Raw genomic sequence first — 56,746 nt, 5'->3', positions numbered from 1 at the left:
TGTGCTCAGCGGCCTGTGGCCGAACCTGTTGGGCGAGATCGCCATTTATCGGGTTACCCGCTAGGCCCTTTGGCCTTTATAGGAGATTCATGATGTTCCGCGCTTTGCTTTTGAGCCTGCTGTTACTGCCTGCTCTGGCTCACGCCCAGCAAACCAGCCCACAGCGTTTTGGCGACATGCTGGTGTACTACAACACCTTCAACAGCAGCTATCTGCAGCCGGATATTGCCTCCACCACCGGCCTGACCCGTGGCCCCAACCATGGCGTGGTCAACATCGCCGTGCAGCGCCAAACCGCCGATGGCCCGGTCGCAGTCGATGCACTGCTGACCGGCAGTGTAACTAGCCTGCTGGGGCAGAAATCCCCACTGCAGTTTATCCGCCTGCAAGAAGATGACTCGATCTACTTCGTTGCCAATTACACCTCTACCCAGCGCGGATTGTTGCGCTTTGAAGTGGAAGTCCGCCCCAGCACCGGCGGCACCACGCAAACCCTGCGCTTCCAGCAGGAGTTCTTCCCCGATGAGTGATGCACGCCTACCCTTCCAGCAGCTAGTTCTGGCCAGCGGCAACGCCGGCAAGCTCAAGGAGCTGCAAGCCATGCTTGGCGAACAGGTCACCGTGTTGCCCCAAAGCCAGTTTGTAGCCGAAGAAGCCGTCGAAGACGGGCTCAGCTTTGTCGAGAACGCCATCATCAAGGCCCGCCACGCCTGCCGAGCCTCGGGCTTGCCCGCACTGGCGGACGACTCGGGGATCGCCGTGGACGCCCTGGCCGGCGCACCCGGCATCTATTCCGCACGCTATGCCGGTACCGGCGGCGACGCAGCCAACAATGCCAAGCTCCTGCAAGCGCTCGAAGGGTTACCACCCGAACAACGCGGCGCACGCTTTATTTCCGCGCTGGTGCTGATGATGCACGCCGAAGACCCGACGCCGATCATCTGTGAAGGCGTGTGGCACGGCAGTATTCTGCATTCAGCCCGTGGCGAGCACGGTTTCGGCTACGATCCCTTGTTCTGGGTGCCCGAAGCCAACTGCTCCAGCGCCGAACTCAGCCCGGCAGAGAAGAATCGCTTGAGTCATCGGGGCAAGGCCATGGCGCAATTGCGCGTGCGGTTGGGGTTGGCGTGAGCGAGCTGGAAGCTGGAAGCCGAAAGCTGGAAGCTCAAACTCACACGGAACGCTTCAAGCTTCAAGCTTCAAGCTTCAAGCTGCCGCCCCTGGCGGCCTACATCCACATCCCCTGGTGCGTACGCAAATGCCCTTATTGCGACTTCAACTCGCACGTCAGTGAACAGGGCTTGCCTGAAGCCGAGTATATCGACGCGTTGATTGCCGATCTGGAACTGGATCTGCCTAACGCGCAGGGCCGCGAACTGACCTCGATCTTCTTTGGTGGCGGCACGCCCAGCCTGTTTTCCGCAGAAAGCCTCGGTCGCCTGCTGGATGCCATGGCTAACCGCCTCAACTTCGCCACTGATATCGAAATCACCCTGGAAGCCAACCCCGGTACCTTCGAGCAGGTCAAGTTTGCCGGTTACCGCGCAGCAGGCATCAATCGCCTGTCGATCGGCATCCAGAGCTTCAACGCCAAACACCTGAAAGCGCTGGGCCGTATCCACGACGACAAGGAAGCCCTAGCCGCCGTGGCCATGGCGCGCAAGGCCGGGTTCGACAATCTGAATCTGGACCTGATGCACGGCCTGCCGGATCAATCCCTGGACGACGCGCTAGCCGACATCAACCAGGCCATCGACCTGGGCCCGGAGCATCTGTCCTGGTATCAGCTGACGCTGGAACCCAACACTGTGTTTTACAGCAAGCCGCCGATTCTGCCGGTGGAAGACACCCTGTGGGCCATTCAGGAAGCCGGTCAGGCCAGGCTGGCTGAAGCCGGGCTGGCACAATACGAAATTTCCGCCTATGCGCAGCCAGGCCGACAGGCGCGGCACAACCTGAATTACTGGCAATACGGCGACTTTCTCGGCATCGGCGCCGGCGCGCACGGCAAGCTGACCCACCCCGATGGCCGCGTCGAACGCTACTGGAAAACACGTCTGCCCAGAGATTATCTGGACGCCGCCAAGGACTATTGCGCCGGCCGCAAAGTCATCGCCGCCGCAGACCTGCCCTTCGACTTCCTGATGAACGCCCTGCGCCTCAGCGACGGCGTGCCTACCGCTTATTACCTGGCACGTACTGGCCAGTCGCTTGAAGCGATCGCGCCACAGCTCAATGAAGCCGTGCGCAAAGGTCTGCTCGAACCCTGGGACCAACAGCTGCGCCCCACCGAGCGCGGTCGGCTGTTTCTCAATGATCTGCTGGAAATGTTTCTTTAAAAGCAGCCCCAAGCTTCAAGCGGCAAGCTAACCCTGTTCGCGGCGGGGCCGCCGCTCCTACCGGGAGGGAGCGCCCAAACCTCGCTGGTGGGAGCGGCGGCCCCGCCGCGAAGGGTTTGGCTTTTGAATCAAGCTTGCCGCTTGTAGCTTGAAACTTGCAGCTTGGCCTCCACCCCCATACAGTATCGCAAACTGTCTCATTTATAGAGGTGCCCATGTCTCCCTTTCTGTTTGCCACCACCGCCCAGATTCTTTGCGAGTCCGGTTCGGCCATCCGCCTGGCCGAACTCTGCAAGGAGCGCGGTGCCAATCGTGTGATGATCGTGACCGATCCGGGCATCACCAAACTGGGCATGCTCAACGACATCCTCCCCGGCTTTGCCAAAATCGGCATGGCTGTAGAAATTTTTGATGACGTACAGGCAGATCCGCCAGAATCAGTGGTGATGGCCGCAGTAGAACAGGGCCGTGCCATGCAGGCTGATCTGGTCGTCGGTTTCGGCGGCGGCAGCTCCATGGACGTGGCCAAGCTGGTCGCCTTTCTCGCCCACCCCGGCTGCCAACAACAGCTGGCTGATATCTACGGCGTTGGCAATGCCAAGGGCCAGCGCTTGCCGCTGATTCAGGTGCCCACCACCGCCGGCACCGGCTCGGAAGTCACGCAGATATCCATCATCACCACCGGTGAAACCACCAAGATGGGCGTGGTCTCGCCGATCCTGCTGCCAGACATGGCCCTGCTGGACGCCGACCTGACCCTCGGCCTGCCCCCAGCCGTCACCGCCGCCACCGGTATTGATGCCATGGTGCACGCCATCGAGGCCTACACCAGCAAGGTCAAAAAGAATCCGCTATCGGACATGCTCGCCCGCGAAGCCCTGCGTCTGCTCGCCGCCAACCTCGATGAAGCCGTGCACAACGGCAGCAACCGCGAAGCGCGCCAGGGCATGCTGCTCGGCGCCCTGCTGGCCGGCCAGGCCTTCGCCAACGCCCCGGTCGCGGCCGTACACGCCCTGGCCTATCCGCTGGGCGGGCATTTCCATATTCCCCATGGCCTGTCCAATGCGCTGGTTTTGCCCGCAGTAATCGAATTCAACGCCTCCGCCGCCGAGCACCTGTATGCCGAACTCGCACCGCTACTGGTCAAGAACCTCAAAGCCGGCAACGCTGCCAGCCTGACCGAGCAACTGGTCGCGGAACTGTCAGACCTGAGCCCGCGCTGCAAACTGCCGACACGCTTGCGTGACGCTGGTGTGCCGGAAGACATGCTACCGCAACTGGCCAAGGACGCGATGCTGCAACAACGCCTGCTTGTTAATAACCCACGGGAATTGACTGAGGCGGATGCGCTGGCGATTTATCGCAAAGTGTACTGATCAGATAGAAACGCGGCCGACACTAGTCGCTAGGCTGCTGTCTTGACTGCCCCCGGTTGCAGACCGTCGACGCCCTGGTCGAAAAACGCTCCTGCATTTTCGACACTTCCGCCATCCGTGGCGGTCGGATCAGCATCGCCGAGCCCACATGGATGTGCTTGTAGCGTGTCTGCGACCGGGGGCAGTCAAGGCAGCACACGCGCACCCTAATAATCCGCAATCTCCCAATGCCTATTTCGCGCATCGTGCATATCGAGAAAATGATGACAACTAAACAAACACGCAGCGACTACCCCCACCTGCACCCCATCACCACCCGCTGGCACGACAATGACGTGTACGGGCATGTAAACAACGTGGTGTATTACAACTACTTCGACAGCGCGGTAAACAGTTGGCTGATCGAACAGGGCGGGCTGGATATTCATCAGGGCGAACAGATCGCCTTCGTCGTGAGCTCCGGCTGCGACTACTTCGCCCCCATCGCTTTTCCTGAAGCCATCGAAATTGGCGTGCGCGTCGCCAAGCTCGGCAACAGCTCCGTGCATTATGAATTGGCGGTGTTCAAGGCAGGTGTCGAAGAAGCCTGCGCCGCAGGTCGCTTCGTGCATGTATTTGTTGAACGCGCCAGCAACCGCTCCTGCGCGATCCCCGAAGGGCCGCGCGCAGCACTGGAGAAGTTGCTGGTCTGAAGATCAGCCCAGCACGTCAGGCAGATCGCCCGGCGTGAACAGCTCGATCCAGTAACCATCCGGATCGCGGATAAAGGCAATATTCTTCATCTTGCCATCCTGCGGGCGTTTGACGAAGCTGACTCCCAGCTCCTCAAATCGCGCGCAGGCCGCCTCCAGATCCGGCACGGCGAAGCCGATATGCCCAAAGCCCTTGGGCTCGTCATTGCCGTTGTGGTAACTGAAATCGGCATCGTCTTCCGTGCCCCAGTTATGCGTCAACTCCAGCATCGCCGGGCGGCCAAAAGTCTGCACCAGGCGCTCGCGATTATCGTGCGACCAGTCCACCAGCTCATGGGTATCGATAGCAGCGAGGAAATAGAGGCTGAACTTCATCTCTTCAAAATCCAGCTTCTTCACCAGCGTCATGCCCATGATGCGGGTATAGAAATCCAGCGTCGCTTCCGGCGACTTGATGCGCAGCATGGTCTGGTTGAATACAAAACCTTCGGTAGCCGGATCGCGGTTCTCGCAGAGTCCGACAGCGGATTCAAAATGGCGACTCATGGTAATAGCTCCCGGGCAGGTCAATGGAAAGGGTTACAAGAGTAACATTCACATTGACCTGCTCGAAGCGCGCAAGTGCAAACGATTGTTTGCACAGCGGAAGGGGAATTACTTGAAGGGCCGCTCATCCCACCAGGGATAGAACGCCGGGCGATCCTTGCTTGGGCTGAGCTTGAACTGCGGCGGACGCTTTTCCAGGAAGGACTGCACACCCTCCTGGGCATCCGCCGACTCGCCCATAAAGGCAATCGCCCGCGAATCGACCTTGTGCGCTTCCATCGGATGATCCGCCGCCATCATGCGCCACAACAACTGACGGTTAAGCAGCGCAGACATGCCAGAAGTGTTGTCAGCAATTTCACGCGCCAACGCATAAGCCGCCGGCAGCAACTCGTCCGGCTCATGAATACTGCGAATCAACCCGCCCTTTAACGCTTCCTCAGCATCAAACACACGACCGGTATACACCCACTCCGCAGCCTGCATAGGCCCGACCAGACGCGGCAGGAACCAGCTGGAGCAGGCTTCCATAGTGATACCACGACGCGCAAACACAAACCCGAACCGCGCCTTGGTCGACGCCATACGAATATCCATCGGCAACGTCATGGTCGCGCCTACACCCACCGCCGCGCCGTTAAAGGCACCAATCACCGGCTTGGTGCATTCATAGATCCGCAGAGAAACGGTACCGCCCCCATCGCGCAGCGTGTCACCCTCAGGCTCACTCTGACGCTTGTGCCGGTTAAAGGTATCGCCGCCCTTCTCAAGATCCGCACCCGCACAAAACGCCTTGCCGGCACCGGTCATGATGATCACGCGCACCTTGTCATCGGCATCAGCCGCGTCAAAAGCCGCGATCAGTTCGCGGCACATGGCAGCGTTAAAGGCGTTCATACGGTCGGGGCGGTTCAGTGTCAGGGTAAGGATGCCGTCCTTGATCTGGTAATCGAGTGTTTCGTAAGACATGAGGGTGCTCCCTGTTGATCAGATGCCGACCAGTTTAGAACTGACCGGTCACGGGGACCAGCTGTGTTATGAATGCGTATGTGGGGGTATTGTTGGGGTGGATGGTGTTAAAAAAAGGGTGATGGTTTTGGAGAGATTGGTGCAGCCGCTTTTGGTCAGTACCGCCATTTACAACTAATAAACAGATCCCTTTTTACAGGTTCTGATACTCCCAGAAGCTTACAATGGCTTTTTTCCCAAACACCTGCTCTGGTGTCCGAAAATTTAACCGCATTCCTAAAGAGACGACTGTTAATGCCAGACTTTCTAAGACAACTTAAATAGTCAAATCTCACATACTCCATGACCTGTCGATATTTCCATTTTTTGCTATTTTTTCATTTGTCATCGGCACTATAGCCACGTTCTTTCCAGCTCCACAGCTCTCTGAAATACTGATGCGCATAATCTCTGAGGGTGTCGCTATGTACACTTGCCATTCTACTTGGCTCAGCCATCTGTTGCTTCTGCATTAGTCTATTTTCGGCTGGCCTTCTGACAGCAAAGCTATCAAGTTCCTACGTTCTCCAGTTGAAGCGTGCCGTTCAGTGTGCATTACGACCCTCGCGGTGATGACCGCGGTAACCTTAGCAGTATGGATATGGGAAAGCTCCAATTCGGCTATAGAGATGCTACTTCTACTAGCATCAATATTGCTCTTTTGGATCTGTGCAGTAATGCTGGAATGGGCAACAGTTAATTGCGTGTATCTGGAGGTGCATCAGCAGTCCTTCACTATTAAGGCCTTACCACCAAAGCTTAGAGCAAGACTCTAACTACAAACAGGTTCCTTTTATCTCTCAAAACAGCTGTAAAGCTCTATTCCATCAAGACCGCGGAAATCTTTATCATCTGTAATAATATTAACTATATTATTTTGCTTCATAAAATAGTAATAAAGACTATCGTATCCATCTATATTAAAATTTCTTAGATAATCTAGGACTTTACACTCCAAATCATCACCAATTTTGGCAGGAAGCTCTATCGCCAGCTGCCTCACCTGTTCCCAAGCTAAATGCAGCTCATCAATCACGACTTTACGTTGATGCTGGTCATTTCGAAAACGCTTGAAAGAAAAGTTTTGATCATTCTTAAACGCCTTAAAAATTTCAAACTCAGCACGCTCGATAAGACTGGTGAGCTCAATGAGCATAAGTGGCGAATAATATAAAACCGCTTTGTTATTGACTGCCTGCTCAATGAAGTTCGGATAATTTTCTATTTGATACTGCTTCGGCCCTTTGGGAACGAAGGATTTTGATGCGAAGTAAGTCATCCAATACCAGACATTCGTGTCAACAAAAAACAACTCCCCTTTCCCGGGAGACACATTTTTAATGTCGCGCAACATCACATATCCTTATGAGCTTGGTCGAGACCATTTTTTGTATTATCTGAGCTATCTGAATAGAATTTAATTGCATTCTGTATAACCAAATTCAGAAGCCTGCGCCCATGATCCGAAATATTTATAAATTTCAATTTACCTTGGAGCTGCTCAATAGTTTTATCTTTCAACAAAGCTCCAATACTTGCATTAAAAAAAGGAGACGCGAAAACGTCTATCCCTTCGAAATTCACACTAATCGTGTCCTCTTTTTCCCACAACTTGTTTATCTCGCTTTTAATTTTTTGTCCAGAATTCATTGAAATGGCATTAGCACCTACCATTTCTTTTACGTTTATAGTAACCATGTGCTTGTCTCCTTAAAAGTAAGATGGGGCACTAGCAACTTCTGACCTCAACTTATAATGCTTACCGTCACAATTAACAGTTATGCTAACTAGCGTACCAAAGAAATGACCCGGCATGCTTTGTGTAACATATGAACCGTTGTCCGACACTGTGGCCATATAGCCGTCACTGCATACCCTCAGCACGCCACCATTTACTAGAATAAAGTCTTTGAGCAAACCGAAGCCTAAACCCCGTGGTATGTCAGCGGGACTATCAGTCCTTGTCGAATTACCTACTTCCAATGCCCAACGAAACGCTTCTTCTTTTGCTACATTAGGAAAGCACTTTTGCACAGACCGAACTACACCCCCACCAAAATCAAGCACGGACAATGATAAGCGCTTCTCTTTCGCCTCATAATAGCCACAAGATATTACGCTCTGATTGTTTAAGTTTTCTTTTAGCCCATGACCATAAGCATTCACAAAAATTTCATAAATACTACTGACGATTTCGTTCTTAAGGCTAGTGCTAAGCGAAAGTTTTTCGTTTGTTAACCAGCTATCTTGCAAATGATTAATTATCTCAAAGTCTTTAAGCACTTCTTCGTGCTCTCGATACCCGATATAATCATTACCACCAACGACACCATGGTCCGGCTGTACATAATTCCAAAATCCAAGTTCCTGGAGCCGCGACTGAAGTCTAGGACTCATTCCATCAAGACTGAATCCAATCTTCTTATCAGAAAACATACTAAAAAAGGGAGTTTGCAATTCGTGTCGCTTAAGATAATTACATACCCCTCCTATCACCGCCAAACCATTATGGCTCATAGTGGAACATTTAGAGAAGTCAAAGGTATAAAAGTGCTGCGGATTTGAGATTAATTGGTCAGATAATTTGCTCAAATATTTATAGCCGGATGCGTCGTCTCGAATTGGCGGTAAATTTATTTTTAAGCGTTGCTTTTCCATGCTGCCGCCCTGTCGTGGAACTACACAACCGAATTTGTCAATACTTCGAGAAGCCAGACCATCCAAAAGTTCAACGTCAAGGCCAGCCCGAAGCCCCTGTGGCCCACCCTTGTACAATAATTATAACGTTACTCGTTACAGTTTTTGGTGTTTAGATAAGATACTGGAGTCTGAAATAAATTCCTAGGCTCTGGACCATGGCAGTATGACAAGCGCTAGAGACCTGAAGCTCATTTCCCGAGGATTCTAGCTTGCTGCCGCTGTCCTTTCTGATTGCTGAATAGTTTCCGCAGGCATCGCCATGCGGAGGCTTTCACGATACTGCTCAGCTGGCGCTTCGTGGGTGACCTCGACAACAGCGTCGTAGTTTTCCCTAATTACCGACTCGATCTCAGCAATGTCTGCACGAAAAAACTCCTTGCGCCCGTTCACTTTATTAAGGCGACCTGCGGCAAAGCGTTCGTGCAGCTTCGCTTCAAGCGTGGGAGCGTTGTCAGAGAAAACCATCGCATGTACGTCAAACCAAAACGGCACCGAAGCATCACCCAACTCCGAGATGCGGTCCATTGGCTCCAGCCGGCGAGTCATACCGATCTTGTAGACGTCCTTCCCGAATGCCCCAACATTCGATATGACATAGACATAACCGGCCTTCGCGTTTTGCTCGCGATAGTCAATGAGCTTCTCCTCTCCTTCAAGCTCCGCTCGGCCTGCCTCAATCTCAGCTAGCTTTGACGTAAGAGCAACTCGCTCCTCTTCGGTCTGAACTCTCTCCAGGCGTGCCAGGAGATCTCGCAACGCAGTATCGAAGTGCTTACGCTCCTTGGCGATTTTTTCCCGAGCGGCGCGGATCTCTTGCTCAAGCTTCTGTTGCTCGCGTAGCTCTTCGCGGGCCCGCTTCGCCTCTTCCTTTTCTTCCTGCTTCTTGAGTTGAAACTCATGGGCAAGGTGCAGCTCATCAAGCTTGAGCTTCAAATATTGGCGCGATAGCTCGACGCTCATAACCTTGCCGAGGCGGTTGCACGCCTCAAAGGATTTGAGAATACGTTTCTCGCCAAGCTCTATGTTATTGAACTTAACATTGTCCACGCAGTAGTCAGCCTCGTTGTTGAACGACCGGATAACCAGCTTGATCATGTCGTTAACGAGCTTGCGCCCTTGAGCGTTGCTGCCGTTGACGGACCAAGCCATATTGCCGGTAGAGGCTTCGCCGTTCTTGATCATCGCCTTCTGGCGCTCACGCACTTTGTCCAGTCGCGATTTGTATTCAGTGCTGGCATTGAGCTTGAACTTCGGCTCATAGAGCGCGAAGCTTTCAAGGAGCAGCGTCTCCTCCCACACGAGAATCTGCGCCTGAAGGTCAGAAGAGCGTTGCTCAAGGCTGGCTTTGTCCTGCTCGGCGCGCTGAATCTGATTGCGAACAGCCGCGAGACGGGTTTTCTCTTGCTCGATCAGTTCCTGGATTTCGAGCACATCCATCGCACCGATCTTCTTGTTTAGCGCTAGTAGCTGCGCATGGCGCGCCTGAAGTTCCGTGAGCTGGATATCCAGATCATCCGCCCGCTGCCGATGCGCAGGACCATTCCAGTAGTCGCTAAAAGCCATAGGTTACTTCCCTGTTGCTGAGATAAATCCTTTGGATCAGTGTTGCTCACTGATTTTTTGCCTATAGAGCAACATAGCAGCAATAATCGTTTGGCGGTTGAATATAAAGGCAGTCCCGTTAGGCCGAGACGACAATTCGGATGGCGGGAGGCCATAACACACCACGGGTTTTAGAATTGTCCCAGCCAACCCTAGAGCAGGAGGCAGTGTTGGCTGATAGGGGTAAGCCGACCGTCGATGGCATGGATGCCATCGCCGAGCTACACGGACGTACTTGCTGCGTGTCGGCGTGCCCTGTCAGCCAACGCTGACCTACCCCCGAAGCCACAGAAGCGAAAATCCAGGGTCAGGTCTTTTCTTCTGCTCTAATGCACTTTGGCAACAAGCCAACAAGCTACCAATACTCAGGCCGTTCCTGCCGCTGATGTAGAAAGCGCAGAACCTGCACAGCGTTACCCACCACACGATAAGGCGCTACATACGGTGGCTGGAGAAACACCAGCTCACGAACTCCGGGTGACTGGGAGGGTCTTCCCAAGCCAGGCTGCGCGAGAAGAGGATCCAGTTGGGATAGAAGGGAGAGGATCAGATCGTGCGCTTTCCGCTCCCCTATCAAAGGGGCGTAGTAAGTAAAGATGTCTTCCAGATCAGCTTGCGCTGGATCAGTCAGTACGATTTTGTTCGGCACGGGTCATCCATTTGGCCTTCACAACTTCCAGGTCTGTCAGCTCGCCTGCATCCGCAGCGGCGATGCCGACCTCAATCGCTTTGACGTGCCAGGATTCGGTCTCAAGGTATTGAGCCATTGCACGCTTTACGTGATACAGGCGATCGCGATCGGTCGCTTCAGCTAGGGCATCCAATTGGGCTACTAGCTCTTCTTCGAGTCGAAATGAAACAACAGGCGAAGCCATCATGACCCCCTACGTCGTAGACGCTTACTTCGTTTACTTTGTAAACAGATGCTATACCTAACGATAGAGATGAGCAACGCTGGTATTTGGATTAATAGGTGGATACCAGGATTTATCGATACTGATGTAGCGCCTGCCATCAATTGTTTTGATCTGCCCGTAGTCAGCTCGGTGATCAGCAGGCAGTGTTGGCTGATAGGGGTAAGCCGACCGTCGATGGCATGGATGCCATCGCCGAGCTACATGGACGTACTTGCTGCGTGTCGGCGTGCCCTGGCAGCCAACACTGCCCTACCCCGGAAGCCCGGCCAAGCGGGGTTACTCACTCACCCGAAAATGAGGAGAGATCAATTTAGATTAGCGACTAAGGCACTCGCCAAAGCACCTAAACACAAACCTCCGCTTCCCGCCGAACTGCAAACGGCCGCCATAGACTCAACAGGCCAACGAACGCAATCCCCGCCCCCACCCAAAGCGGCGCGCGCAGCCCATACCCTGTTTCGATAACCGCACCTCCAGCCCAACTACCCACTGCCAGCCCGCCCGTAATCACGGAGGTATGCAGGATATTGACCAGGGCAGTTGGCTCTGCCGCCTTCATCACACGCGCAACCATGGCCGGGTTAAGCGCGACGCCGGTCAAACCCAGCATGATAAAGAAGCCGATATTCAGCCAAAGCCGGTCACCGGCCAGGGCAAAGCCGCTCAAGCTCACCACCAGCATCGCCAGGCCCCAGCCCAGAGAGGGCATCGTATAGCGGTCAGCTACACGCCCTACTACATAGTTACCCAACAGGTTGGCGATACCGTAGAGCGCTAGCAAAGGTGCAAGATGGCGCGGTTGCAAGCCTGCCGCATCGATCAGGATTGGGGCGCAATAACTGAACGCGGCGAAGGTGGCGCCGATGATCAGGCCGCTGGTGAGGTAGGCTGCCCAGAGACTGCGCCTGTTCAATGTTGCCCACTGCTGGCGTAAAGCGGGTTCGCTGCCCGGCTCAACCCTCGGGATACGAGTGGCCGCCAGCAGGGTGCAGAGTGACGCCATCGCCACAATCAGCCAACCGCTGGCGCGCCAGCCGAAGTGCTGTTCAAGCCAGGCCATCAAAGGCACGCCAGCGACGGGCGCGAGCATCAGGCCTGCCAACACCACGGATATGGCGCGGCCCCTTGCGTCTATCGGTACCAAAGCAGCGCAGATGGTCAGGCACAAGCCGATACACGCGGCGCTGGAAATGCCCATAAGGCAGCGGGCAATGAGCATCACAGAGTAGGTGGGCGCGGCGGCAGCAAGCGCAGCGGCAACAACGTAAAGCACCAGCAACCCCACCAGCGCGTGCTTGTTACTCACGCGCCGTACCAACAGCAACATGATCACCGGCGGCCCGCCCAGCGCCATCCCCAGGGCGTAGAAAGCGATCAGGTTGCCGACCTGGGCAATGCTGACCGAGAACGCATCAGCCAGCGCGGGCATCATGCCCGCGACCATGAATTCGGCAGTTACCAGCGAGAAGATGGTGAACGACAGCAAGTAAACGGTGGCGGGCAGTGAGTATTGCTTGGTCATGAAGATCTCGTGAAGGAGGTGTCGATGTCGGCTTGGCCCTGTTGGCCAACCGATAACAGCAGCACTCCAGACGATCCATGATCGCTGGCCGGAATGCTTGCGGGGTTTACTGCGTGTCGGCGTGCCCTGTCAGCCAGAGCAGCCCTATCGCGATTGAGCCGTAAAGGTGAGGCGGGTTATTCGACCCGCTCGAACTTCAGATCCCACACCCCATGCCCCAAGCGCTCACCACGGCGCTCGAACTTGGTGATCGGGCGCTCTTCCGGGCGCGGTACATAGGTGCCGTCTTCGGCCAGATTGCGATAGCCTGGCGCTGCGCTCATCACTTCGAGCATATGTTCGGCATAGGCTTCCCAGTCGGTAGCCATATGGAACACGCCGCCAATCTTCAGCTTGCTGCGCAGTTGCTCGGCAAAGGCCAGTTGCACGATGCGGCGCTTGTTGTGCTTCTTCTTGTGCCAGGGATCGGGGAAGAACAGCAAAACGCGGTCCAGGCTGGCGTCGGGGATGCACTGGTTGAGCACTTCGATGGCGTCACAGTCGAAGACCCGCAGATTATCGACGTTCGCGGTGAGCACGCCGTTGAGCAGCGAGCCTACACCCGGGCGATGCACTTCCACCCCGATAAAGTCCTGCTCGGGCGCGGCCTGGGCCATTTCCAGCAGGGACTGGCCCATGCCGAAACCGATTTCCAGGGTGCGCGGTGCTTCGCGGCCGAACAGCGCATCCAGATTCAGCAGCCCGTTTTCCAGATTCAGCCCAAAGCGCGGCCAGCCCAGGTCAATGCCGCGTTTCTGCGCGTCGGTCATGCGTCCGGCGCGCATCACGAAGCTGCGGATGGCGCGGCGCGGGAAGCTTGATTCGGCACCGGCCTCGGGCAGGTCGGCAGTGTCGGGCAGATCGTGGTTCTCGGTCATGTCAGGCTCGATTGCGGGCAAAGGCCGCTCTGGTTCGGGATCAGAGCGTGCCGGAGAAAAGGTTCAGACGAAGGTGCCTTCCAGCGGTGACGATGCCGTGGCGTACAGCTTGCGCGGCATGCGCCCGGCCAGGTAAGCGCTGCGGCCGGCAAGAATGGCGTGCTTCATCGCTTCGGCCATCAGTACCGGCTTTTGCGCGTGGGCAATCGCCGAGTTCATCAGCACCCCGGCGCAACCCAGCTCCATCGCGATGGCGGCATCAGACGCAGTACCCACACCGGCATCAACCAGTACCGGCACTGTGGCTTCTTCCAGAATGATGCGCAGGTTGTAGGGGTTGCAGATGCCCAGTCCGGAGCCGATCAAACCGGCCAGCGGCATGACCGCCACGCAGCCCATCTCCGCCAACTGGCGGGCGATGATCGGGTCGTCACTGGTATAGACCATCACGTCGAAGCCGTCCTTAACCAGCACTTCGGCGGCCTTGATGGTTTCGATCACGTTGGGGAACAGGGTCTTCTGATCGGCCAGTACTTCCAGCTTGACCAGCTTGTGGCCGTCCAGCAGCTCGCGCGCCAGGCGGCAGGTGCGCACCGCATCTTCGGCGGTATAGCAGCCGGCGGTGTTCGGCAGGATGGTGTAACGGTCCGGCGGGATCACATCCAGCAGATTCGGCTCGCCGGGGTTCTGGCCGATATTGCTGCGGCGGATCGCTACGGTGACGATTTCTGCGCCCGAGGCTTCGATAGCGGCGCGGGTTTCGTCCATATCCTTGTACTTTCCGGTACCCACCAGCAGACGGGAGCGGTAACGCACGCCGGCAATTTCAAAGGCGTCCTGATTGGTATCTGTCATGAGGGTCTCCGAGGGGCGGCTAGCCGCCGCCGATGGCTTGGACAATTTCCACTCGGTCGCCTTCGGCCAACCGGGTTTGGGCGTGCTCGCTGCGCGGCACGATCTCCAGATTCAGTTCCACGGCCAGTCGCTTGCCGGTCAGCCCCATTCGCTCAAGCAGCTCGGTAACACTGAGCGGGTGATCAAGGGAGCAGGCTTCGCCATTCAGTTGGATCTGCATGGGTAAGGTCTCTGTGGTCGTGCGGGAAAGACCGCATTATAACGCGACGGGCGCCGCTGTGGCCACGCCGCGCCCAATTGACGCGGCATGATATGCACTTAAAGATGACGCCACACACCAATGCCCAGGCATAGCCAGCCGAGCAGGAAAGCCACACCGCCAAAGGGCGTGATAATGCCCAGCTTGGTCACGCCGGTCAGGGCCATCACGTACAGGCTGCCGGAGAACAGCAGCATGCCCAGCACAATCAGCGCCCCAGCGCTCTTGAACAGCGTTGCCTCTGGCCAGCGCAGCAACAGCAGCGCCACACCCATCAGTGCTGCGGTGTGCCAGAGCTGATACTGCACACCGGTCTGAAAGGCGCCGAGCAGATTTTCCGGCAGACGGCTGCGCAGGCCGTGGGCGGCGAACGCGCCCAGTGCCACGCCGGTAAAGCCGCTGAATGACGCCAGTAGAAGCAATAGTTTGGCCAAGCTTGAATCCTCCGTTCTATACTGCGGGTCAAGCCGCCCAGACGACTCACCGCATGTTGAAAACACTCTTTCTCAAGATCAGCAAATGGCTGATCATTCTCATGGCATTAAGCCTGATACCGGTCATTCTGCTGCGCTGGGTGCCCTCCCCCGGCTCGGCGTTGATGGTTGAGCGCTGGTTCGAGTTTCGCCAGGACGACAACCCCACCGACATCCGCCGGCAGTGGGTGCCTTACAAGAGCATACCCGAGAGTATGAAGATGGCGGTGATTGCTGGTGAAGATCAGCGATTTGCCGAGCACTTCGGCTTTGACCTGGACGCGATCAAGGCGGCGGTGGAGCATAACCGTCAGGGCGGCAGCCTGCGCGGCGCCAGCACGCTGACCCAGCAGGTAGCCAAGAATCAGTTTCTCTGGTCAGGTCGCAGCTGGCCGCGCAAGGCGCTGGAAGCCTGGTTCACGCTGTGGATCGAAGTACTCTGGCCGAAGCAGCGCATTCTGGAAATCTATCTGAATATCGTCGAATGGGATGAAGGCGTGTTTGGCGTTCAGGCCGCGGCCCGGGAGCATTTTGGCATTGATGCCAGTTACCTGTCAGACCGCCAGGCGGCGCAACTGGCTGCGGTACTGCCGAACCCGCGGGAGTGGAGTGCGGCGGCCCCGCCGGCGCATGTGCAGCGGCGCGCCAGCTGGATTCAGCGCCAGTCCCGGCAATTGGGTGGCGCGCATTATCTGCGCGAGATGGAAGCCGGCCGGCCGCTACCCGAATGGCTGAGCCTGAGCTACTGGCGCAATCGTATCGAGGCGTAATGCCTTAGCGATTGCCGCGCAGCCCAAACATGATCGAGTAGGCTTCCTCGCCGGTGACCGCTACGACGATGCCGGCGCGACCGTAAACCCAGGCCTGATCGTCGCCGCTGACTTCCATGCGCATGTCCGGTTCACCCAGAGTGGCGATAATGCGTTGGGTTTCGATGGGCTGGAACGGTGTCAGACTCATGCGCTCTACCGGTTGACCGACCAGCGCCGCGGCGACCGCCGGCGATACGGATTGGTCGGCCATGTCGACTTTCCAGTCCTGCGCTTGTTTCAGACTTTCCATGCGCTGTTCATCCAGGCTGATAACCGTCTGCATCCGCCAGTCCGCTTCATCGCTCTGAATCACATGCCGGCTAACCAGCTGCGGCTCACCGTCGGCGCTGATCATCCATAGCTCGCCGCTCTCGCCCATTACCGCCACCACATCGGCCAGAGTCAGATTGCCGTCACGCAGCGGCGCCCAGAGGCGCTCCTCGTAGGTAGCCCGCCATTGCATGGGTTCGGGCTCCGCGCCGGGCCGGTCCATGATCCAGTTACCCAGGGCAAACAGACCAATGATGATCAGACTGAAAAAGGTGGCCATACCAAGGCGCGGGCGAAATGCCATGTGAAGCTCCGATTGTTGTTTGAACGGGGGATTATGCGGGCTGAACGGGTTAGCTGCCAGCCGGGCAACAAAAAAGGCATCCCGTAGGATGCCTTTGATTCAATGCTTGGCCGAAAAAATCAGAGATCGTCTTCGGTCTCGAGATTCTTTTTCAGCTTGTTCATCGCGTTCTTTTCCAACTGACGAATGCGCTCAGCGGATACCTGATATTTGGCCGCCAATTCGTGCAGCGTGGCCTTTTCTTCAGCCAGCCAGCGCTGGTAAAGAATATCGCGGCTGCGCTCGTCCAGCTGCTCCAGGCCTTGCTGCAGCTGATGGACCGAGCTGTCGGACCAATCTGCAGACTCAAGCTGGGTCGCCGGGTCGTAGCGCTTGTCTTCCAGATAATGCACCGGCGCGTAGGCTACGCTGTCATCGTCATCGTCCTGGGCGCCGTCAAAGCCCAAATCCTGACCATAAAGACGGCTTTCCATCTCGCGCACTTCACGCGTGGCCACGCCCAGATCCGCCGCTACCGCATCGACTTCATTCTGGGACAACCAGGACAGCTTCTTCTTGGCGCTGCGCAGGTTGAAGAACAGTTTGCGCTGTGCCTTGGTGGTGGCGACCTTGACGATGCGCCAGTTGCGCAGAATGAACTCGTGAATCTCGGCGCGAATCCAGTGCACGGCGAAGGACACCAGACGCACACCCATTTCCGGATTGAAGCGCTTGACCGCTTTCATCAGGCCGACATTGCCTTCCTGGACCAGGTCGGACTGGTTCAGCCCGTAACCGGAGTAGCTGCGAGCGATGTGCACCACGAACCGCAGGTGCGACATAACCAGCTGGCGTGCAGCTTCGAGATCTTCGTTGTAGTACAAGCGATCAGCCAGCGTGCGCTCTTCCTCGACGCTCAAAATCGGGATGGCGCTTACTGTCTGAACGTAGGCCTCCAGATTGGCGCCTGGGACCAGACTATGTATGGGCTGCAACGCAGTGCTCATGCTTGAACTCCAAGAAAATGGTAGCCGAGTGTATCACTCCGAACTAAGACTGTGAATGGGTTGGATAAGTTCCCTTACAACAACCTATTTTCATCTAAATCAACAGCTTGCAGTTTAAAACAGCGCTCGTGACTCTCATTTTACTGCGGCTGTATGTCGCGGATGTGACGCCCGACTGCCAACCAGGCGCCGACCAGACCCAGCAACATGGCGCCCGCTACCAGGCTGACTCCGTCGATCACCGGAATGCCGGCCAGTTCGAAGTCGCTTTGATAGAGTGCGGCGACCTCGCGCACGGTGTCATTCAACCACAGCATGCCCAGGCCCAGCAGCAACCAGGCCAGCAGCCCGGCCAGCAGCCCATAGAGCACGCCGATATACAGGAACGGCCGGCGCACAAAGGCATCGGTGCCGCCGACCAGTTTGATCACCAGGATCTCGTTGCGCCGGCTCTCAATCGCCAGCCGAATGGTATTGGTCATCACCAGTAACAGCGCCAGCACCAGCAATACCGCCAAACCGCCGGTAAAGCGCTCGAGCATGGCGAGGATACTGGTCAAGCGTTCGATCCAGAGCAAATCGATCTGCACCAGCTCGACACCGGGCAGCGCCGCCAGTTGATCGCGTACCGGCTCCAATGCCGCCGCGCCGCCGTCGATACTCGCCGGGGTAACCACGATCACCGAGGGCAAGGGATTATAGGATAGCTGCTGCAAGGCCTCGCCCATGCCAGAATGCGCTTGAAACTCTTCGAGTGCCAGTGCCTTGTCGAGCAAGGTGGCTTCAGCCACGCCCTCCTCCTCACGGATCTCGCCAAGCAGTTGCTCTGCCGCTTCGCTGGAAACGCTGTCCTGCAGGTAAACCGAGAGCTGCGCCGCACGCTGCCAGTCGACGCCCAAGCGTTCGACCTGACCGATCAGCACGGCCAGACCCATGGGCAAGGCCAGCACTATGGTCATCACCAGAATGGTCATGGCGCTGCTGAGCGGGTGGTGCCTGACGCGATCAACTGCCTGGCGGGCACTGGCACGGTGGCTGCCGGCCCAACTGCGCAGCGGATGCCGCCAGTTGCGCTCGGAGCGCGCCGCACCTTTGACCGGTGCTTTTTGCGGGCGCTTGGGGCTTTTTACCGCGGCTTTATCGGCGGCGTTGCCCGTTGCTTTGCGTTTGTCTTCAGCCATGCTGATCACCATCCCTGAGCAGAGTGCCCTGATCGAGCGTCAACATGCGGTGGTCCAGGGTGGCGATCAAGGGTAGATCGTGACTGGCAATGATCACCGTCACGCCCACCCGGTTGAAATCTTCAAACAGCCCCATGATCTCGGCCGATAGCGCCGGGTCCAGGTTACCCGTGGGTTCGTCCGCCAGCAGCAGCGCCGGTTTATGCACCACCGCGCGGGCAATGCCGACGCGCTGCTGTTCACCGCCGGACAGAGCAATCGGATACAGAGCCTCGCGGCTGAGCAGGCCGACCTTGTCGAGCGCGGCGCGCACGCGCCGGCCGATCTCGTCCGGCGGCGTGCCATTGATGATCAGCGGCAGGGCGACGTTATCGAATACCGTGCGGTCGAACAGCAACTGGTGATTCTGGAACACCACGCCGACCTGGCGACGCAGATAGGGGATGTCATCGCTGCTCAGCTCTGCCAGATTCTGCCCGCCGACATGCACCTGGCCGGAGCTGGGCCGCTCCATGCACATGATCAATTTGAGCAGGGTGCTCTTGCCCGCGCCCGAATGGCCGGTGATAAACACCATCTCGCCGGTCTTGATATGCAAGCTGAGCTTGTTCAAGCCCATATGCCCGTTGGGGTAGCGTTTGCTGACCTGATCGAAACGAATCATGACTTAATCGCGCCCAAACAGGGCTTTGACAAACTCCGAGGCGGTAAAGGGACGCAGATCATCAATCTGCTCGCCTACCCCAATAAAGCGGATCGGCAGACCAAACTGCTTGGCCAACGCAAAGATCACCCCGCCCTTGGCGGTGCCGTCGAGCTTGGTCAGCGCCAGGCCGGTCAGGCCCACTGCCTGGTCAAACAGCTTGGTCTGGGAAATGGCGTTCTGGCCGGTACCGGCATCCAGCACCAGCAGCACTTCATGCGGCGCTTCCGGATCAAGCTTGGCCAGCACACGCTTGACCTTCTTCAGCTCGTCCATGAGGTTGTCTTTATTGTGCAGACGGCCCGCGGTATCGGCGATCAGTACGTCTGCACCACGGGATTTCGCCGCCTGCAGCGCGTCAAAGATGACTGACGCGGAATCGGCGCCGGTATGCTGCGCCACCACCGGGATCTTGTTGCGCTCACCCCAGACCTGCAATTGCTCGACGGCGGCGGCGCGGAAAGTATCACCCGCGGCCAGCATCACCTGCTTGCCCTCGCCCTGCAGCCGCTTGGCCAGTTTGCCGATGGTGGTGGTTTTGCCCACGCCGTTGACGCCGACGACCAGAATCACGAAAGGCTTTTTCTCTGCGCTGATGACCATTGGCTTGGCGACGTTGGCCAGCAGCGCCTCCAGCTCATTCTGCAGCGCGGTATACAGAGCTTTGCGATTGGACAGCTGGTGACGGCGCACGCGGGATTGCAGTGATTCCATGATCAGAGTCGCCGCTTCGATACCCACGTCAGCCATCAGCAGGCGGGTTTCGAGCTCTTCGAGCAGCTCGTCATCGATATCCTTTTCACCCAGGAACAGATTAGCCATGCCGTCGCCCAGATTGACACTGGTCTTCGACAGGCCCTGCTTCATCCGGGCAAAAAAGCCCTGCGGTTCCTTGCTCTGCTCCGCAGCTGGTTCAGTGCCCGGCTGCACCGCTTCGGCACTGCCCAGGCCGGCGAACAGCGACGCAGCCGCGTCCTTCGCTGCCTGGTCATGGCTGGCGGGTGCCGGGTCAGCACCGGCAGGCGGCTGTTCAGTACTGGCAGGCGCGGAGGGAGCTTCTTCCTGCTTGCGACGCCCCCAGCCAAACAGGCCTTGTTTCTCGGCTTTGGCCTTGTCCTGCGCGCTTTTGGGTGCTTCGGGGTGTTCTGGCTTGTCTTTGGAACCAAACATTGACGATCACTATCTATGGCTGGCGGCGGCTGTTTAGCCACCGCGTTGAAGGTTGGGTTATCCTACCCCACTTCCGCCGCAGGCGGTAAGTTCCTACAGGATGCATGCATGTTACGGCTGAAGACTTCACTTGGTTATTTTCTGCTGGCGGTTCTCGCCAGCCCGGTTGTGGCGGACGACGCCCGCCAACCCACTCACGAGCTGACGCTGGACAATGGCCTGAAGGTCATTGTGCGGGAGGATCATCGCGCCCCGGTGGTCGTTTCGCAAATCTGGTACAAAGTCGGCAGCAGCTACGAGCCGCCCGGCCAGACCGGTATTTCCCACGCGCTGGAACATATGATGTTCAAGGGCAGCAAGAATCTCGGACCGGGTGAATCCTCCCGCGTGCTGCGCAGCCTGGGCGCGGAAGAGAATGCCTTTACCAGTCGCGATTACACCGCCTATTACCAGGTGTTGAGCCGTGACCAGTTGCCTATTGCGCTGGAAATGGAAGCCGAGCGCATGCATACCGCCACGCTGCCGGAAGATGAGTTTATCCGCGAGATGGAGGTGATCAAGGAGGAGCGTCGCCTGCGCGTCGATGACAACCCCAACAGCCTTGCCTATGAGCGCTATCTGACCCAGGCGCACATCGCCAGCCCTTACGCGCAGCCGGTGATCGGCTGGATGCATGATATCGAACGGCTGACCGTTGAGGATCTGCGCGCCTGGTACACAACCCACTACGTGCCGGGCAACGCGGTGCTGGTGATTGTCGGCGATGTGACCCTGAACGAAATCAAGCCGCTGGTGGAAAAGCATTTTGCGCCTATCGCCGCCGGCCCGGTGCCGGATCATAAAAAGCCACTGGAACTGCCCGGCGGTGCCGAACGTGAAGTGACGCTGCATCTGGACGTGCAATTACCCAGCCTGTTGCTGAGTTTCAATGTGCCAAGCCTGAGCACCGCCGCCGAGGCCTGGGAAGTGCACGCGCTGAGATTGCTGAGCGGTGTACTGGATGGCGGCTACAGTGCGCGACTGGCCAGCCGGCTGGAACGCGGTGAGTCGATTGCCACTTCAGCGTCCGCCAGTTACAGCGGCTTTACCCGCGGCGACACCCTGTTCACCCTCAACGGCCTGCCCAATCAGGCGCGCGATATCAGCCTGGAGCAGCTGGAAGCTGCCTTGTGGAAGGAAATTGACGAACTGAAAACAACCCCGCCATCCTCCTCCGAACTGACCCGGGTCAAGACCCAGATGATCGCTGCGGATGTCTACCAGCAGGACAGCATCAGCCATCAGGCGACGCAGATTGGCCAGCTGGAAAGTGTAGGCCTGCCCTGGACACTGATTGAGGAGGACGCGGCAGCGCTTGAGGCGATAACGCCTGAGCAGGTCAGCGAAGTCGCCCGACGCTATCTGGTCAGCGAACGCCTGACCCGTGGGCATATTTTGCCAGCCGCAAGCGCAGCCGTTGACGAGACTGACGCAGGGTTGCCTGCCACTGGATCGCCAGCCGCAGGGTCGCCTGCCGCCAATACCCAACAAGAGGAAAGCAACTGATGTCCGCCAAGCCGATGTCCCCACTACGCTGGATCGTGGCTGTGGCGGTGCTGATTCTGATCGTTGCGGTCCTGATCAACGAGCGCAATCAATCGCCCAGCGCCCCGCCTGCGGCCACCACGGACGCAGAAACACCCGCCGTCAGCGTTCCGGATGTGGACCCGGAGCTCGACCCCATTCCGCCGCTGACCACACTGCAAAGCATCGACCGCGACAAGGCTCCGGCCCGCCGCGTTCTGGATCTGCAGCACTGGACCACCGCCGAAGGTGCACGCGTGTATTTCATGCAGGCTAGCGAGCTGCCGATGCTTGACCTGCAGCTGCTGTTTGCCGCCGGCGCCAGCCGCGACGGTGAACTGCCCGGCCTGGCCACGCTGGTCAACGGTATGCTGAATGAAGGCGCAGCGGGGCTGGACTCGGGTGAAATTGCTGCCGGCTTCGAGAACCTGGGCGCCCAGTTCGAAAACAGTTCTCATCGGGATATGGCGCTGGTCAGCGTCCGCAGCCTGACCGCTGCCGACAAGCTCGACCCGGCCCTAGACCTGTTCGCCCAGGTGGTCAGCCAGCCCGACTTCCCTGAAGATGCCTACCAGCGCCTGCGCAATCAGCTTCTGGCCGGGCTGCAGTTCCGCCTGCAAAGCCCCGCCGCACAAGCCAGCGAAGCATTCTGGAGCGGATTGTATGGCAACCACCCGTATGCCAGCCTGCCTGAAGGCCAACCCGAGAGCCTGGCGGAAATCACGCCGGAGCATCTGCGCGACTTCCACGAGCAATACTATTCGGCAGGCAATGCGGTGATCTCACTGGTAGGTGATGTCGACCGCCAGCAGGCCGAACGTATCGCCGCGCGCCTGTCCAGCGCATTGCCGGAAGGGCCCGCAGCGCCAGTGGTAACGGATCCGGAACCCATCCAGTCCGAGCGCAAGCATGTGGACTTCGATTCGCAACAGACGCATATCATGCTGGGTCAACTGGGCGTCAGCCGCAGCGCCGAAGACTACCCGGCGCTCTACGTCGGGAATCAGATACTCGGCTCGGGCTTCGGTTCGCGCCTGATGGAAGAGATCAGAGAAACCCGCGGGCTGTCCTATTCGGTCAGCAGCAATTTTTCGCCGATGCAGGCCACCGGGCCCTTCGTGATCAATATGCAGACGCGGACGGATCAGGTCGAGCAGGCGCTGGAGGTGATCAATACCACCCTGGACGGCTTTATCGAGGAGGGCCCGACCGAGGCCGAGCTGATCCGCAGCAAGCGCCAGATCATGGGCGAGTTTCCGCTATCCACCGCCAGCAACAGCGCCATCGTCAGTCAGTTGGGCATGATCGGCTTCTACAACCTGCCGCTCAACCACCTGCAGCTGTTCCTGGATCAGGTCGAGAAACTCACGGTCGAGGACGTGCGTTCCGCGTTTCAGCGTCACTTGAGCAAAGAGCAGCGGTTGATCGTCACCGTCGGCCAGCCGCTACCAGAGCCTGAAATGGAAGCAGACCTGGAACAGAGCGCCGAGGATGCGCCTGCCAAGCCAACAATCGATGCAGCGACGGAGGCGCCCGACGCATGAAGCACACGCCCGCCAGAACCAGCCAGCTGCGGATCATCGCCGGCGAGTGGCGCAGCCGCCGTTTCACCTTTACCGAGCAACCCGGCCTGCGCCCGACCCCGGACCGGGTACGCGAAACACTGTTCAACTGGTTGAGCGGCCGAGTGGAAGGTTCGCGCTGTCTGGACCCCTTCGCCGGTAGCGGCGCGCTGACGCTGGAAGCGCTGTCACGCGGGGCGGCTTACGCGCTGGCCTGCGACAGCAGCCGCGATGTGGTCAATACCCTGCGTGGGCATTTGCAGACGCTGGATTGCACGCATGCGGATATCCAGCAACAGGACGCGCTGGCGTTCCTGGCTGGCAGCCCGGAAAAGCCCTACGATCTGGTGTTCCTTGATCCGCCCTTCCATCAGGGCCTGCTGGCACCCAGCTGCGCCGCGCTGGAAGCCAACGGCTGGCTGACCGCCAACGCCTGGATCTATACCGAAAGCGAATTGCGGCCTACGCAGCTGGAACGCCCGTCGAACTGGAGCCTGCATCGAGAGAAGCGCGCAGGCCAGGTGTGGTACAGCCTGTGGCAGCGCACCTGAAACCAGGCCGCGCGTCTGATCGAGGCTATTTCAGCGGAACGTAATAATCCCGCAGCATCGCTTCCACAGCCGGCCTGACCCGGTCGGTCAGCAGCCCGGTTTCCTGTGACAACACCTGATACACACCCCGGCGCAGCAGCTCCGGGGTCAGTTCCGGCTGTTGGTCATCCAGTACCGAGGCACAGAGAAAGCCTACCCAACCGGTCATCAGCAGCCAGCTGTTGATCGCCAATGCCTGCGGATCGGTGCGCTCGGCACAGAGAATACCGGCGTCCACCAGGCCCTGATAGATCGTCTGCCCGCTCTGCACGCAGCGCCGCGAAAACTGCCGATAGCGGCCAGCCAGCTCGGCGTCACTGTTGAGCAGGTGCTCCAGGTCGCGATGCAGAAAACGGTATTCCCACAGACCACGGAAGATCGATTCCAGATAGACCGCCTTGTCCGCCACTTCCAGTTCACGTCCTGCCGGCACCTGCAGATAATCATCCACCTGGGCTTCGTAATGGCTGAACAGCTCGGCGATGATCTGCTGCTTGTTGCGGAAGTGGTAGTACAGATTGCCCGGCGACATGCCCATATGCTGTGCAATATGGTTGGTGGTCACCAGCCGTTCGCCCTGCTCGTTGAACAGTTGCAGGCTAGCCTGAAGAATGCGATCACGGGTTTTCATTATCGTGTTTCCATTACCTGAGATCCGGCTGTCAGGGCGGATGATGCAAAGTCTGTTTGACAGCTTAGAGCAATTGCTCTAAAAAGCTCAATAGTCATCATAAAACCAGAGCCGTCCAGCGGGCTCTGTGGAGGCCACATGGTAGCCGATATTGCCTATATGCAGGACCAGCAGCAGTCGATTTCCCGCATGCATCAGGTTTTTGCCACGCAGCAACGGGCATTCAAACAGCATCCAATGCCCACCGCCGATAATCGCATTGAAATGCTCAAGGCACTCAAAGGTGCCCTGCTCGATCACCAGCAGAGCCTGATTGAAGCGATCAGCACGGATTTTGGCCGGCGCTCGGCGGACGAAACGCGTCTGGCGGAGATTCTGCCGTCGATCGAAGGCATCAATTACGTTACCAAGCGCGTGCGGCGCTGGATGAAACCGTCCAAGCGCCACGTCGGCATGGCCTTTCAGCCCGGCAAGGCGCAGGTGATTTATCAACCGCTGGGCGTGGTCGGCGTGATCGTGCCCTGGAACTACCCGCTGTATCTGGCCATGGGCCCGCTCACCGCAGCGCTGGCTGCCGGCAATCGGGTGCTGATCAAAATGAGCGAATCCACCCCGGCTACCGCCGAAGCCTTCGCGCGCATGCTGGCTGAGATTTTCACCGAGGATCAGGTTGCCGTGATCACCGGCGAGGCGGAGGTCGGCGAGGCCTTTTCGCGCTTGCCGCTGGATCATCTGCTGTTCACCGGCGGCACCGGCATCGGCCGGCATGTGATGCGCGCTGCTGCAGAGAACCTGACCCCAGTCACGCTGGAGCTGGGCGGCAAGTCACCGGCGATTGTCTCGTTGGAGGTGCCGATCGATGACGCCGCCGAGCGGATTGCCTTTGGCAAGGGCGTGAACGCCGGCCAGACCTGTGTCGCCCCCGATTACGTGCTCTGCCCGCGCGGACGGGTAGACGAGTTGGTCACTGCGCTGGGCAGGCAGTTCAGCAAGCTGTATCCGCACCTGGCAGCTAACCCGGACTACACGCAAATCATCAATCCGCGCCAGCATCAGCGTATTCAGAGCTATCTGGACGATGCGCGCAGCAAGGGCGCGCAGGTGATCGAGCTGAACCCGCGCACGGAAGATTTCAGCCAGACGCGGGTCATCGCTCCGACCTTGCTGCTGAATGTCAGCGACGACATGAAAGTCATGCAGGACGAAATCTTCGGCCCACTGCTGCCGATCGTGCCTTACGACAGCATGGATCAGGCAATGCAGTACGTGGCCGACCGGCCGCGGCCGCTGGCACTGTATTATTTCGGCTATGACAAGGCCGAACAGCAACGGCTGATGGAGCAGACCCATGCGGGTGGCATGTGCATCAACGACACCATCCTGCATGTGGCCCAGGACGACCTGCCGTTCGGCGGCGTCGGGCCTTCCGGTATGGGCCATTACCACGGTCACGAGGGTTTCCTGACGTTCAGCAAGGCCAAGGGCGTGTATATCAAGCAGCGCTTTAACGGCGCCAAACCGATCTATCCGCCGTACGGCGGAATGGTCCTGAAACTGGTGTACAAACTCTTTATCCGTTGACCGCAAACAGCACTAATAGAACCTGTTTCAACCCATAAAAACAAAATGAGACGCACCCCATGTCGACTCACTCTTCAACACAGCTGGCATCAACACAGCTGAGTCGGCGCAGCCTGCTCAAGCTCGGTTTCGGCGCCAGCGCAGTGCTGGCGACCGCCGGCCTGACCGCTACGTTGTCCGGTTGCAGCAGCGACGCGCCAGCGAGCGGCTTTCAGGTACTGCGCGACAGCGATATCCCCATGCTCAAAGCCATCATGACGGCGCTGGTCGGCCCGCACCCGGCGCTGAATTCGGCCAATCTGGACGCTGCCATAGCGCAACTGGACAAGACCCTGGCTTGGACCTCCACGGCAGCGCAGAAGCAGGTATCCGATCTGTTTGGCATGCTGAGCATGGGCATCACCCGTGGCCCACTGACCGGTATCTGGGGAAGCTGGGAAAACGCCAGTGATGCCGAGGTGCGGGCGTTTCTGGAGCGCTGGCGCGACAGCCGCCTGGATATGTTGCGCCAGGGTCATAGCGCGTTGAACCAGGCGTTGCAGATGGCCTGGTATGCGCTGCCCGTTTCCTGGGAAGCCACCGGCTACCCTGGCCCGCCAGCCATCTGAATCTCCCTTTTCCGCGACTGCCCAGGTGACCCGAAATGCCCGTTCCTGATCTGTTTTTGCAAGGTATAGCCCGCGGCTGGCAAGTAATTGATGCCAGTGAGCTGGAGGCCGACCGCTCGTTCGAAGCGGACGTAATCATCATCGGCACCGGCGCTGGTGGCGGCACCAGTGCCGAGATCCTCGCCAACGCCGGGCTCAAGGTCTTGCTGGTGGAAGAAGGCTCACTGAAAACCTCCAGCGACTTCAAGAATGACGAGGCCAAGGCCTATGCCGAGCTGTACCAGGAGGGCCTGGCCCGCGCCACCCAGGACGGCGGGATCGGCATTCTGCAAGGCCGGACCGTGGGCGGCACCACCACCGTCAACTGGACCAGCAGCTTCCGCACCCCGGATCCGACCCTCGCCCACTGGGAACAGGTGCATGGGGTCAAGGGTCTTGATTCCGCGAGCATGGCACCCTGGTTTGCGCGCATGGAAGAACGCCTGGGCGTGGCTCCCTGGGCGGTGCCGGCGAATGCCAACAACGAAGTGATCAGCACCGGCTGCGAAGCCCTGGGTTGGCACTGGAAGGTCATTCCGCGCAACGTGCGCGGCTGTTGGAACCTGGGCTATTGCGGTACCGGCTGCCCAACCAATGCCAAACAATCGATGCTGGTCACCACCCTGCCCGCGGCGCTGGAAAAAGGCGCGACCCTGATTCATCGGCTCAAGGCCGAGCAGCTGGTGTTCGAGGGTGATCAGGTCACGGAAGTACTCTGCCGCGGCATGAATGAACAGATGACCCGCGCAGACGGCCGCGCCGTTCGGCTGCGTGGCCGCCATGTGATTCTCGCCGGTGGCGCGATCAACAGCCCGGCGTTGCTGATGCGCTCCAAGGCCCCCGACCCCCATGGCCGGCTGGGTAAACGTACCTTCTTGCACCCAGTGAATTTTTCCCTGGCCCAGTACGACAAGACCATCAATGGCTTCTATGGCGCGCCGCAGTCGGTGTATTCCGACCACTTTCAGTGGAACAACGGCACCACAGGGCCGATCGGCTTCAAGCTGGAAGTCCCGCCCATGCAGCCGAGCATCACCGCTGCGCTGCTGGGCGGCTATGGCCAGGACCACTTCCAGCGTATGCAGAAGCTGGCGCAGAGCAATATTCTGATCGCCTTGATGCGTGACGGCTTTGACGAGCGCAGCCCGGGCGGTGAAATCGTATTGCGTGACGACGGCAGCCCGGTGCTGGACTACCCGCTGGACGATTACATCTGGGACGGCGCCCGCCGCGCTTGGCTGGCCATGGGCGAAATCCAGTTTGCCGCTGGTGCTACTGCAGTGATGCCGACCCATAGTCGGGGTCGCCTGAGCAGCACCTGGCAGGACTTTCAGGAGCAGGTAAACAACCTGCGCTATGCGATCTACGACGTGCGTCTGGCCAGTGCCCACGTGATGGGCGGCTGCGCCATGGGCGAGGACCCAATGCTCGCGGTGACCAACAGCAAAGGGCAACATCACCAGTTGGAGAATCTGTCGATCCTGGATGGCTCGCTGTTCCCCACCAGCATTGGCGCCAATCCGCAGCTATCCATTTATGGCCTGGTAGCGCGGCTGGCGACGGACCTGGCAGAAACACTGGCCTAGCCGTTGGGTTGATCACGCTGGTTGGCCCCGGGACGCCATTCAGCTACCATCTGCCCCATCCACACTGCTGCAGGAACATGCGCATGAATACGGTTCTTTATCCCGGCACTTTCGATCCGATCACCAAAGGCCATACCGATCTGGTCGAGCGCGCCGCTCGGCTGTTCGACAAGGTGATCGTTGCCGTGGCCGCCAGCACCAAGAAGAATCCGGCGTTTACCCTGGACGAGCGGGTAAACATGGCGCGGGAAGTGCTTAGCCACATACCCAATGTGGAAGTCGTGGGCTTTTCCGAACTGCTTGCGCACTTCGTCAAGAAAGTCGATGCCAATGTGTTGCTGCGCGGTCTTCGCGCGGTATCGGACTTCGAATACGAATTCCAGCTGGCCAACATGAACCGGGTGCTGGCTCCCGATGTCGAAAGCCTGTTCCTGACCCCGTCGGAAAAATATTCATATATTTCCTCTTCGCTGGTTCGGGAAATCGCCGCTCTAAATGGCGACGTCACCAAATTCGTGCACCCTTCGGTGAACGCCGCGCTGATAAAGCGCTACCACGAATAACCGGGCCAACCGCCCACGGAGTTATCGATTCATGTCGCTGATCATTACCGACGATTGCATCAACTGCGACGTCTGCGAGCCTGAGTGCCCCAACGGGGCCATCTCGGCTGGCGAAGAGATCTATGTGATCGACCCCAACCTCTGCACCGAATGCGTGGGGCACTTCGACGAGCCGCAATGTCAGCAGGTCTGTCCGGTCGACTGCATTCCCCTGGACCCGGAAAACGTCGAGAGCCAGGAGGAGCTGATGGCCAAATATCAGATCCTGACGGGCAACTGAGCCGATGTTCCTGCCCCAGCGTCAGGCAGCCAATCTGTTTCTGCTGTGCTGCCTGTTCTTCGCCCCGCTCACCCAGGCGCAAACGCCGAACCAGCAAGCGGTCGCCAGCGCTCACCCTGCCGCCACCGCCGCCGGTCATCAGATTCTCGACCGGGGCGGCAATGCCTTCGATGCTGCGGTCGCTGTTGCAGCGACGTTGGCAGTGGCCGAGCCCTACAGCTCCGGGCTGGGTGGCGGCGGCTTCTTTCTGCTGCGCCAGCAGGCGGAAAGCGGCACCGAGTATCGCTTTCTGGATGCACGGGAAACCGCCCCGCTGAGCGCTGGGCGCGACTTCTATCAGGACGCCGACGGCGAATTTCAACGCGATCCTGCTCTGAACGGCCCGCGCGCCGCCGGCATTCCGGGCTTGCCCGCGGCACTGGTGTTGCTCGCCGAGGAATATGGCAATCTGAGCCTGAAACAGAGCCTGCAGCCGGCGATCAATGCCGCAGAGCAGGGCTTTGCCGTGACCGAGCGTTACCGCATGCTTGGTGGTTTTAGACTGGAGGCGATGCGTCGCAACGCTGAAACCACAAGGCTGTTCCTGCGCGAGGGCGTCATCCCTGAGGTGGGCACGCTGATCCGTCAGCCGGAACTGGCGCTGACCCTACGCGCCCTGGCCGAACGCGGCCACGCGGGTTTCTACCAGGGCGACATTGCCAAACTGCTGCTGGATGCGGTGCAGGCCGGCGGCGGCGCCTGGGAGCAGGCTGATCTGGATAATTACCAGGTGATTGAACGCCAACCGGTCAGCTTTAACAGCTTCGGCATGCAAGTCTTCAGCGCGCCCCTGCCCTCCGCTGGCGGCATTGCGCTCGCCAACATACTCCAGGGGCTCGAAGCGTTGCCGCAGGCAACTCCCGGTTCAACCGCCTGGACTCACCAGTTGGTGGAGCTGATGCGCCTCAGCTACCGCGAGCGCATGCTGCTGGGTGATAGTGATTTTGTTGAAGTTCCCACCGACAGACTGCTGTCCACCGAACATGCTCAGGCCATGGCCGCCAGCATTAATCCGAACAGAGCTACGCCGAGCAGCGAACTGGGCGATCCCGCGCCGTTCAAGCAGGGCACCGACACCACGCATTTCTCGCTGATAGACAGTCAGGGCAATGCCGTGGCTGCCACATTGAGCATCAATCTGCCGTTCGGCGCGGCTTTCACCGTGCCCGGTACCGGGGTGCTGCTGAACAACGAGATGGATGATTTCGCCACCGACCCCACCGGTGAAAATGCCTACCAACTGGCCGGCAGTGAACCCAACAGTGTCGGGCCGGGCAAGCGGCCGTTATCCAGCATGACCCCAACGATGCTGGAAAATGGCGAGCAATTGGCGATTCTGGGTACGCCGGGCGGCAGCCGAATTATCACCATGGTGCTGCTGGGTGCGCTGGAAGCCATTGAAGGTGAGGATGTGGAGGCCTGGGTCAGCAGACCGCGCTTCCATCATCAGTATCTGCCAGATCATATTCAGATCGAAGACGGCGCCTTCAGCCCGCAGCTGCAGAGCGAGCTGGAAGCGCTGGGCCACAGCATCAAGCCGGTGGGTCGGGATTACGGCGATATGCACGCGGTGCACTGGAACAAGCAGACTGGCGAGCTGCAGGCTGCCAGTGATCCTCGCGGCGTGGGCCAGGCTCAGGTCAAAGCACGCGCCGAGCAGCCAGCCCAGCGGAACGCTGAGCCTCGCGCGGTTACGGCAGACTGAGCGAGGGCTCAATACGTCCGGTGGGCGAGGTACTGAGCACCTGCGCATCCTGGTCATGCAACTCGGCATGCGCCCGGTACAGGTGCTGACGGACGCGCAGCAGGTAGTGCAGGTCGTTGAGCATCGATGACGCCTGCCAACCGTCCAGCTCTCGGTTACGCAGCCGCGTCTGAATGGTCTGCTGGAAATGATCGGCAAATAGCCGCTCTTGCTCTTCATAAGCGCCGAACAACTCTCCCCGCGCTTCCGTGTCGCCTTGCATGTTCATCAACCGCCCCATGTCCACCAGCGCCTGACCACCCTGCTCACGCAACAGGTCGTAGGCTTCATGGATTGCCGGTTGGCGGCTGTCGATCTGCTTGCGCAGGTTGGACTGCAGGTGTTTGGCGGCTTTTACCGCTTCTATCAGTTCACGGGCGGCCGCGTTGTAGTCCATCAACGCCTGCTGCTGATCCGGTGTTAATGACAGATCCATCCGACTGATGAAGTCGATAATGTCGGCGTATACGCCTTTGACGTGGCGCTCGTACAGCGCGTCGGCATCCTCGCGGTGATCTTCCGGCACGGCGCGCAAGACCACCTTGTGCAATTGCTCGCGGGACAGATCGCTCAGATTGCCCGCCGGCAAGTACAACGCAGCGGCGATTACCTGGCGGCTCAACGCGCCGAGATTCTGCACCTCCTGGCCCAGTACCTTGAGCGCGGTGTCCGCGTGCTGCAGGGCTGAATCGTTGAGAAAGCGCGCACGCATGCGCGGCTGTTCACTCAAGGCCGCATGCCGTTCCCGCGGGCTGCCAACGGAAGTGACATCTGGCAGCCAGCGCATCAGCCATTTCACCATCAGCGGAATCCAGGGCAGCATGATCGCCAAGCCCAGGACATTGAATAGGGTATGAAATAGCGCCAGCTTGAGCGTATAGGCATCTGCGGCTATGCCCAGCACCTCGGCCAGCCAGTCCACCGAACGCGTCAGGCTCGGCAATATCGCCAGGGCGACCAGCGCGGTGACCAGATTGAACAGGATGTGTGCGGCGGCCAGGCGGCGTCCGGCATTATTACTGCCGAGAGCGGCGAGCAGCGCGGTGACGGTGGTGCCCAGGTTGGCGCCAATGGCCATGGCCAGCGCGTTACCGTAAGCCAATTGGCCGCTGGCCAGCGCCGCCAGGGTGATCATCATCGCCGCATGGCTGGACTGCATCAGAATGGTCGCAACCAGGCCCAACAGCGCATACAGCACCACGCCGGCCCAACCCTCTACCGCAAAGCCGTCCAGCGCCAGCAGGCCATCGAAGCTGGCGAAGCCGTCCTTCATCAAATCGATGCCGAGAAACAGCAGACCCATACCGAGCAATACCTGACCTGCACCTTTCCACAGGCTTTCCATGCGCCGGCCGAGCAGCACACCAAACACCAGCAAAGGCATGGCTACAACCGCGAGATCGACTTTGAGGCCCACCAGAGCAATCAACCAGGCGCCGGTGGTGGTGCCCAGATTGGCGCCGAACACAATGCCAATACCGGCCACAAGGCTGATCATTCCAGCGCTGAGGAAGGCGATACTGAGTACGGTAACCAGGGAGCTGGATTGCACCAGCGCGGTGCTGGTAATGCCAAACAGCAGGCTTTTCCACAGGCGATTGGTGCTGCGTTTAAGCCAGCGCTCGAGGGCCCCGCCGGTAAAGGCGCGGAAGCCATCTTCGAGGTGGAACATGCCCAGCATGAACAGCGCGATGCCCGCTGCCAGCGTGGCCAGCTCGGGCTTCCAGACGAACAGGAATACGAGCACCAGTAGAACAACGGGCACCCAGAGTGGTTTGAACAATACGCGCATCAGCCTTACTTCTCTGCAAAGAGGCTGCAGGCCACCAACGTGACAATCAGCGGCCTGAACTCATATCGAACGGAAAATCTGCTTAGAGATTTTCATCCTGCTGGCTACGGCCATAACCGCTTTTGGTACAACCCAGACAACGTACAAAGGTTTCGGTACCGGGACGCAAAACCAGTTCCTGACCTGCTTCTGTCACGTTACCGCCCGCCAGGGTGAAAGGCAGACTGACCACAAAGGCCGCTGCGCCAATCGCAGTGACACCCAACAGCAATGGCCGGGCGATGACCAGGTCACCAACCATGGCAAATATGCCGGGGTTTTCAACATGATCTTGATAAGGCGAATGCGAATTTTCTTGAGCCAGAGCGACGCCGCTGAGCAGCAGGCCGGCCATGAGAGCGGTAGTGTGACGTAACAGGCGCATAGTTGAATCCCTGGTAGTTGCCCATAGGCGTTATTCTTGGAGAGACTCCCATCCGGGGTAGCCTTCAGCCTTCATTGTAGGCACATTACGCCGGTTTCGGAATCAGCTGGGTGAAAATTGCCAACCAGGTCCTGGATCCGGCACTCTCAGCGCTGACAACGTCGGCAAAATACCGAGCTACGCTGACCCAGCCGGCACTCTGAAAGCTCTGTGCCGCACACCTTGCAGGGCTGCCCACCACGCCCGTAAACAAACAGCTCTTGCTGGAAATAGCCGGGCTGGCCATCGCCGCCGAGAAAGTCACGCAGGGTGGTGCCGCCGCGTTCGATGGCATAGGCGAGGATGCGTTTTATCTCTTCGGCGAGTATCTGATAGCGCGCGCGGCTGATGCGTCCGGCCTCGCGACGCGGATCAATCCCGGCTGCGAACAGGGCTTCGGTGGCGTAGATATTACCCACGCCGACTACCACGGCGTTATCCATGATAAAGGGTTTTACTGCCATGGATTTACCACGCGAACATTGATAGAGCCGTTCACCGTCGAACAACTCCGACAGCGGCTCGGGCCCCAGCCGCGACAATAGCGGATGCAGCTCCCCGGCCTTGATCCACAGCATCGCGCCAAACCGTCGTGGGTCGGTGTAGCGCAGCGCCATACCGGAATCCAGCTCAATATCCACATGCTCGTGTTTGCCCACTGGACTGCCGATGGGTACCAGACGTAAATTGCCGGACATGCCCAGATGACTGATCAGGCTGCCCCCGCCGATATCCATCAACAGGTATTTGGCCCGACGACGGATCTGGCTGAAGGTCTGGTCTTCGATCTGTATCGCCAGGTCTTCCGGGATCGGCCAGCGCAGACGGCTGTCGCGCACAATCAGCCGGGTGACCTTGCGACCTTCCAGATGCGGGGCAATGCCGCGGCGGGTGGTTTCTACTTCGGGGAGTTCGGGCATTTAGCGGCCTGTTTAAAGATTATGCATTGGGGCATGTTACTGGGTTCTGTGCGTTACGGCATGTTGAGCGCTGCGTCCGTGTGGGGCATGTTGAGCATTTGGTGCGCGTGGGGCGCCGATCAGCAGCCCCGCTTTGCTGACACGCTGTCCCATCCTTGGGCGCTCGGCGTCGCCCATCCATGGGCTCCGACGGTACAGCAAAGCGGGACTGCTGACCGGCGCCTGGTAAATTTGCGTCAGCCCAACATGCCTTCTGGAAGCTGTTGGTTCTCGATTTAAACTTGTCGCTTGAAGCTTGAAGCTTGCCGCTTTCTACTAGCTGTGCAGCCAGTACGTGCCGAACAATAGCAGCAGGAGCAAAGGCATGACGCTCATGACAAAGCGCCCGTTCCAGCCGAAGGCCACGCGGAATGGGGTCTCTCCGCTGTAGCGCGACAGAATCAGCGTCGAGGGTCCGAAGGGTGAGCAGATCATCGCCAGCGAGAAACCGCACATCAAGCCGACCGCCGGGGTCATGATCGGCACACCCAGCACCGCCAGTTGTGCCAACAGGCCTGCGATCAGCGACAGCGAAACAATCGGCGCCACGCCCATGACCGCTAACGTGATGGTGCTGAACAGGCTGGCTACTGCGAGCAGCAGATTGTATTTGGGTTCGGCGGCGAGCCAGGCGGCGATTTCTTCCAGCGGGGCGATGGCGCCGAGTGCACCACCAAGCAGCGCCGCACAGCCGAAAATAAACATCTCGTTATGCATGCTGCCCATGTTCTCGGCTACTTCTTCCAGCGCGCGCTTGGGCGAGCGGTCGCGCCACAGCAGATAACTGATTACCCCTACCGGCACCAGGACCATCGCCGATTGCGACGCGGTCAGCGCCGAGACCGACGCCAGTGCGCCGATCGCCAGCAAACCCAACAGGCTGCCCAGCAGCAGACTGATCATGCCTTCGGCGCGGGTGCTGTCGCCAATATTGTCGCGCAGCGCCAACAGGCCGCGAGTTTCGCGGCGCCAGCCGACCAGGATCATCATCACCGCCGCAACGATTCCGTAGGGCAACATGGCGCTCCAGGATAGCTCGGGCATTTCCCGCGAGATGATCGCAATGGTCACACTGGTCGGCGCCAGCAGCGGCACCAGGGCAAAACCACGCAGCGTGGTGACCATGACGCTGCGCAGGCCGTCGCGGCGCTGGTCATCGGTCAATGGATAGCGTTTGAGATGTGTGGTCAGGGTGCCGCAGAGCAGGTTCATCATGCCGAAATTGAGAATCGAACCGATGCTGCCGGCGGTCAGTACGTAGCGTGGGTAGAGCACGACCTTGGAGCCGGAGAGCAGCGCCTTGTGCAACTCGCTGAGCTGCGGCAGACGCTTGGCCAGCAGCTGCATTAATCCGAGGGCGGCGAGGAAGCTGGTGTAATAGGCGGCTGATGCGGCCAGTTTGGGCCACAAGCTCGCGTCAGTTCGCGCATTCAGCGCCGCAGCGATCAATACCGCCAGGGTGATAATGCCCAGCCACTGCGGGTAACGATTAAGGCGGCTGAAGTGCAGCAGGAAGTACAGCAGAAACACGGCTGCGGCCAGCCAGCTGAGCATCGGCAATTGCAGAAGCAGTGCCGTCAGCTCCAGGCCTACTCCAAGTGGCAGCAGCGCCAGTTTCATACGCGTTGGCTCACGGCAGGTCCTTGCGGTAGGCACCCTTTTTCAGCACGCCTTCGCCAAAGCCGATCAGCTTGTCGTTTTCATCCAGCAGATCGCAGGCAGCCATGAATACCTTGTGCCCGGCGCTGCGGCAGGTTGCTACTGCGCGTACCTGGGTGCCGATTTGCGCGGTGGCGGAGAAGTTCACGTTGAGCGAGAGGGTGATGGCTACCCGGCGCTCTTCGGCGGTCGGTGCCCAGGTGCCACACAGCCCCATGGCGATATCCAGCAGGCTGGCGGTGACACCACCGTGCAGATTGCCGGCGTTGTTCATATGTCGCGGTGTCAGCGTCAGACCGACCACGGCGCGGCCTTCGGAATACTCCAGCAACTCACAACCCAGATCCTGAAAGAATCCGGTAACGGAGCGTTCTACGGCTTGCTGTTGGTCTTTATTCACAGACACCCACCCTTTTTAACTACGCTATTGTTACTACACTCGTTTCTGCCACATCCGATAGAGATTCAAGCTGACAGAGGCGCAAACCGCCAAGGGCGGGCTTGCTTGTATGTAGAGCTCGATTTGTACCAGGGGGAGACAATTATGCCACAGGCAATACCGACCTGCGGTACGTCGGTCCATCTCAGGCCAGCAAACTTGCGCTGATCCCCGGCAGGATTTAATCTCGCACCATCTTAAACGAAATACTATTCCGCCATGCGGAATTGACAGGGTGAATAAGGAGTCATTGCATGTTCAACCGAATTGGCGTGATCGGCGCAGGAGCCATGGGCCGAGGTATCGCTCAGTTATTCGCCAGCAGTGGCCAACAGGTACTGATTTACGATACCCGCGCCGAAGCGATTGATGATGCCATCGCCTTCAATCGCAACCTGCTGCAGCGCTCGGTGGCCAAGGGCAAGCTCAGCGAAGCGGATTTCGAAGCAACCATGGCGCGCATGCAGCCGGCTGCCGAACTCGACGCATTAAAAGACTGCGATCTGGTGATTGAAGCCATCGTCGAGTTGCTCGAGGTCAAGCAGAAGCTATTCGATCAGCTGGAAGCCATCGTGCGTGATGACTGCGTGCTGGCGACCAACACCTCTTCCCTGTCCGTTACGCGCATTGCCAGTACCTGCAAGCGGCCCGAACGGGTAGCGGGTTTCCACTTTTTCAATCCCGTGCCGTTGATGAAGATTGTCGAGGTGGTCCGCGGCGAGCGCACCGATGAGCGTTATGTAAAGGGGCTGGTCGAACTGGCCGAAGCTGCCGGGCATTTTGCTGCGATCACCCCGGACACCCCCGGCTTTCTGGTCAACCACGCTGGCCGTGCCTTTGGCACCGAAGCCTTGCGCATTCTCAGCGAGGGCGTCGCGACACCGCAGCAGATCGACCGTATTCTGCGCGATGGTCCCGGCTTTCGCATGGGGCCGTTCGAGCTGTTCGACCTGACTGGGCTGGATGTATCCCACGCGGTGATGGAGTCGGTCTACGAGCAGTTCTACCATGACCCGCGCTATACCCCGTCCTTTATCGCGGCGCAGCGCGTGGCAGCAGGCCTGCTGGGCCGAAAGACCGGGCAGGGCTTTTATCGTTACGAAGATGGCCAGAAGATCGAGCAGCCGGAAGCCGAACCGGAAACCGTAATCGTCAACCGGCCGTTCTGGCTGGACACACATGATGATGTGGTGCGCAGCAATGTGTCTGCTGCCCTGACCGCCGCTGGCGCGACCCTGGAAGATACCAATATCCCCAGCCCCGAGGCAATTTGCCTGGTGGCTCCCCTGGGTGAAGACTGCACCAACAGCCTGGCGCGTCAGGCATTGCCGGCCGAGCGCACCGTGGCTATTGACTGCTTTGCCGACTGGGACAAGCGCCGTGTGTTGATGCGCAACCCGGCCAGCAGCGCCGACACCGTCGCCCAGGCCCGACAGGCGTTGAGTGCCGATGGCGTGCCGGTGGAAGTGATCAACGATTCGCCCGGCTTTGTTATCCAGCGGCTGATCGCCAGCGTGGTCAACCTTGGCTGCGAGATTGCGCAGAAAGGCATCGCCACGCCGGACACGCTCGACCGCGCCATTCAACTGGCCCTGGGTTACCCCAAAGGCCCGTTGGCGTTCGGCGAACATTACAAGAAGTGCAACATCCTCACCGTTTTGAACAATCTGCAGGCCGTGTATGGCGAGCCGCGCTACCGTCCCAGCCCCTGGCTACGACGCCGCGTGCAGCTTGACCTGCCGCTGACCACACCCGACATCCAGGAGTAATTTGAATGACTGCCTATATCTATGATGGTTTGCGCTCCCCTTTTGGCCGCCACGCCGGTGCTCTGGCCAGCGTGCGCCCCGACGACCTGCTCGCTGAAGTCATGCGTGCGCTGGTTGCCCGTAACGGATTTGAAGGTCAGGATTACGAAGATGTGATCATGGGTTGCACCAACCAGGCGGGCGAAGATGCGCGCAATATCGCGCGTCACGCCGGCCTGCTGGCGGGTCTGCCGCAGGAAGTCGCTGGCGTCACCGTCAACCGTCTGTGTGGCTCTGGTCTGGCGGCAATTCTGGATGCCTCGCGCGCGGTGAAAACCGGCGAAGGCGAGCTGTTTGTCGCTGGCGGCGCCGAAAGCATGAGCCGCGCGCCCTTTGTGATTGCCAAGAGCGAAAGTGCCTACTCACGCGATTTCCGCGCGTTCGACAGCACCATCGGCGCGCGCTTCCCCAACCCCAAGGTGGAAGATGAATACGGTGATGACACCATGCCGCAAACCGCCGACAACGTTGCCGCCGATCTGGGTATTACCCGCGAACAGGCCGACACTTACGCCGCGCGCAGCCAGGCATTGTATGAAGCAGCACGTGCCGATGGCTTCTTTGCCGAAGAAATCCATCCGATTGAAGTCTCCCAGGGCCGCAAGAAGCCGGCCAAACTGGTTGATCAGGATGAGCATCCGCGTGCAGACAGCACTCTGGACGTGCTCTCCAACCTGCGTTCGCTGTTCAAGGATGGCGTGGTCACTGCCGGCAACGCCTCAGGCGTGAACGACGGCGCAGCCGCGTTGCTGATTGGCTCTGAAGCCATCGGCCAGAAGTACGGCATCAAGCCGCGGGCGAAGATCCTCGCTGGCGCCGTATCCGGTGTCGCCCCTCGCGTGATGGGCCTGGGCCCGGTTGAAGCCTGCAAAAAGGCGCTGAGCCGTGCCGGTCTGAGCCTGGATGACATGGACGTGATCGAGATCAACGAAGCCTTCGCTTCCCAGGTTCTCGGCTGCGCCAAGCAGCTGGGCATCGCCTTCGACGATCCGCGCCTGAACCCGAACGGCGGCGCCATTGCCGTCGGCCACCCGCTCGGCGCCTCGGGTGCGCGTCTGACCCTGACCGCACTGCGTCAGCTGGAACGTACCGGCAAGCGTTATGCACTGGTCAGTCTGTGTATTGGTCTGGGTCAGGGCGTAGCTGCGGTTATCGAGCGCGTCTGATACCTGTCTGTTTTGTTCGTAAACCCTTCGCGGCCTCGCCGCGAAGGGCTTCAAGCACCATCCCGCCCCACTGAACTAAGCTCCCTCCTTGTTTTCTGATAAAGTGCTCCACCACATCCACCCGTATAGTGAATGCATCAATGCAACTGAACTCCAACCCGTTTGAATGGCTCGGCGAAGCCTTTGGTACCGTCATCCGCCTGTTGGTCGATAGCCTGGCATGGATCTTTGACGTGCTCGCTGGCGCCAGCTCCGCCTTTGTAAACGGTTTCTCCCGGGCACTGGGTGTCGACAGCAATATCTTCACCGTCATTTTTGTGGTGGTTGGCCTGATCATGATTTACGCAGGGGTTCGAGCCTTTCTGCACAAACGCATTTTTGGCGGCGTCATCTGGTGCTTGCTGGGTTTATGGTTGCTTAGCGCACTGATACGCTGGAGTTGATTCCAACCGAGTTTCACCTGGACTATTCGAGGAGAACGTTATGGGTTTCGCATTCAGCAATGATCTACAACTGAGCAGCAGCGCCTTTGAAAACGAGGGGGCCATCCCCACCAAGCATACTGGTGAGGGTGAAGATGTATCCCCGGCGCTGAGCTGGAAGAACGCGCCCGAGGGCACCAAAAGCTACGCCGTGGTCTGCCATGACCCGGACGCGCCGCTGATCTCTGCCAATGGCACCTACGGCTTCGTACACTGGGTGCACTACAACATTCCGGCCTCAACCACGTCGATTCCCGAAGGCTGCGATCAGCACACGCAAGGCAAGAACAACTTCGGCAAGCCGGGTTACAACGGCCCGATGCCGCCCGAAGGCCACGGCAAGCATCAGTATTATTTCTGGGTATTGGCGTTGGACAGCGAACTCAATCTGCCCGAAGGGCTGACATTGTGGGAGTTGCTGGCCAAGGTTGAGCCGCACTGCCTGGCGATGAACCGCCTGATCGGCACATACCAGCGCGGCTGATAACCTCCCCCTGCAAGGCCGAGTTCCTTCTCGGCCTTCGCTTTAGCTAAGCTTAGCTCAGCGTCAACAATGGCAGTATCCGCTCACGCAGCGGAGCGTTCACACGCTGACGGGTTTCCCGATAGGCCGTGCGATCCAGCGCGGCCAGTTCCGCGAGTTTGATGCGGGCCTTTTCCAGCAGTTGATCCGGGGCGGCCAGCTCATCCAGAAAACCGGCTTGCAGTGCCTGCGCAGGGTCCATCGACTCGGCCTGCAGGGCGCAGCGTGACAACCATTGCGGGGTTATGCGTTCCCGGGCCAGCTCCATCGCCGCTGGCGGCATGCTCATGCCAATGGCCACTTCATTCAGGCCGGTAGTAAAGGCACCCTCGGCGCCCAGTCGATAATCAGCCAGCAGCAACATGAACGCCGCCTTGGCCATGCAATGACCGGTACTGGCGATCACCACCGGCGCAGGGTGATCCAGCAGCGCCAGCGTCAGGCGGTCACCGGCGGCGCGCATGGCGTCGCGGGCCGGGCCGCCTGCGTCAATCACCTTGCGATCGTAACCGGCACTGAAAATGCCCTCGCGGCCGACAATCAGCACCGCGCAGTCGGCCTGCGCGGCCTGATCCAGCGCAGCCAGCAGATACTCGATCATCACCTGAGACAGGGCATTGACCTTGCCGTCGTTCAAAGTGATTTCGGCCATGCCATCACGGGTGGCCATGCTCAGGCCGCTCATGAGGCCGCCCTCGCTTCGTCACGCAGAACTCGACGCAGCAACTTGCCTACGGTGGACTTGGGTAGATCCTCGCGGATTTCCACGGTGCTCGGTACCTTGTAGCCGGTCAGATGCTCGCGGCAATGGGCGATGATCTCGGCCTGGCCCAACTTGGGATCATGCAGGCTGACGAAGAGCTTGATCGACTCACCCTTCTTCTCGTCCGGCACGCCCACAGCGACGCACTCGCGAATACCAGCGTGGCGCATCACGGCGTCTTCGACTTCATTGGGGTAGACGTTGAAACCGGAGACCAGAATCATGTCCTTCTTGCGATCGACCAGCTTGAGAAAGCCCTCTTCATCAATCACGCCCACATCTCCGGTCTTCAGCCAGCCATCGGCGAAGGTCTCTGCTGTTGCTTCCGGACGCTGCCAGTAGCCCTGCATCACCTGCGGGCCACGGATCAGCAGTTCCCCGGGCTCGCCGCGGGGTGTTTCCTGGCCATCATCGTCGACCGTCTTCATTTCGGTATCGATAACCGCCTGACCGATAAAGCCTTCCTTGTAGGGCGTGAACGCGGTGGAAGCGACCACCACTGGCGAGGTTTCCGTCAGGCCGTAACCTTCACGGACCACCGCACCGGTGCGCTCCAGCCAGCGCCGGGCTATTTCGGTATTCAACGGTGCGCCGCCGGAGTTGACCCACTTCAGGTGCGAGAAATCGATGCTGTCGAAGTCGGGGTGCGCCATCAACGAGACGAACAACGAGTTGATGCCGGTCAGCAGGGTAATCCGGTGGCGCTTCAAATCGCCGATCATGCCGTCCAGATCGCGCGGATTGGTGATCAGAATGCTGTGGAAACCAGTGAATACCGAAGCAACGCAGTTCGCGGTAAAAGCGAAGATATGGTACAGCGGCAGCGGCGAAACGCGCACTTCGTTGCCGTATTCCACATCACCTGGCTTGATCACGCTGACGGCCTGCAGCACGTTGCTGAGGATATTGCGGTGGCTGAGCATCGCACCCTTGGATACGCCCGTGGTGCCACCGGTGTATTGCAGAATCGCGAGGTCATCCAGCCCCCGTTCCGGGCTGACTGCCGGGTGCTTGGAGCCCTCGCGCAAGGCCAGCATAAAGCGCGTGACATCGCTTTCGTCCGACTCGAACACCGGATGGGTCATATCATCAATGCTGGTCACGATCAGCATTTCAACCTGCGTCTCTGGCTGAATCTTGCGCACCATGGGCAGCAGCTTGTCGAGTACGATCAGCGCGCGGGCGCCAGAATCGGAAAACTGATGGCTGGTTTCGAACGGCGTGTATTGCGGGTTGGTATTGACGATCACCAGACCGGCTTTCAGTGCCGCGAATATGCTGATGGTGTATTGCAGCAAGTTCGGCAACTGGATGGCGATGCGCTCGCCCGGCTGCAAGCCGAGTGGACCGCGCAGGTAACGCGCCAGCGCGTCCGCCTTGGCATCCAGGTCATTAAAGGAAAGGGTGTCCATGCCACAGGAGAAGGCGGGCTTGTCGGCGTAGTCCTGGCAGGCCTTGGTCAGAACATCAGCCAAGCTGGTGTGACCCAATTGCGCCAGTTGAGTGCTGACGATGGTGCCGACAGGGGAATGAGCGGGTGTTGACATGGAAACCTCTTATCGAATCATTATTTTGCACAGCGGAATGCAATACCAAAAAGATGCTATTCTATCGTCTAACGCTGTGCAATCATTGAGACAAAACTGGTTGCATACCGCTATGCAGAACGGCCATATCTGCTATGGTTCTGACTCTGTGTGCAACAATAATAGACTGTTGTCGGACAATCGGTCCGGAGACGTGCTGGCTCCCAAGCAAGACCGCTGTCTGGCCTGAATAAGATCACAAGGTTAATGCCCCATGAATGACGATCTCGAACTACTCAAGGAACCCGCTGTAGCCAAGGACCGCAAATTTGTCGAGGCGTTATCGCGTGGGCTGGATGTATTGCGCGCCTTCAGCCAGGGCGCGGTAGTGATGGGCAACCAGGACATCGCTCGGATCACCGGCCTGCCCAAGCCCACAGTATCACGCATGACCTACACCCTGACCAAACTGGGTTATCTGAGCTATTCGCCGCAACTGGAAAAGTACCAGCTGGACTCCGGCGTACTGGCACTGGGTTACGCCTACGTATCGAATCTGCGCGTGCGCCAACTGGCCAAGCCGTATATGGATGAATTCGCCCGGTCGACCAACACCTCTGTGGGCCTGACCTGCCGTGATCGTCTGTCGATGATCTACGTCGAGAACTGCCGGCCGGCGGAATCCACCTCGTTGCGTATGGATGTCGGCGTTCGCCTGCCGCTAGCTACTACCGCCGCTGGCCGCGCCTACCTGGCTGCGATGAAAGATGATGAACGCAGCCACGTGCTGGATGCCCTCGCCGCCCGCAACCCGGACAACTGGACCGAGATGCATGCGCAGCTGATGGACAGTTTCGAAGACTATCGCCAGCACGGTTTCTGCCTGTCGCTCGGCAACTGGGACCGTAATGTCAACGCCGCAGGCGTGCCCCTGTTTCTGCAGGACGGCACCATCATGGCCCTGACCTGCGGCGCACCTTCTTATCTGGTCTCGGAAGAGAAGGTCAAAAATCAGCTGGCGCACCAGTTGGCCATGCTTGCTCGCGACATCGAACGCCTCGGGGTTTAGGGCGCCTTTGGCGCCAGCGGCAAGCTACAAGCTGTAAGCGGCAAGCTGGCCGGAGCAAGAAAGCGATATTGTCTGTCTCGCCATCTTGCAGCTTGAGGCTTGAAGCTGCCCTCGCCGGGCGAGGGCCCCATCATCTAAGCTAATCTGTAAACATTTCGCTAAAACACGGGCATCGACAAAGGCTTTGTTTTTTTGTATTTTGCCTAGCGGAACACGGTTTCATTATTTCGCATAGTGAAACACCTTTTTGAATCAGGCGTTATTTGAACAAGCCGCTGCAAACTGCTGTCGACTTATTTACAGCGTTTCATAACCAGCCAGCGGATTACTCAAAGGCGCTCACACTCGGAGATTAAGCATGTCGGACGTGGTCACACTGGAAAGACAGGGCGCCATTGCGGTCGTCAGAGTCAATAATCCACCCGTCAACGCGCTGGGCATTGCCGTGCGTGAAGGTCTTCAGGACAGCTTCAAGGCAGCCGAAGCCGATCCGCAGGTCAAGGCCATCGTGCTGGTCTGCGAGGGTTCGACCTTTATCGCCGGCGCCGACATCAAGGAATTCGGCAAGCCGCCAAAATCACCTGGCCTGCCAGAAGTAGTCAGCGGCATCGAGGCTGGCAGCAAGCCCAGCGTCGCCGTGATCCATGGCACCGCACTGGGTGGTGGTCTGGAAGTGGCGGTCAGCTGCCACTACCGCATTGCGCTGAAAAGCGCCAAGGTCGGCCTGCCGGAAGTGAAGCTCGGCCTGTTGCCAGGTGCCGGTGGTACCCAGCGTCTGCCACGCCTTGTCGGTGTCGAGAAAGCCCTGGACATGATCGTCAGCGGCAACCCGATCAGCGCCAGCGAAGCCCTGGAACTGGGCGTGATTGATGAACTGGTGGAAGGTGATCTGACTGCGGCCGGTATCGCCTATGCGGAGAAGCTGATTGCCGATGGCAAGGGCGCGCGTCGCACCGGCGAGCGTACTGACAAGCTCGACGGTGTCGACAACGCCGCACTGGTTGCCGCCAAGCGCGCTGAAGTCGAGAAGAAAACCCCCGGCCTGTTTTCGCCCCAGCGTTGTATCTCCGCTGTCGAGGCGTCTTTCACCATGCCTCTGGAAGACGGCCTCAAGCGTGAGCGCGAATTGTTCGGCGAATGTCTGGTATCGCCACAGCGCAGCGCACTGGTGCATGCCTTCTTTACCGAGCGTCTGGCCTCCAAGATCGACGATCTGCCGAAAGACACCCCGGTGCGCGAGATCAATTCCGCAGCCGTGATCGGTGGCGGCACCATGGGCGTGGGTATTGCCCTGTGCTTTGCCAACGTCGGTATCCCAGTGAAGATTCTGGAAGTCAGCGACGAGGCCATGGACAAAGCCATGGAGCGCTGCCGCGATACCTACATGATGAGCGTCAAGCGCGGTAGCCTGACCGAAGACGCGATGAACAAGCGTCTGACTCTGGTCGAAGGCGTTACCGACTATGCCGACCTGTCCGGCGTGGACCTGGTGGTCGAAGCCGTATTTGAAGAGATGGGCGTCAAGCAGAAAGTGTTTGAAGCGCTGGATACCCATTGCAAGCCCGGCGCGATCCTGGCCAGCAATACCTCCTCGCTGAATCTGAACCAGATTGCCGACTTTACCAAGCGTCCGCAGGACGTAGTGGGCCTGCATTTCTTCAGCCCGGCCAACGTCATGCGCCTGCTGGAAGTGGTGCGCGGCGAGAAGACTGCAAACGACGTACTGGCGACCGCCATGGCGATCGGCAAGAAGCTGAAGAAAGTGGCTGTGCCGGTGGGCGTGTGCGACGGCTTTGTCGGCAACCGCATGGTCTTCCAATACGGTCGCGAATCCGAATTCCTGCTGGAAGAAGGCGCCACCCCGGCCCAGGTTGATGGCGCGCTGCGCAAGTTCGGCATGGCTATGGGTCCTTTTGCGATGCGCGATCTGTCCGGTCTGGATATTGGCCTGAGCATCCGTACCCGCCAGCGTCAGACGCTGCCGGCCGAGTTCAAGTTGCCGACCATTCTGGACAAGATGGCCGCAGCCGGTATGCTCGGTCAGAAGACCGGCAAAGGTTTCTATGTATACGAAAAGGGCTCGCGTACCCCGCTGGACAACCCTGAACTGCCGGCCATTCTCGAAGCTGCTTCAAAAGAGCAGGGTATCGAGCGCCGTGAACTGACTGACGAGTATATTCTTGAGCGCACATTGTTTGCGTTGATCAACGAGGGCGCGAAGATCCTCGAAGAGGGCATCGCCCAGCGCAGCAGCGATATCGACGTGATCTACATAAACGGCTACGGTTTCCCTGCCCACCAGGGTGGGCCGATGTTCTATGCTGATAGTCTTGGACTGGATCATGTTTACAACCGGATCTGCGAATTCCACAAGCAGCACGGTGCCTGGTGGAAGCCGGCCCCATTGCTGGAAAAGCTGGCCAAGGAAGGTCGCAAGTTCGCTGATCTCTGAAATTATAAATAGTACAGATAAAATCGGCCCCCGAGCACTGAGTGCCGGGGGCTCGTATTCGCTTTATAACGAGGACCTTACATGGACATTCATTACACCCCAGAAGAACTCGCCTTCCGCGACGAAGTGCGTGAATTCCTGAAAAACGAGCTGCCGGAAGATATCGCTGCCAAGGTAAAAAATGGCAAGAACATGTCCAAGGAAGATCATCAGCGCTGGCAGAAGATTCTGTCCAACCGTGGCTGGTACGCGCCCGGCTGGCCGGTAGAGCACGGCGGCACTACGTGGGGCCCGGTCGAAAAACACATTTTCGACGAAGAGTCCGCCGCTTTTGGCGCACCGCGCACCATCCCGTTCGGGGTGAACATGGTTGCTCCGGTAATCATCAAGTTCGGTACCGAGCAGCAGAAAGAACATTACCTGCCACGCATCCTGTCCGGTGAAGACTGGTGGTGCCAGGGCTATTCAGAGCCCGGCGCCGGTTCCGACCTGGCCTCGCTGAAGACCCGCGCTGTGCGCGATGGCGATCACTACATCGTCAATGGTCAGAAAACCTGGACCACACTGGGTCAGCACGCCAACTGGATTTTCTGTCTGGTACGTACCGATCCTGAAGCCCAGCAGCAGCGTGGTATTTCCTTCCTGCTGATCGACATGGCTACCCCCGGCATCACCGTACGTCCGATCATCACCCTGGACGGCGACCATGAAGTCAACGAAGTGTTCTTCGACGACGTCAAGGTACCGGTTGAAAACCTGGTGGGTGAAGAGAACAAGGGCTGGACCTGCGCCAAGTACCTGCTGACCCACGAGCGTACTGGCCTGGCCGGTATCGGCGCGTCCAAAGCCGCGCTGACGCACCTGAAAAAGGTTGCAGCCAAGCAGCAAAAGAATGGCAAGCCGCTGATCGAAGACACCCTGTTCCGTACTCAGGTAGCTGAAGTTGAAATCCAGCTGATGGCAGCCGAAATGAGCACCCTGCGTATCATCGCTGCCGCCCTTGAAGGCGGCGTACCCGGTGCCGAGAGCTCGATCCTCAAGGTCAAGGGTACCGAGATCCGTCAGGCGATCACCAACCTGCTGCGCAAGGCCGTTGGCCCTTACGCCCTGCCCTTCCTGCCGGAAGAGCTGGAATACGATTTTGATGGCGAGATGCTGAACAGCGAGTCCAGCCCAGCGCTGGCCGGTGATTACTTCAACATGCGCAAACTGTCGATCTTCGGCGGATCCAACGAGATCCAGAAGAACATCGTCTCTAAAATGATTCTGGAACTGTAGGAGATTAGTCATGGACTTTAAACTCACAGAAGAGCAACAGATGCTGCAGGAAACTGCGGCCCGTCTGGTACGTGATACCTACACGTTCGACAAGCGTGAAAAGGCCAGCGCCAGCGACACCGGTTTCAGCCCTGAATTCTGGCAACAGATGGGTGAACTGGGCCTGACGGCGATTCCTTTCCCGGAAGAACTGGGCGGTTTCGGCGGTACTGGCGTGGAAAACATGCTGATCATGAAGGAGCTGGGCCGCGGCATTTGCCTGGAGCCCTACATGGAGTCGGTTATTTTCGCTGGCGGTCTGATCACCCAGCTGGGTTCTGATACTCAGAAAGACGAGCTGCTGGCGGGTATCGCCAGCGGTGAGCTGCAGGCGGCCGTCGCCCTTGACGAGCCCAACAGCCACTATCAGCTGTCTGAAGTGCAAACCACTGCCAAGCAGCAGGGCGACAGCTGGAGCCTGACCGGTCGCAAGGCCGTTGTTATCGGTGGTCACACTGCTGGCAAGATCCTGGTTTCTGCACGTACTGCCGGTGATCTGCGTGACCAGCAAGGCATCAGCCTGTTTATCGTTGATCCGGCCAGCACTGGCGTTACCCGCCGCAACTACGCGACCGTAGACGGCCGCAAAGCCTGCGAGCTGTTCCTGGACAACGCCCAGGGCGAACTTCTGGGTCAAGCCGGCGAAGCCTTTGACGCCATCAGCTACCAGGCTGGTCGTGCCATGGCGGCTCTGTGCGCTGAAGCCGTCGGCGCGATGGAAGTCGCCTGCGACATCACCCTGGACTACCTGAAGACACGCAAGCAGTTTGGCGTGCCGATCGGCAAGTTCCAGGCACTGCAGCACCGCATGGTGGATATGCGTACCGAGCTGGAGCAGGCTACTTCGATGGCCATTCTGGCTGCCTGCGTAGCTGATGAAGCCGACAACGCTGAACGCACCCGCACCCTGACGGCGGCCAAGTTCATGATCAACCGTTGTGGCCGCAAGGTTGCCGAAGAGGCTATTCAGCTGCACGGCGGCATTGCGATGACCTGGGAATACTCCCTGGCTCACTACGCCAAGCGCCTGGTCATGATCAGCCACCAGCTGGGTGACGACGACCATCATCTGGAAGCCTACGCCAATCAGATGAGCGTTGCCTGATAGCTTCAACTCGCGGAATAACGGCAAATTAGCCGTTATTCCGGCACTTATGCCGTCACATATTGCACATAGGTACTAGATAGGTACTATCGGCCAGGGTTCAGGCTCGGTATCCTATGGCACCCCTTTCGAGCGCCCTTGCGGGCGTCCTACAGACTTTGGAGGACTAGCGTCCATGAAAATCCTCGTCGCCGTTAAGCGCGTGGTCGATTACAACGTCAAGGTTCGCGTCAAAGCGGACAATTCCGGTGTCGATCTCGCCAACGTCAAGATGTCCATGAACCCCTTCTGCGAAATCGCCGTGGAAGAGGCCGTGCGCCTGAAAGAAAAAGGCGTTGCGACTGAAGTAATCGCCGTTTCCGTCGGCCCCGTGGCCGCCCAGGAGCAACTGCGTACTGCACTGGCTCTGGGTGCTGACCGCGCCATTCTGGTCGAGTCCGCCGATGACCTGAGCTCGCTGGCCATTGCCAAGCTGCTCAAGGCTGTTGTCGACAAGGAACAGCCCCAGTTGGTCATCCTCGGCAAGCAGGCCATCGATTCCGACAACAACCAGACCGGCCAGATGCTGGCTGCGCTGAGCGGCTACGGCCAGGGCACCTTTGCCTCTGCTGTGGAAGTCTCCGGCGAGAGCGTCAAGGTCACCCGTGAAATCGACGGCGGCCTGCAGACTGTTGAGCTGAAACTGCCGGCCATCGTCACCACCGACCTGCGCCTGAACGAGCCACGCTATGCGTCGCTGCCGAACATCATGAAGGCCAAGAAAAAGCCGATGGAAAACCTCAAGCCGGAAGATCTCGGCGTGAGCGTGTCTTCTACCGTCAAGACCATCAAGGTCGAAGCGCCGGCTGCCCGCAGCGCGGGTATCAAGGTCAAGAGCGTCGACGAGCTGGTCGACAAACTCAAGAACGAAGCCAAGGTGATCTGAGATGACGATTCTAGTTATTGCTGAACACAACAACGCTGAACTGAATGCCGCGACGCTGAACACCCTGGCTGCTGCCAAAGCGATCGGTGGTGATATCGACGTACTGGTTGCTGGCGAAGGCTGCTCCGCCGTCGCTGATCAAGTCGCCAAGGCCGAAGGCGTGACCAAGGTGCTGCTGGCGGATAACGCTGCCTACGGCCACCAGTTGCCGGAAAACCTGGCGCTGCTGATTGCCGAAGTCGGCAAGAGCCACAGCCACATCCTCTGTGCTGCCAGCACCAACGGCAAGAACTACGCCCCGCGCGTCGCTGCACTGTTGGACGTGGATCAGATTTCCGAGATCATTGCGGTCGATAGCGCTGATACCTTCAAGCGTCCGATCTATGCCGGTAACGCGATTGCCACCGTGCAGTCCAGCGCCTCGGTCAAGGTCATCACCGTGCGTGCTACCGGCTTTGACGCCGTCGCAGCCGAAGGCGGCAGCGCCAGCGTCGAGGCGGTTTCCAGCGTCCAGGATGCCGGTGTATCGAGCTTTGTTGGCGAAGAGCTGGCCAAGTCCGACCGTCCAGAACTGGCCGGTGCCAAGATCGTCATTTCCGGCGGCCGTGGCATGCAGAACGGTGACAACTTCAAGCACCTGTACTCGCTGGCCGACAAGCTCGGCGCTGCTGTTGGCGCTTCGCGTGCCGCAGTTGACGCAGGCTTCGTACCCAACGACATGCAGGTCGGTCAGACTGGCAAGATCGTCGCGCCGAACCTGTATATCGCTGTGGGTATTTCCGGCGCGATTCAGCACCTGGCCGGTATGAAGGACTCCAAAGTGATCGTCGCGATCAACAAGGACGAAGAAGCACCGATCTTCTCGGTAGCCGATTACGGTCTGGTTGCGGATCTGTTTGAAGCGATTCCGGAGTTGGAAAGCAAGGTGTAAGGGCAGCGGCAAGCTTAGAGCTACAAGCCTAAAGAAAACCCCGGTTCGCGAGAGCCGGGGTTTTTTATTGTCTGCTGGAAAGTCAAAATGGATTCCCGCTTTCGCGGGAATGACGAGGCTGGGTGGCGGATCTGGTTCGATGCACCAATACCGGCGCGGTTTTGCGGGTGTTAAGGGTCAGCCTTAACGGCGCGGACGGACTGTTGTTATGGCTTATGGGTGGTGGCATAACTCCGCTTGGATTCCCGCCTCCGCGGGAATGACGAAGTCAAGTTAAGCAATGGTACCCTTATCCACTAGCGCATCACCTTCCAGTACCCCCCGTCATTCCCGCGGAGGCGGGAATCCAAGCGGACTGTCAGAGCCACCCCGCAGAGCCAGAAATTCGCCGCGCCCCACCCCGCCATTCCCGCGAAAGCGAGAATCATTTTGACCTTGCATCAGTTCGGACCGGCAACTCGGTTCATGGTCGCCTTGCAGCGCAGGTTAGCTCTGGCGTGATTCGCCGGCCGGAGTAGCCTGCTGCACCGGTATCGTCCGAGCTCCACTCTAGCGCATCAAAATAGAACGGTTTCTCTAAATTACCCCGAGACCCGCTATCCAGACGCATCCGTATAGCGTGCTATGCGGAGCAGTCGCGGCTATGGGTGCGTTTCTTGCTAGCACAATGCTATCTCACTGCATTGGAGGATAGCGCGTGCAACTACGTAGCCATGAAATGGCCCTTTCCGGGCCAGAGCGCAGTTGGTTACCCTGGTTTGGCGGTGCGGGAAAGCTGCGCATGGGTTGGGCCTGCTGGATCAACAATAATCGCTATGCTCAGTTGGAAGAGATTTTCGATAGCCTGGCCGATACGCGTATGCGCCTGCTGCAACAGTGGTGCGACAACCAGTGGACCACGTTGCAGAGTATCAGCCGCGACCTGGAAGATGCTCCCGCGCCAGCCACAAGCTCAGTGCTGCAAAAGCTGAAAGGCAAAATGCCGGACGCCAGCGAGCTGTTCCTGCTGGATGCGCAGGGCAAGCCGTTGCTGAGCAATGCCAGCCTGGACGCGTCGCTGAACGTGCACAAGAACGCGCTGCTGGCCGGCCTGCAGAAACCCTTTCTGCATGGCCCCTACATCGACCCACGAACCAAGTCTCTCGGCCCTTCCACCTCAAGCTTTCATGATGCCGTGACACTGATGTTCTACCAGCCTTTGCGCTATCAGGGCGAACCCTGTTGCCTGTGCGCCCGAGTCCCCAACGACGTGCTCGGCGATCTGATCCAGCGCGAGGCGGGGCATATTTATCAGGAGTCCGGCGACAACTATATATTCATGGTCGAATCGCAATTCGACTCCGCGATCGAACCTGGCCGTGCCCTGTCGCGCTCGCGCTTTGAAGACAGCACCTTCAGCCACGGCGGTAATCTCAAGGAAGGTATCGCCACCCAGTGGGGCACAGTCAGCGTCAGAGAACATACCGAGTTTGAAGTGCGCTTTACCGACCCGGCCACCAAGGCCCTGCACCCAGGCGTGCGCGAGACCATCCGCAAGGGTCAGAACCTGTATGTGAGCTACCCCGGCTACTCCGACTACCGGCATATTCCGGTGATCGGCAAGGGCGTGACCTTCAGCCTAACCGGCTCCCCCGACCGTTGGGGCATGATGTGCGAAGCGGATCTGGAAGAAGTCTATCGCTACCGGTCGCTGAGCTACGACCTGATGAAACAGTTTCTGGCCTTGATGCTGCTGATCAGCGCCTGCCAGATCGGCACCGCCTACTCCGGTCTTGGCCAACCGGCCGCCAGCCTGCTGAACCTTGGTGTGGTAGCCGGCAGTGCACTCTGGTTCTGGCGCCGCGGCACACTAAAGCTGGCCAGACGCATGGGCCGCATGACCGAGATCATTCGTAATATTGCCGAAGGCGAAGGCAACCTCAGCCAGCGCCTGGATACCACGCGATTGGTGGCGGATGAGACCGGTGAAATGGGCCGTTGGACCAACAGCTTTATCGACAACCTGGATACCATCGTTGGCCGGGTCAAGCAGGCCAGCCGCCATGCCCTGCAAAACAGCGAGCAGATGCTTGGCCACAATCAACATGCCAGCAACACTGCCGAAGAGGTCACCAGTACTATCGAGCAAATGCTCGGCATGATCGAGACCCAGGTGCAGACCATTGGCAGCGCCTCGCACACCGCTGCGCAGATGAAGCAGACCATGGCCGAGGTGGTCGACACCGCGCGCCAGCGGCTGGATACCGTCAGCGAGGGCACACGGCAGATTCGCGACATCGTCGCGACCTCAGCGCATAGCGTGCAGGAAGTGGACAAACGCTCGCATGAGATTGCTGGCATGGTCTCGATGATTACCGACATCACCAGCCAGACCAATCTGCTTGCGCTCAACGCGGCAATCGAAGCGGCGCGCGCTGGCGAACACGGCCGCGGTTTTGCTGTGGTCGCTGACGAGGTCAGAGCATTAGCATCGCGCACGGCCACCGCAGCCAATGAGATCAGTCAGGCGATCACCGCCATTCGCGACGCCACGCATCAGGCAGTGGGGCTGATGGAGCGCGGCGTTAGCGACGTCGACCAGCAACTGACCAGAGCCAGCAGCGCCGCCGATGACAACAATATGCTGCATCAGACGGTGGAGGAGCTGTTCGAGGTGATCGCGGTCATGGATACCAACAGCAAGGAACACGGGCGCCAGGCTGATCACGTGGCCGAGGCGATCACCTCTATGGCCAGGGTGATTCAGACGCTGCGCTCCAGCTCCGGCCAGGTCAAGGAGACCGCCACGCGTCTGCACCAGTTGTCGGACAGCTTCCAGGTCAGCGCCGACCGCTGATCAGACCAGCGCCACCGGTGTCAGCGGCGAGCCTACGGCGCCGGGCAAACGCAACGGCGGCGCGGTCAGCATGAACCGCGAGCGCCCGTTAGCGCGCAGGTAGCTGGCCAGCTCGCTGAGGTACCAGAGTTCGCCCAAGTGAATACCGAGCTTGAACAGGCAATGCTCATGCAGCGGCAGCGCGGCGCAGCAGCCCTGTCCCTCGCGCGCGGGATAGGCCTCGACCGCGTAGTTGTCGGCGATCAACACGCTCAGGCCGCTGTCGGTGATCCATTGCAATAGCAAAGGATCGCGACCATCCAGCACCGCACAGCTGTTTTCCAGCGTGTGCGCATCCGGATTCTTGTGCATGCCCAGCACCACATCGGCAAAGCCGGTATACAAGCAGACCATGTCACCCGGCTCAATCACTACCCCGTCCAGCTTGATGATCTGTTGCAATCGAGCGTAATCGACCAGGACACGCTCATGGCCGCAGTGCTTTTCCAGATCGATCATCACCGCACGGCCGCTCACCGCGGTCTCGGCCATTTTCTCGATCCCCAAACGGTTGGCGCAGACGCCTTCCAGCGCATCCTCGTGACCACTTGGGCCCTGAATATCGTCACCGGCGCGCCAGCCGTTGTAGTACAGCGGCTCGGCTTCGCCGTCACCGTCCGCGTCGAACAGCGCGCCGACATGCGAGAGCGCGTCCCACTGGGTGGAATACTGGGTAAACAGCAACACCGCGTCGTCACTGACCACATCGGTGAAGGTCGGATTGATGCGGTTCAGGGCGAAATTATAGTTAAGCTTGTCGCCGCGCCCGGAGGTAAAGCGCCGTGGCGGATGACGCAGGCGATTCAGCGCATTGCCGCCGGGGTAATCCAGCGGCAGGCTGAGGCAGAATGAGCGGCCTTCATGTACCTCGGCTACGCCCTGCAGCACTTTGTCCGGGGTGAGCAGGTTGAGCCTGCCCAATTCGTCATCCGGACCAAAGTCACCCCAGTTGGACCCTTCCGGGCGGTTTTTCCAGCGCATGAGCGTCTCCTTTGCGTTCGCGGCATCAGCGCTCAAGATGCCACGCTCAAAGGCGTCGGTCACGCTTATCACCCCCGGTGTTGCATGAACATAACAACCGCTCGCGAAAAAGCCGCGTGCAGCTGTCGCCGCGAATATGGCCGGCATGGTTTAATTGCCACCCCTTCTATTCACTACCGATGGACACCCAAATGGATTGGCTGCAAGTCATTGTTCTGGCCATGGTGCAAGGCCTCACCGAGTTCCTCCCCGTTTCCAGTTCTGCCCACCTGATTCTGGTACCCGCACTGACCAGCTGGGAGGACCAGGGCCTGGCCTTTGACGTGGCGCTGCATCTGGGCAGTCTTTCGGCAGTAGTGATCTATTTCCGCCGCGATCTGATCAAGATGACCCGCAGTTGGACGCGCTCGGTGACCCATCGGGAGATGGACAGCGACGCACGCCTGGCCTGGGCGGTTATTCTGGGCACTATCCCTGTCGGCATTGCCGGGCTGCTGCTCAAAGACAGTATCGAAACCGTACTGCGTTCGCCTATCTATCTGGCGATCGGTTTGATCGTGTTCGGTCTGCTGCTGAGTTGGGCCGACTGGCGCCACAAGGGTGAGCGTGAAGTCGAAGAGATGAACTGGAAGGACGTATTGTTTATCGGTCTGGCCCAGGCCGTGGCGCTGTTCCCCGGTACTTCCCGCTCGGGCATTACCATGACCGCTGGCCTGATGCTCGGTCTCAGCCGCGAGGCATCTGCGCGCTTCTCCTTTCTGTTGTCGATTCCGGTGATCGTGATCGCCTGCGCACTGAAGTCATTCGATCTCGTAACCGCCGGCGTGCCAGTAGATTGGGCCTTCATGATCGGCGGCGTAGTCGCCTCCGGTATCAGCGCCTTTCTGTGTATTCACTTCTTCCTGGCGTTTATCAATCGCATCGGTATGCAGCCGTTTGTGATCTACCGCATCATTCTGGGGGTCGTGCTGCTCTGGATGTTCCTCTGAACCGTCCCGCTGCTTTAGCGGGTCCGATAAAAGACCAGTTAGCCCGCATGCCTACCGGTTCACATTCCGGGGCTGCCCGCCTTGTAGCGGGCCTTTCCTGGCACTAGCATCCCTGGCATAGGTAACGGATTATCCACCGCCAGGGAACAAGGCCATGTCAGGAAAACCCGCAGCGCGTCAGGGCGACGCCACCCAATGCCCCAAGAAAGGCCACGGCAGCAGCACCATTGTCAGTGGCTCACCGGATGTATCGTTCAACGGCATGCCCGCCGCGCGCCTCGGCGATAAAACTGCGTGTGGCAGCACCATTACCGGCCAGGTGATACCCAACGTACTGATCAACGGCCGCCCTGCGGTGGTGACCGGCAGTACCGGTGCCCATGGCGACGTGGTAATCGGCGGATCGGGCAATATCTTTATTGGTGGCTCGGTGAGTTTTGGCACCGGAAGTGCGCTGAGTGCAGAAGATGCAAACGCCGCCCAGGCTTTGGCTCCGACCGCCCATGAGCTGCGACAGGGACCTCAATCAGAACAGTTTGCAGAGACACTTGAGTACGAAGAGGAGGAAGAAGAAACCGAGCTTCCGCTGGAACAGCGCATCACTCTACGCCTGGGGATGTTCTTCGACGGCACCGGCAACAACCTGGCCAACGCCGCCCTGACTGAACAATGCCGGCGTCAGGATCTGCACGACTTCGACCCCGAGACCCTGCAAGCCATTACCCAGCTATGTGAATCTCGGCAATACCGCGACACCAATGGTGACGGGCTATTTGATCAGATACCGGGGAGTAGTTATGGCAATGCCATGACGAATGTAGCGTTGTTGTTTGATCTTTATGAAGATCAAGCAGATCAGCAGTTGGAGAGCACAGCCAAGCAGGCGTATTTGAAGGCGTACATCGGCGGTGCGGGTACTCGCAGTGGCGGATCTGACTCACCTCGAGGTCTTGCGACCGGGCAGGGAGACACTGGTGTTATTGCGGGTGTGGCACAAAGCCCTAACATTATTATTGGACAACTACGCCTACTGCTTACCAATAACCCCCATCTTGTTATCGAGCGCGTTGAGTTCGATATCTTTGGCTTTAGTCGAGGTGCCGC

The 56,746-nt window shown here is 58.9% G+C and carries 56 protein-coding genes (2 of these 56 cut by a window edge); 29 read left to right on the top strand and 27 right to left on the bottom strand.

The features are described from left to right. From metW to EAO82_RS02910, 6 genes are all read left to right on the top strand, one after another. Positions 1-64, top strand: partial view of a methionine biosynthesis protein MetW gene (gene metW, locus EAO82_RS02935; protein ID WP_096346584.1) — the end only. Its footprint begins 527 nt before the window's first position; 64 of the gene's 591 nt are visible here — the last part of the coding sequence; the start codon falls outside the window, past its left edge; the stop codon is at positions 62-64. 25 nt (positions 65-89) lie between these two features. Continuing rightward, positions 90-530, top strand: a complete 441-nt coding sequence (locus EAO82_RS02930; protein WP_096346583.1) for a DUF4426 domain-containing protein — start codon at positions 90-92, stop codon at positions 528-530. Continuing rightward, the gene (gene rdgB, locus EAO82_RS02925) at positions 523-1,131 is read left to right on the top strand and encodes an RdgB/HAM1 family non-canonical purine NTP pyrophosphatase (RefSeq protein ID WP_096346582.1); all 609 of its coding nucleotides are present in this window, start codon (positions 523-525) and stop codon (positions 1,129-1,131) included. Before EAO82_RS02930 ends, rdgB begins: the two co-directional genes overlap by 8 nt. 26 nt (positions 1,132-1,157) lie before the next feature. Further along, positions 1,158-2,339, top strand: a complete 1,182-nt coding sequence (gene hemW / locus EAO82_RS02920) for a radical SAM family heme chaperone HemW (protein WP_096346659.1) — start codon at positions 1,158-1,160, stop codon at positions 2,337-2,339. 215 nt (positions 2,340-2,554) lie between these two features. Beyond that, on the top strand, positions 2,555-3,715 hold the full coding sequence (locus EAO82_RS02915; RefSeq protein WP_096346935.1) for an iron-containing alcohol dehydrogenase: 1,161 nt from the start codon (positions 2,555-2,557) through the stop codon (positions 3,713-3,715). Positions 3,716-3,978: 263 nt separating this feature from the next. Further along, positions 3,979-4,407 carry an acyl-CoA thioesterase gene (locus EAO82_RS02910; RefSeq protein ID WP_096346979.1) on the top strand — a complete coding sequence of 143 codons (429 nt, stop codon included), beginning with the start codon at positions 3,979-3,981 and terminating at the stop codon, positions 4,405-4,407. A gap of 3 nt (positions 4,408-4,410) precedes the next feature. On the opposite strand, the gene gloA is transcribed toward EAO82_RS02910, so the two are convergent. The 13 genes from gloA to EAO82_RS02845 form a co-directional block, all read right to left on the bottom strand. After that, a complete protein-coding gene (gene gloA, locus EAO82_RS02905) occupies positions 4,411-4,953 on the bottom strand; it encodes a lactoylglutathione lyase (RefSeq protein WP_096346936.1) in 543 nt (180 codons plus the stop codon). Between the two features lie 108 nt (positions 4,954-5,061). Beyond that, a complete protein-coding gene (locus tag EAO82_RS02900; protein ID WP_096346937.1) occupies positions 5,062-5,922 on the bottom strand; it encodes a crotonase/enoyl-CoA hydratase family protein in 861 nt (286 codons plus the stop codon). A gap of 832 nt (positions 5,923-6,754) precedes the next feature. After that, positions 6,755-7,315, bottom strand: coding sequence for a PIN domain-containing protein (locus EAO82_RS02895; protein WP_096346938.1), 561 nt, complete (start codon positions 7,313-7,315; stop codon positions 6,755-6,757). After that, positions 7,315-7,659, bottom strand: a complete 345-nt coding sequence (locus tag EAO82_RS02890) for an STAS-like domain-containing protein (RefSeq protein ID WP_096346939.1) — start codon at positions 7,657-7,659, stop codon at positions 7,315-7,317. The genes EAO82_RS02895 and EAO82_RS02890 overlap by 1 nt, the downstream gene beginning before the upstream one ends. A 12-nt stretch (positions 7,660-7,671) precedes the next feature. After that, complete coding sequence (locus tag EAO82_RS02885; RefSeq protein WP_096346940.1) at positions 7,672-8,619, bottom strand: hypothetical protein; 948 nt, start codon at positions 8,617-8,619, stop codon at positions 7,672-7,674. Between the two features lie 246 nt (positions 8,620-8,865). Further along, positions 8,866-10,224: a DUF4041 domain-containing protein gene (locus EAO82_RS02880; RefSeq protein WP_096346941.1), complete on the bottom strand. Its 1,359-nt coding sequence runs from the start codon at positions 10,222-10,224 to the stop codon at positions 8,866-8,868. Positions 10,225-10,618: 394 nt separating this feature from the next. Then, positions 10,619-10,912: a type II toxin-antitoxin system RelE/ParE family toxin gene (locus EAO82_RS02875; protein WP_096346942.1), complete on the bottom strand. Its 294-nt coding sequence runs from the start codon at positions 10,910-10,912 to the stop codon at positions 10,619-10,621. Further along, the gene (locus EAO82_RS02870) at positions 10,887-11,138 is read right to left on the bottom strand and encodes a CopG family ribbon-helix-helix protein (protein WP_096346943.1); all 252 of its coding nucleotides are present in this window, start codon (positions 11,136-11,138) and stop codon (positions 10,887-10,889) included. Before EAO82_RS02870 ends, EAO82_RS02875 begins: the two co-directional genes overlap by 26 nt. A 385-nt stretch (positions 11,139-11,523) precedes the next feature. Then, positions 11,524-12,702, bottom strand: coding sequence for an MFS transporter (locus EAO82_RS02865; RefSeq protein ID WP_096346944.1), 1,179 nt, complete (start codon positions 12,700-12,702; stop codon positions 11,524-11,526). Between the two features lie 176 nt (positions 12,703-12,878). Beyond that, positions 12,879-13,526 carry a tRNA (guanosine(46)-N7)-methyltransferase TrmB gene (trmB, locus tag EAO82_RS02860; protein ID WP_231703394.1) on the bottom strand — a complete coding sequence of 216 codons (648 nt, stop codon included), beginning with the start codon at positions 13,524-13,526 and terminating at the stop codon, positions 12,879-12,881. A gap of 156 nt (positions 13,527-13,682) precedes the next feature. After that, on the bottom strand, positions 13,683-14,474 hold the full coding sequence (locus tag EAO82_RS02855) for a thiazole synthase (protein ID WP_096346946.1): 792 nt from the start codon (positions 14,472-14,474) through the stop codon (positions 13,683-13,685). Between the two features lie 19 nt (positions 14,475-14,493). Continuing rightward, positions 14,494-14,694, bottom strand: coding sequence for a sulfur carrier protein ThiS (gene thiS, locus EAO82_RS02850; protein ID WP_096346947.1), 201 nt, complete (start codon positions 14,692-14,694; stop codon positions 14,494-14,496). 98 nt (positions 14,695-14,792) lie between these two features. Then, positions 14,793-15,167, bottom strand: a complete 375-nt coding sequence (locus tag EAO82_RS02845) for a DUF423 domain-containing protein (RefSeq protein WP_096346948.1) — start codon at positions 15,165-15,167, stop codon at positions 14,793-14,795. A 53-nt stretch (positions 15,168-15,220) separates the two neighbouring features. Here EAO82_RS02845 and mtgA point away from each other — a divergent pair, with 53 nt between their 5' ends. Further along, positions 15,221-15,976, top strand: coding sequence for a monofunctional biosynthetic peptidoglycan transglycosylase (gene mtgA, locus EAO82_RS02840; protein WP_096346949.1), 756 nt, complete (start codon positions 15,221-15,223; stop codon positions 15,974-15,976). A gap of 4 nt (positions 15,977-15,980) precedes the next feature. On the opposite strand, the gene EAO82_RS02835 is transcribed toward mtgA, so the two are convergent. The 5 genes from EAO82_RS02835 to ftsY all read right to left on the bottom strand — a co-directional run bounded on the left by EAO82_RS02835 (position 15,981) and on the right by ftsY (position 20,632). Next, positions 15,981-16,592 carry a hypothetical protein gene (locus EAO82_RS02835; protein WP_096346950.1) on the bottom strand — a complete coding sequence of 204 codons (612 nt, stop codon included), beginning with the start codon at positions 16,590-16,592 and terminating at the stop codon, positions 15,981-15,983. Positions 16,593-16,711: 119 nt separating this feature from the next. Then, a complete protein-coding gene (rpoH, locus tag EAO82_RS02830) occupies positions 16,712-17,578 on the bottom strand; it encodes an RNA polymerase sigma factor RpoH (protein ID WP_096346951.1) in 867 nt (288 codons plus the stop codon). A gap of 140 nt (positions 17,579-17,718) precedes the next feature. Continuing rightward, positions 17,719-18,759: a permease-like cell division protein FtsX gene (gene ftsX / locus EAO82_RS02825; protein WP_096346952.1), complete on the bottom strand. Its 1,041-nt coding sequence runs from the start codon at positions 18,757-18,759 to the stop codon at positions 17,719-17,721. Then, a complete protein-coding gene (gene ftsE, locus EAO82_RS02820) occupies positions 18,752-19,423 on the bottom strand; it encodes a cell division ATP-binding protein FtsE (protein ID WP_096346953.1) in 672 nt (223 codons plus the stop codon). Before ftsE ends, ftsX begins: the two co-directional genes overlap by 8 nt. A 3-nt stretch (positions 19,424-19,426) precedes the next feature. After that, complete coding sequence (gene ftsY / locus EAO82_RS02815) at positions 19,427-20,632, bottom strand: signal recognition particle-docking protein FtsY (protein WP_096346954.1); 1,206 nt, start codon at positions 20,630-20,632, stop codon at positions 19,427-19,429. Positions 20,633-20,740: 108 nt separating this feature from the next. On the opposite strand from ftsY, the gene EAO82_RS02810 reads away from it, so the two are divergent. From EAO82_RS02810 to rsmD, 3 genes are read left to right on the top strand one after another with little or no spacing between them, the layout of a single operon-like run. Further along, complete coding sequence (locus EAO82_RS02810) at positions 20,741-22,177, top strand: M16 family metallopeptidase (protein WP_096346955.1); 1,437 nt, start codon at positions 20,741-20,743, stop codon at positions 22,175-22,177. After that, positions 22,177-23,739 carry a M16 family metallopeptidase gene (locus EAO82_RS02805; RefSeq protein ID WP_096346956.1) on the top strand — a complete coding sequence of 521 codons (1,563 nt, stop codon included), beginning with the start codon at positions 22,177-22,179 and terminating at the stop codon, positions 23,737-23,739. Before EAO82_RS02810 ends, EAO82_RS02805 begins: the two co-directional genes overlap by 1 nt. Beyond that, a complete protein-coding gene (rsmD, locus tag EAO82_RS02800) occupies positions 23,736-24,308 on the top strand; it encodes a 16S rRNA (guanine(966)-N(2))-methyltransferase RsmD (protein ID WP_096346957.1) in 573 nt (190 codons plus the stop codon). Before EAO82_RS02805 ends, rsmD begins: the two co-directional genes overlap by 4 nt. A gap of 25 nt (positions 24,309-24,333) precedes the next feature. On the opposite strand, the gene EAO82_RS02795 is transcribed toward rsmD, so the two are convergent. Further along, positions 24,334-24,978 (bottom strand): TetR/AcrR family transcriptional regulator, encoded by a 645-nt coding sequence (locus EAO82_RS02795; protein ID WP_096346958.1) that lies wholly within the window; start codon positions 24,976-24,978, stop codon positions 24,334-24,336. Between the two features lie 138 nt (positions 24,979-25,116). On the opposite strand from EAO82_RS02795, the gene EAO82_RS02790 reads away from it, so the two are divergent. The 6 genes from EAO82_RS02790 (at position 25,117) to ggt (ending at position 31,379) form a co-directional block, all read left to right on the top strand. Next, the gene (locus tag EAO82_RS02790; protein WP_096346959.1) at positions 25,117-26,559 is read left to right on the top strand and encodes a coniferyl aldehyde dehydrogenase; all 1,443 of its coding nucleotides are present in this window, start codon (positions 25,117-25,119) and stop codon (positions 26,557-26,559) included. 59 nt (positions 26,560-26,618) lie between these two features. Next, a complete protein-coding gene (locus EAO82_RS02785; RefSeq protein WP_096346960.1) occupies positions 26,619-27,167 on the top strand; it encodes a twin-arginine translocation pathway signal protein in 549 nt (182 codons plus the stop codon). 35 nt (positions 27,168-27,202) lie between these two features. After that, complete coding sequence (locus EAO82_RS02780; protein WP_096346961.1) at positions 27,203-28,792, top strand: GMC family oxidoreductase; 1,590 nt, start codon at positions 27,203-27,205, stop codon at positions 28,790-28,792. 83 nt (positions 28,793-28,875) lie between these two features. Further along, complete coding sequence (coaD, locus tag EAO82_RS02775; protein WP_096346962.1) at positions 28,876-29,355, top strand: pantetheine-phosphate adenylyltransferase; 480 nt, start codon at positions 28,876-28,878, stop codon at positions 29,353-29,355. A 31-nt stretch (positions 29,356-29,386) separates the two neighbouring features. Further along, positions 29,387-29,635, top strand: a complete 249-nt coding sequence (locus EAO82_RS02770) for a YfhL family 4Fe-4S dicluster ferredoxin (RefSeq protein WP_096346963.1) — start codon at positions 29,387-29,389, stop codon at positions 29,633-29,635. Positions 29,636-29,639: 4 nt separating this feature from the next. Next, positions 29,640-31,379: a gamma-glutamyltransferase gene (gene ggt / locus EAO82_RS02765; RefSeq protein ID WP_096346964.1), complete on the top strand. Its 1,740-nt coding sequence runs from the start codon at positions 29,640-29,642 to the stop codon at positions 31,377-31,379. Here ggt and EAO82_RS02760 read toward each other — a convergent pair. The 5 genes from EAO82_RS02760 to EAO82_RS02740 form a co-directional block, all read right to left on the bottom strand. Then, positions 31,366-33,210 carry a Na/Pi cotransporter family protein gene (locus tag EAO82_RS02760; RefSeq protein ID WP_096346965.1) on the bottom strand — a complete coding sequence of 615 codons (1,845 nt, stop codon included), beginning with the start codon at positions 33,208-33,210 and terminating at the stop codon, positions 31,366-31,368. The two genes, ggt and EAO82_RS02760, sit on opposite strands and share 14 nt — an antisense overlap. 82 nt (positions 33,211-33,292) lie before the next feature. Beyond that, complete coding sequence (locus EAO82_RS02755; protein WP_096346966.1) at positions 33,293-33,634, bottom strand: multidrug transporter; 342 nt, start codon at positions 33,632-33,634, stop codon at positions 33,293-33,295. Positions 33,635-33,780: 146 nt separating this feature from the next. Next, the gene (gene mutM, locus EAO82_RS02750) at positions 33,781-34,593 is read right to left on the bottom strand and encodes a bifunctional DNA-formamidopyrimidine glycosylase/DNA-(apurinic or apyrimidinic site) lyase (protein ID WP_096346967.1); all 813 of its coding nucleotides are present in this window, start codon (positions 34,591-34,593) and stop codon (positions 33,781-33,783) included. A gap of 315 nt (positions 34,594-34,908) precedes the next feature. Further along, on the bottom strand, positions 34,909-36,252 hold the full coding sequence (locus EAO82_RS02745) for a hypothetical protein (protein ID WP_096346968.1): 1,344 nt from the start codon (positions 36,250-36,252) through the stop codon (positions 34,909-34,911). A 10-nt stretch (positions 36,253-36,262) separates the two neighbouring features. Next, positions 36,263-36,691 (bottom strand): PaaI family thioesterase, encoded by a 429-nt coding sequence (locus tag EAO82_RS02740; RefSeq protein ID WP_096346969.1) that lies wholly within the window; start codon positions 36,689-36,691, stop codon positions 36,263-36,265. A 293-nt stretch (positions 36,692-36,984) separates the two neighbouring features. On the opposite strand from EAO82_RS02740, the gene EAO82_RS02735 reads away from it, so the two are divergent. The 4 genes from EAO82_RS02735 (at position 36,985) to EAO82_RS02720 (ending at position 40,670) form a co-directional block, all read left to right on the top strand. Then, on the top strand, positions 36,985-38,499 hold the full coding sequence (locus tag EAO82_RS02735) for a 3-hydroxyacyl-CoA dehydrogenase (RefSeq protein ID WP_096346970.1): 1,515 nt from the start codon (positions 36,985-36,987) through the stop codon (positions 38,497-38,499). A gap of 5 nt (positions 38,500-38,504) precedes the next feature. Continuing rightward, complete coding sequence (locus EAO82_RS02730; RefSeq protein ID WP_096346971.1) at positions 38,505-39,704, top strand: 3-oxoadipyl-CoA thiolase; 1,200 nt, start codon at positions 38,505-38,507, stop codon at positions 39,702-39,704. A gap of 140 nt (positions 39,705-39,844) precedes the next feature. Beyond that, entirely contained in the window at positions 39,845-40,147 is a 303-nt protein-coding gene (locus tag EAO82_RS02725; RefSeq protein WP_231703270.1) for a hypothetical protein, read from the top strand. A gap of 40 nt (positions 40,148-40,187) precedes the next feature. Then, positions 40,188-40,670, top strand: coding sequence for a YbhB/YbcL family Raf kinase inhibitor-like protein (locus tag EAO82_RS02720; RefSeq protein ID WP_096346972.1), 483 nt, complete (start codon positions 40,188-40,190; stop codon positions 40,668-40,670). A gap of 52 nt (positions 40,671-40,722) precedes the next feature. Here the strand turns inward: EAO82_RS02720 and EAO82_RS02715 are convergent, their stop codons facing one another. Together EAO82_RS02715 and EAO82_RS02710 are read right to left on the bottom strand one after the other, a co-directional pair. Beyond that, positions 40,723-41,394 carry a crotonase/enoyl-CoA hydratase family protein gene (locus EAO82_RS02715; RefSeq protein WP_096346973.1) on the bottom strand — a complete coding sequence of 224 codons (672 nt, stop codon included), beginning with the start codon at positions 41,392-41,394 and terminating at the stop codon, positions 40,723-40,725. Further along, positions 41,391-43,019 carry an AMP-binding protein gene (locus EAO82_RS02710; protein ID WP_096346974.1) on the bottom strand — a complete coding sequence of 543 codons (1,629 nt, stop codon included), beginning with the start codon at positions 43,017-43,019 and terminating at the stop codon, positions 41,391-41,393. The genes EAO82_RS02715 and EAO82_RS02710 overlap by 4 nt, the downstream gene beginning before the upstream one ends. 253 nt (positions 43,020-43,272) lie before the next feature. Between EAO82_RS02710 and EAO82_RS02705 the strand changes: the two genes are divergently transcribed. From EAO82_RS02705 to EAO82_RS02675, 7 genes are all read left to right on the top strand, one after another. Then, positions 43,273-44,067, top strand: a complete 795-nt coding sequence (locus tag EAO82_RS02705; RefSeq protein ID WP_096346975.1) for an IclR family transcriptional regulator — start codon at positions 43,273-43,275, stop codon at positions 44,065-44,067. A gap of 358 nt (positions 44,068-44,425) precedes the next feature. Beyond that, complete coding sequence (locus EAO82_RS02700; protein WP_096346976.1) at positions 44,426-46,519, top strand: 3-hydroxyacyl-CoA dehydrogenase NAD-binding domain-containing protein; 2,094 nt, start codon at positions 44,426-44,428, stop codon at positions 46,517-46,519. Positions 46,520-46,600: 81 nt separating this feature from the next. Next, positions 46,601-47,797: an acyl-CoA dehydrogenase family protein gene (locus tag EAO82_RS02695; protein WP_096346977.1), complete on the top strand. Its 1,197-nt coding sequence runs from the start codon at positions 46,601-46,603 to the stop codon at positions 47,795-47,797. A 10-nt stretch (positions 47,798-47,807) separates the two neighbouring features. Beyond that, positions 47,808-48,941: an acyl-CoA dehydrogenase family protein gene (locus EAO82_RS02690; RefSeq protein WP_096346978.1), complete on the top strand. Its 1,134-nt coding sequence runs from the start codon at positions 47,808-47,810 to the stop codon at positions 48,939-48,941. A gap of 175 nt (positions 48,942-49,116) precedes the next feature. After that, positions 49,117-49,866 (top strand): electron transfer flavoprotein subunit beta/FixA family protein, encoded by a 750-nt coding sequence (locus EAO82_RS02685; RefSeq protein ID WP_153274262.1) that lies wholly within the window; start codon positions 49,117-49,119, stop codon positions 49,864-49,866. Position 49,867: 1 nt separating this feature from the next. Continuing rightward, the gene (locus EAO82_RS02680; RefSeq protein ID WP_096344995.1) at positions 49,868-50,797 is read left to right on the top strand and encodes an electron transfer flavoprotein subunit alpha/FixB family protein; all 930 of its coding nucleotides are present in this window, start codon (positions 49,868-49,870) and stop codon (positions 50,795-50,797) included. A gap of 718 nt (positions 50,798-51,515) precedes the next feature. Further along, entirely contained in the window at positions 51,516-53,633 is a 2,118-nt protein-coding gene (locus EAO82_RS02675) for a methyl-accepting chemotaxis protein (protein WP_096345622.1), read from the top strand. Here EAO82_RS02675 and EAO82_RS02670 read toward each other — a convergent pair whose 3' ends face one another. Then, positions 53,634-54,653, bottom strand: coding sequence for a cyclase family protein (locus tag EAO82_RS02670; RefSeq protein ID WP_096345621.1), 1,020 nt, complete (start codon positions 54,651-54,653; stop codon positions 53,634-53,636). A 191-nt stretch (positions 54,654-54,844) separates the two neighbouring features. Between EAO82_RS02670 and EAO82_RS02665 the strand changes: the two genes are divergently transcribed. Together EAO82_RS02665 and EAO82_RS02660 are read left to right on the top strand one after the other, a co-directional pair. Then, the gene (locus tag EAO82_RS02665; protein ID WP_096345620.1) at positions 54,845-55,642 is read left to right on the top strand and encodes an undecaprenyl-diphosphate phosphatase; all 798 of its coding nucleotides are present in this window, start codon (positions 54,845-54,847) and stop codon (positions 55,640-55,642) included. A gap of 154 nt (positions 55,643-55,796) precedes the next feature. Further along, positions 55,797-56,746, top strand: partial view of a PAAR domain-containing protein gene (locus EAO82_RS02660; protein ID WP_096345619.1) — the 5' portion only. The gene runs 940 nt beyond the window's last position; the window shows 950 of its 1,890 coding nt (coding positions 1-950); the start codon lies at positions 55,797-55,799; its stop codon lies off the right edge, out of view.

The organism is Halopseudomonas pelagia (assembly GCF_009497895.1).
Taxonomy (GTDB): Bacteria; Pseudomonadota; Gammaproteobacteria; order Pseudomonadales; family Pseudomonadaceae; genus Halopseudomonas; species Halopseudomonas pelagia_A.
This window is presented reverse-complemented; position numbering and strand designations above follow the sequence as displayed.

Bases quoted from the DNA above. Each gene is read 5' to 3' on its own strand.
- EAO82_RS02930 (WP_096346583.1), top strand. From the start codon at position 90: ATGATGTTCCGCGCTTTGCTTTTGAGCCTGCTGTTACTGCCTGCTCTG.
- rdgB (WP_096346582.1), top strand. From the start codon at position 523: ATGAGTGATGCACGCCTACCCTTCCAGCAGCTAGTTCTGGCCAGCGGC.
- EAO82_RS02915 (WP_096346935.1), top strand. From the start codon at position 2,555: ATGTCTCCCTTTCTGTTTGCCACCACCGCCCAGATTCTTTGCGAGTCC.
- EAO82_RS02910 (WP_096346979.1), top strand. From the start codon at position 3,979: ATGACAACTAAACAAACACGCAGCGACTACCCCCACCTGCACCCCATC.
- gloA (WP_096346936.1), bottom strand. From the start codon at position 4,953: ATGAGTCGCCATTTTGAATCCGCTGTCGGACTCTGCGAGAACCGCGAT.
- EAO82_RS02900 (WP_096346937.1), bottom strand. From the start codon at position 5,922: ATGTCTTACGAAACACTCGATTACCAGATCAAGGACGGCATCCTTACC.
- EAO82_RS02895 (WP_096346938.1), bottom strand. From the start codon at position 7,315: ATGTTGCGCGACATTAAAAATGTGTCTCCCGGGAAAGGGGAGTTGTTT.
- EAO82_RS02890 (WP_096346939.1), bottom strand. From the start codon at position 7,659: ATGGTTACTATAAACGTAAAAGAAATGGTAGGTGCTAATGCCATTTCA.
- EAO82_RS02885 (WP_096346940.1), bottom strand. From the start codon at position 8,619: ATGGAAAAGCAACGCTTAAAAATAAATTTACCGCCAATTCGAGACGAC.
- EAO82_RS02880 (WP_096346941.1), bottom strand. From the start codon at position 10,224: ATGGCTTTTAGCGACTACTGGAATGGTCCTGCGCATCGGCAGCGGGCG.
- EAO82_RS02870 (WP_096346943.1), bottom strand. From the start codon at position 11,138: ATGGCTTCGCCTGTTGTTTCATTTCGACTCGAAGAAGAGCTAGTAGCC.
- EAO82_RS02865 (WP_096346944.1), bottom strand. From the start codon at position 12,702: ATGACCAAGCAATACTCACTGCCCGCCACCGTTTACTTGCTGTCGTTC.
- trmB (WP_231703394.1), bottom strand. From the start codon at position 13,526: ATGCGCGCCGGACGCATGACCGACGCGCAGAAACGCGGCATTGACCTG.
- EAO82_RS02855 (WP_096346946.1), bottom strand. From the start codon at position 14,474: ATGACAGATACCAATCAGGACGCCTTTGAAATTGCCGGCGTGCGTTAC.
- thiS (WP_096346947.1), bottom strand. From the start codon at position 14,694: ATGCAGATCCAACTGAATGGCGAAGCCTGCTCCCTTGATCACCCGCTC.
- mtgA (WP_096346949.1), top strand. From the start codon at position 15,221: ATGTTGAAAACACTCTTTCTCAAGATCAGCAAATGGCTGATCATTCTC.
- EAO82_RS02835 (WP_096346950.1), bottom strand. From the start codon at position 16,592: ATGGCATTTCGCCCGCGCCTTGGTATGGCCACCTTTTTCAGTCTGATC.
- rpoH (WP_096346951.1), bottom strand. From the start codon at position 17,578: ATGAGCACTGCGTTGCAGCCCATACATAGTCTGGTCCCAGGCGCCAAT.
- ftsX (WP_096346952.1), bottom strand. From the start codon at position 18,759: ATGGCTGAAGACAAACGCAAAGCAACGGGCAACGCCGCCGATAAAGCC.
- ftsE (WP_096346953.1), bottom strand. From the start codon at position 19,423: ATGATTCGTTTCGATCAGGTCAGCAAACGCTACCCCAACGGGCATATG.
- ftsY (WP_096346954.1), bottom strand. From the start codon at position 20,632: ATGTTTGGTTCCAAAGACAAGCCAGAACACCCCGAAGCACCCAAAAGC.
- EAO82_RS02810 (WP_096346955.1), top strand. From the start codon at position 20,741: ATGTTACGGCTGAAGACTTCACTTGGTTATTTTCTGCTGGCGGTTCTC.
- EAO82_RS02805 (WP_096346956.1), top strand. From the start codon at position 22,177: ATGTCCGCCAAGCCGATGTCCCCACTACGCTGGATCGTGGCTGTGGCG.
- rsmD (WP_096346957.1), top strand. From the start codon at position 23,736: ATGAAGCACACGCCCGCCAGAACCAGCCAGCTGCGGATCATCGCCGGC.
- EAO82_RS02795 (WP_096346958.1), bottom strand. From the start codon at position 24,978: ATGAAAACCCGTGATCGCATTCTTCAGGCTAGCCTGCAACTGTTCAAC.
- EAO82_RS02790 (WP_096346959.1), top strand. From the start codon at position 25,117: ATGGTAGCCGATATTGCCTATATGCAGGACCAGCAGCAGTCGATTTCC.
- EAO82_RS02785 (WP_096346960.1), top strand. From the start codon at position 26,619: ATGTCGACTCACTCTTCAACACAGCTGGCATCAACACAGCTGAGTCGG.
- EAO82_RS02780 (WP_096346961.1), top strand. From the start codon at position 27,203: ATGCCCGTTCCTGATCTGTTTTTGCAAGGTATAGCCCGCGGCTGGCAA.
- coaD (WP_096346962.1), top strand. From the start codon at position 28,876: ATGAATACGGTTCTTTATCCCGGCACTTTCGATCCGATCACCAAAGGC.
- EAO82_RS02770 (WP_096346963.1), top strand. From the start codon at position 29,387: ATGTCGCTGATCATTACCGACGATTGCATCAACTGCGACGTCTGCGAG.
- ggt (WP_096346964.1), top strand. From the start codon at position 29,640: ATGTTCCTGCCCCAGCGTCAGGCAGCCAATCTGTTTCTGCTGTGCTGC.
- EAO82_RS02760 (WP_096346965.1), bottom strand. From the start codon at position 33,210: ATGCGCGTATTGTTCAAACCACTCTGGGTGCCCGTTGTTCTACTGGTG.
- EAO82_RS02755 (WP_096346966.1), bottom strand. From the start codon at position 33,634: ATGCGCCTGTTACGTCACACTACCGCTCTCATGGCCGGCCTGCTGCTC.
- mutM (WP_096346967.1), bottom strand. From the start codon at position 34,593: ATGCCCGAACTCCCCGAAGTAGAAACCACCCGCCGCGGCATTGCCCCG.
- EAO82_RS02745 (WP_096346968.1), bottom strand. From the start codon at position 36,252: ATGAAACTGGCGCTGCTGCCACTTGGAGTAGGCCTGGAGCTGACGGCA.
- EAO82_RS02735 (WP_096346970.1), top strand. From the start codon at position 36,985: ATGTTCAACCGAATTGGCGTGATCGGCGCAGGAGCCATGGGCCGAGGT.
- EAO82_RS02730 (WP_096346971.1), top strand. From the start codon at position 38,505: ATGACTGCCTATATCTATGATGGTTTGCGCTCCCCTTTTGGCCGCCAC.
- EAO82_RS02725 (WP_231703270.1), top strand. From the start codon at position 39,845: ATGCAACTGAACTCCAACCCGTTTGAATGGCTCGGCGAAGCCTTTGGT.
- EAO82_RS02720 (WP_096346972.1), top strand. From the start codon at position 40,188: ATGGGTTTCGCATTCAGCAATGATCTACAACTGAGCAGCAGCGCCTTT.
- EAO82_RS02715 (WP_096346973.1), bottom strand. From the start codon at position 41,394: ATGAGCGGCCTGAGCATGGCCACCCGTGATGGCATGGCCGAAATCACT.
- EAO82_RS02710 (WP_096346974.1), bottom strand. From the start codon at position 43,019: ATGTCAACACCCGCTCATTCCCCTGTCGGCACCATCGTCAGCACTCAA.
- EAO82_RS02705 (WP_096346975.1), top strand. From the start codon at position 43,273: ATGAATGACGATCTCGAACTACTCAAGGAACCCGCTGTAGCCAAGGAC.
- EAO82_RS02700 (WP_096346976.1), top strand. From the start codon at position 44,426: ATGTCGGACGTGGTCACACTGGAAAGACAGGGCGCCATTGCGGTCGTC.
- EAO82_RS02695 (WP_096346977.1), top strand. From the start codon at position 46,601: ATGGACATTCATTACACCCCAGAAGAACTCGCCTTCCGCGACGAAGTG.
- EAO82_RS02690 (WP_096346978.1), top strand. From the start codon at position 47,808: ATGGACTTTAAACTCACAGAAGAGCAACAGATGCTGCAGGAAACTGCG.
- EAO82_RS02685 (WP_153274262.1), top strand. From the start codon at position 49,117: ATGAAAATCCTCGTCGCCGTTAAGCGCGTGGTCGATTACAACGTCAAG.
- EAO82_RS02680 (WP_096344995.1), top strand. From the start codon at position 49,868: ATGACGATTCTAGTTATTGCTGAACACAACAACGCTGAACTGAATGCC.
- EAO82_RS02675 (WP_096345622.1), top strand. From the start codon at position 51,516: ATGGCCCTTTCCGGGCCAGAGCGCAGTTGGTTACCCTGGTTTGGCGGT.
- EAO82_RS02670 (WP_096345621.1), bottom strand. From the start codon at position 54,653: ATGCGCTGGAAAAACCGCCCGGAAGGGTCCAACTGGGGTGACTTTGGT.
- EAO82_RS02665 (WP_096345620.1), top strand. From the start codon at position 54,845: ATGGATTGGCTGCAAGTCATTGTTCTGGCCATGGTGCAAGGCCTCACC.